Here is a 56252-nt window from a genome sequence, read left to right as displayed (position 1 = left end):
GGACGTGGCAGCCGGCGCCGTAGGGGAGTGCCGAGGGGGCGATGACCTCCCAGTTGCCCTCCTCCAGCGGCTCGTCGATGCCGTCCCACATCAGCCGGGTCGAGCCCTTGCGGCCCGAGTGGCCGAGCTGCAGGCCGATCCTGCCGGTCGTCCGGTCGTGCACGAAGTCCGTGACCCGGCGCCAGGCGTCGCGCTGCCCGTCGGTCCACAGCCCCGGGCAGCCCGGCGTGATCCGGCCCTCGGGCGACACGCAGACCATCTCGCTCATCACCAGACCGGCCCCGCCCAGCGCCTTGGAGCCCAGGTGCACCAGGTGGAAGTCGCCGGGGACACCGGCGTCCGAGGAGTACATGTCCATCGGGGAGACGATGATCCGGTTCTTCAGCTCCAGCTCACCGATGCGGACCGGCTGGAACATCGCCGGGGCCACCTCGGCAGCCTGCTGGTGACGGGCGAACTCGGACTCCATCAGCGCGGCGAACTCGGCGTCGCGCTCCCTGAGGTTCTCGAAGGTGATGCGCCGCGAGCGGGTCAGCAGGTTGAAGACGAACTGCGCCGGGTCCTGGCCCGCGTACATCCCGATGTTCTCGAACCACTCCAGGGAGGCCTGCGCGGCCCGCTGCGTCGACTCCACGACCGGCTTGCGCTCGGTCTCGTAGGCGGCCAGCGCCTCCGTCACCGTCGGGTGCTCGTGCAGGCAGGCGGCCAGCGCGAGGGCGTCCTCCATGGCCAGCTTGGTGCCCGAGCCGATCGAGAAGTGCGCAGTGTGGGCGGCGTCGCCGAGCAGCACCACGTTGCCGTCGGACCAGCGCTCGTTGCGGACCGTGGTGAAGTTCAGCCACTTCGAGTTGTTGGTGAGGACCTGGTGGCCCCGCAGCTCGTCGGCGAAGATCTCCGCGATCCGGGCCACGGCGTACTCGTCGGAGACGCCCGGCGGGAACACCTGGTCCTCGGTCCGGTCGAAGCCGGCGCGCCGCCAGACGTCGTCGTGCATCTCGACGATGAAGGTCGAGCCGCCGTCGGAGTAGGGGTAGCCGTGGATCTGCATGGTGCCCCACTCCGTCTGCTTGACGAAGAACTGGAACGCCTCGAAGACCAGGTCGGTGCCGAGCCAGATGTACTTGTTGTGCCGCCGGTCCAGCGACGGTCCGAACACGTCGGCGTACTTGGTGCGGATGGCGGAGTTGAGGCCGTCGGCGGCCAGCACCAGGTCGTGCGTGGCGCGCAGCTCGTCCACGTCGGGGGCCTCGGTGCGGTAGTGGACGGTGACGCCCAGATCGGCAGCCCGCCGCTGGAGGATCCCCAGCAGCTCCTTGCGGCTCATCGCGGCGAAGCCCTGGCCGCCGACGGTGAACCGCTCCCCGTCGACCTCGATGTCGATGTCCGTCCAGCGGGCGAACCGGGTCTCCATGGCGGCGTGGACGGCGTCGTCGGCGTTGTCGATGCCGCCGAGGGTCTCGTCGGAGAAGACCACACCGAACCCGAAGGTGTCGTCGGGCGCGTTGCGCTCCCAGACGGTGACCTCGTGCGCCGGGTCCAGCTGCTTCATCAGGGCGGCGAAGTACAGGCCTCCGGGGCCGCCGCCGGCGATAGCGATCCTCATGACTGTTCCTCCACGATCTGTTCCGCCACGATCTGACGCAGCTTGAAGTGCTGAAGTTTGCCGCTGGGGTTGCGCGGCAGGGAGTCGGTGAAGCGGACGTCGCGCGGGTACTTGTACGGCGCGATCTGCCGCTTGACGTGGTCCTGGATGGCGCGGGCCGTGGCCGCGTCGCCGGTCACGCCGTCGCGCAGGACGACGAACGCGCAGACGATCGAGCCGCGCTCGGGGTCCGGCTCGGCGACCACGGCCGCCTCCACGACGTCCGGATGGGTGGCGACGGCGGCCTCCACCTCGGGGCCGGCGATGTTGTACCCGGACGACACGATCAGGCCGTCGTTGCGCGCCCGGTACCAGAAGTAGCCGTCCTCGTCGCGCAGGAAGGTGTCGCCGGTGACGTTCCAGCCGCCCAGGACGTAGCGGGCCTGCCGCTCGTCGTCCAGGTAGCGGCAGCCGACCGGGCCGATCACCCCGAGCAGGCCTTCGACCCCGGGGCCGAGTTCCTCGCCGTCCGGTCCGAGGATCGCGGCGCGGTAGCCGGGCACCGGCCTGCCGGTCGCCCCGGGGCGGATGTCGTCGCCGTCGGCCGAGATGAAGATGTGCAGCAGCTCGGTGGCGCCTATCCCGTCGATCACCTTGAGGCCGAGTCGGTCGCGCAGCTCCTCCCACAGGCTCTGCGGGATGTGCTCGCCCGCGCTGACCGCGCGGCGCAGCCCGCCGAGCCGGTCCGCCTTCCCGGACTTGAGGATCTGCTGGTACGCGGTCGGCGCGGTGGCCAGGACGGTCACCCCGTGCTCGGCGACCAGGTCGGCGAGGACCGCCGGTGCCGCCGCCTCGGTGAGGAAGGCGCAGGCACCCGCCCGCAGCGTGAAGACGACCAGCAGGCCGAGCCCGAAGGTGAAGGCCAGCGGGGCGGTGCACGCGACCAGGTCGTCCGGGCGCAGCCGCAGCGTGTGCCTGCCGAAGGTGTGGTCGATGGACAGGATGTCGCGGTGGAAGTGGGTGGTGATCTTCGGGACGCCGGTGGTGCCCGAGGTCGGCCCGAACAGGGCGACGTCGTCCGCGGCGGTGTCGGCCGCGCTGAACCGCCCGTCCTTCGCCGCGACGCGGCTGCTCAGGTCGTCGGCCGTGTCACCGCCGTACGGCACGACGACCAGGTCCGGCGCGACCGAGTCGCGTACCGCCCACACATCGTCGAGGAAGCGGTGGTCGACCAGCGCGACGGCGGGCCGGGTCTTCGTCACGACGGGGGCCAGCTCGCCGGCCCGCAGCGCGGCCATGGTGGTGACGGCGATCCCGCCGGCCTTCACCACGCCCAGCCAGGCGGCGACGGTCCACGGGTTGTTGGGGGAGCGCAGCAGTACCCGGTTGCCGGGCACCAGGCCGAGGTCCTCGGTGAGCACCTGGGCGACCTGGTCGGCCCGCCGCCGCAGTTCGCCGTAGCTCCACACCTCGCCGTCGGGGGTGCGCAGCGCGGGCCGGTCCGGGCCGAACGCGGCCACCGCGCCGTCGATCAGCTCGACGGCGGCGTTGAGGCGTTCCGGGTAGCGCAGCGCCTCGGTGGTGAACTCCAGCACCGGCCACTGCCCGGCCGGCGGGAGGTGGTCGCGGGCGAAGGTGTCGGTGTGTCCGGAGGGCGACAGGGTCATGGCCGCCCTCCCTCGGAGGCGCGGATCATTCCCTCCTGCACGACGGTGGCCAGGTGGGTGCCGTCCGGGGTGAAGAAGCGGCCGGTGGCGAGCCCCCTGCCGTCCTCGGCCGCGACCGCCTCCTGGGCGTAGAGCAGCCAGCCGTCCGCCACCCCCGCCCGCGGCGCCCGGTGGAACCACATCGCGTGGTCGAGGCTCGCGGTGACCAGCCCCTCGCGCGCCCAGGGCAGGTCCAGGACGCGCAGCACCGGCTCCAGGATCGTGTAGTCGCAGACGTAGGCGAGGGCGGCCGTGTCCCGCTGCGCGTCGGTGAGCCCGTCGACCGGCCGCAGCGCGTCGAACGGCTTGACCCAGACCGCCTGGTGGGGCTTGCGCTCGCCCTCGACGTCGAGGTAGACGGGGCCCGGCACATGGCGCATGTCGAAGCCCCGGCCACCGCACCAGTAGTCCTTGGAGGCGTCGGTCATCGTGCCGCCGGTCCGCCCGGCGAGGTACTCCGCGGAGCTGAGCAGCTTCTCGGGGCCGGGCAGGCCCGTGGCCGCCAGCCAGTCGGGCAGGCCCGCGCTGTGGCTGCCGCCCGGTTCGCCGGCGGCGAAGTTGGCCAGGCACACGTAGAGCGGCTTGCCGTTCTGGTAGCCGCGCACCTGCCGGGTCGCGTAGCCGCGGCCGTCGCGCAGCAGCTCCACCTCGTAGCGGACCTCGGCGCCGATGTCGGCGGGGCGCATGAAGTACGAGTGCATGGAGTGCAGCGTCTTGCCGTCGCCGACGGACTTCATCGCCGCCGCGGCGGCCTGGGCGACCAGGTCGCCGCCGTACGCCTTGGGCCACGGGCAGGGCTGGGTGACCGCCGTGAAGGCGAGGTCGAACCGCTCGGCCTCGGCCGGGGTGAGGGTGACGGCGGCCGTGAAGACCTCGGAGGTGGTGCCGGTCATCAGGGGCGGTCCGTCCAGTCGCGCAGGTCGGTGTCCGCGACCTGGGGGAGGTTGACCACGATGTTCTCCGGGGTGCGGGTCGTCATCCAGGTCAGCGGGTTGTTGCGGTCGAGGTTGCACTCGACGTGGGGCAGGAACGGCGGGACGAACACCCAGTCGCCCTCCGCCATGTCGATGTAGTCCTCGAACTTCGCGCCGAAGTAGATCCGGGCCCGGCCGGAGAGCACGTAGCCGCCGGTCTCGGCCTCGCCGTGGTGGTGGGGCACTGAGCGGTAGCCGCCGTCGTTGTGGACCTTGCCGAACCAGATCCGGGTGGCCGGGGTGTGCTGGACGCTGACGCCCGAGATCCGGGTGGCGCCGGCGGACTGCCCGGTGTCACCGGGTTCCGTGCCGCCGCGGGTGACGACGGGGACCACCAGGCCGCTCTCGGTGGCGTACATCGAGTTGTCGCCGTCGAGGACGTACGGGGCGGGGACCTGCTGACCAGGGACGAACTGGCTGGGATCGGGGTTCATGAGGACTCCTCGTCGGTGATGGGTGGGGGCGTCAGCCGGTGAAGCGCACGGTGTTGCGCAGCGTGCCGATACCGGAGATCTCGGTCTCCACGACGTCGCCGTCGGCGAGGAAGCGCTTGGGCTCCCGGGCCACTCCGACGCCGCCGGGCGTGCCGGTCAGTACGAGGTCGCCGGGGCGCAGCACGGTGAACGTCGAGATGTACGCGAGCAGGTCGGCGGCGTCGAAGACCAGCGTCTTCGTGGTGTCGTGCTGCGTCTGCTCGCCGTTGACCCGGCACATCACCTGCAGGCCCGCCGCCGGATCCAGTTCGTCGGGGGTGACGACCACGGGGCCGAGCGGGGTGGTGGCGTCCCAGGCCTTGCCCTGGAACCACTCCAGGGTGCGGTACTGCCAGTCGCGCACCGAGATGTCGTTCGCCACGGTGTACCCGGCGATCCCGGCCAGCGCGGTGACCCGGTCGGCGCGCCGCAGGGGGGTGCCGACCACGACGGCCAGCTCCGCCTCCCAGTCCACCTGGAGACCGGCCGGCAGCACGAGGTCGGCCTCGGGCCCGGTCAGGGTGTCCGCGTACTTAGGGAAGAGCGTGGGGTACGTCGGCAGCTCGCGGCCCGTCTCCCGGATGTGGTCGGCGTAGTTCAGGCCGCAGCAGATCACCTTGCCCGGGGCCGGCAGCGGCAGCACCGGGACGGCGTCGGCCAGCGCGTCCCCTGCCAGGCCTGCCACCCGCTGGAGGGGCACTGCGGCCAGCAGTGCCGACAGGTCGGCGGCCGGCAGCGCACGCCAGGTGGTCCCGTCCAGCACGGCGGCGCTGGTACCGGCGGCGTGGACGACGGTCGACAGACGCATGGATTCTTCCCTCTCTTCGGCGCGGTGCGCTCCCTCGGGATATTTCATTATTTCCGCGAGCGTCATAAGTCTGTCAATAGATGCTACGGTGTGGCGTCAGACAGCACAGATCTGGCACAGACCCGGCAACGCCCCCGCAGGAGCTCCCCATGGCGACCAACTCGGCCCCGGTTCCGGTCAACCCCGCGTCCCTGCCCAAGCCCAGCGGCTTCTCGCACGGCACGCTCAGCGGCAACACGCTCTACCTGGGCGGTCAGACCGCTCTCGACAAGAACATGAAGATCGTCCCCGGCGGGATCGTCGAGCAGTTCCGACAGGCGTTCGGCAACGTCCTCGCCACGCTGGCGGAGGCCGGCGGCATCCCGCAGGACCTGGTGAGCATCACGATCTACCTCACCGACATCCCCGACTACCAGGCGCACGGCAAGGAGATCGGGGCGGTGTGGCGCGAGCTGGCCGGGCCGGTCTACCCCGCGATGGCCGGCATCGGCACCACGGGCCTGTGGCAGCCCGAGGCCCTGATCGAGATCGTCGGCGTCGCGGTCATCCCCGACGAGCGCCTCGTGCGGCCCGCCACGGCCTGACCCCCCGTGCGGGCGAACGGCATCCGCCCGTCGCCCGCACGCCGGAAGGGCATGCGCCCTGGGCGCCACCGGAGAGGACGAGAGCCTCTCCCCGGTGGCGCCCAGGGCGTCTTCGCGAGGCCGGACGGCGATGTCAGTGCCCGCGGGAGCGCCGGCCCCGGCGCAGCAACTGCTGGGCGGCGAGGTGCCCGGAGCCGCCCCCCAGACCTGGGCCGGGGTGGGTCGAGGCGCCGATGTGCCACAGCCCGGGCACCGGACCGGCGTGCCGGGAGGCGGCCGGCAGCGGGCGCCACAGCAGGTTCTGGTCCAGCTCGGCCGAGCCGCCGTACGGATCGCCGGCGATCGCGTTGGGGTTGGCCGCCAGCAGGTCGGCGGGGCTGACCACGTCGACGGCGAGCACCTTGTCCGGCAGATCCGGGGCGTGCCGCGCGATCCGGGCGATCACCCGGCGGGCGTACCCCTCCGCCAGCTCCTTCGTCCAGCCGCCGGACACGTCCAGCTCCTCCCCGGCGTCACCGGCCGGGGCGAAGGGCAGCTCCTGGAGCTGCAGCCAGAGCGCCGCGCCGCCCGTCGGGACCCGGGAGGGGTCCAGCACGTGCTGCTGTCCCACGACGACCGTCGGCCGCCGCGGCAGCAGGCCCGCCTCCGCCTCGGCACAGGCGATCGCGGTGCTCGCCGAACCGTCGCTGAGATGCAGCAGCGGTACCTCGGCCAGCCGGTCGTCGTTCCAGGACAGCGGTTCGGAGAGGGCGATGTGGAGCTGCATCGCGGCCCGGCCGTGACGGAACCGCCCGGCCTGCGCGCGGACCTGCGGGGCGACCGGGACAGCGGCCGGCAGCAGCTCGCCGTAGAGCGCGGACGGGGTGACGGAGGCCAGCACGGCGCGGCGGGCCCGCAGGGTCTCGCTGCCGCAGACGACCCCGACGGCCCGTCCGTTGCCGTCGACCACGATCCGCTCCACGGTGCTGCCGGTCCGCACCTCCACCCTCAACTCGGCGAGCAGCGCCCGGAAGGCGTCCACGAAACGACCGGCGCCCCCCTCCACCACCGGCAGGCCGAAGCCGTGCACGGTCGCGGCCAGGATCGGGAGCATCAGCGCGCCGGAGGCGTGGTCGGGCGACAGCCCGGCGTGCAGCAGCCAGGGAACCCACAGCAGGTCGGCCTCCTCCCCGCGGAACTCGCGGCGGCAGTAGGAGCGGCCGCTGGTGACCGTGTCCCGCAGCCAGGCCTCGGTACCGGCCAGCTTCTCCCGCCGCAGCAGCTTGACCGCGTGACGCAGCACCTGCGGCGAACGCGGCTCGCTGCCCAGGAAGCCGCCGATCGCGTCGGCGTTGTCGAGGAAGCGCTGCAGCATCGCCAGGTAGGCGGCGCCGTCCTCCGGGTGCGTGAACGACGACGCGGTGGCCTCCGGATCGCGGTGGGCGAGGACGACCCGGCCGTCGTCCGCGACGGTGCCGGTGACGTACGCGTCGGCGTTCAGGTAGTTCAGGCCGTGCCGGTGCAGGTCGGTGCCGAGCGTGGCGTACGCGGGGCCCGAGACGAACAGCGGGTGCCAGGAGGAGAACGTGTCGTGCAGGTATCCGGGGACGGTGCGTTCCTCGGTGGCGATGAAGCCGCCCAGTCGGTCGGCGCGCTCGACGAGGGCGACCGACCAGCCGGCCTTGGCGAGTTCGGCGGCGGCGACCAGGCCGTTCACCCCGGATCCGACGACGATGGCGTCGACCGTAGTGGGCATCTGTGCTCCTGTGGGTGTCGATGGGGCGGGTCGGCGGCCCTGGGCCCGCCGCCCCCTGCGGCGGCGCTCTCCGGCCGGGCGGAGCGCGCGTTCTCGCGGATCGGTACCCGGTACGGGCCGCAGTCGCGTCAGGACCGGCGTCGGGCACGGTCGCCGGCTCTCGGCCGGCCCGTCGCCGGAGGGCGCCCGGCGCGGGCCGACCTGTGGCGTGCGCGCGCAGACGCGCGAGACTGCTCAGAAGATAAGCCCCACGGAAATGCCCGGCTATCCGCTGAGCGCAGCCGGCTGTCCATTTGACGCCCATTCCGAGATCGGCGTTGCGGGTGCTTCCCCGGCGGCCGTAATGTCCTGACCTCCGGCAACATCAACAGCCAGGAGGCGAAAAGCCGTGTCCGAGGAATTCGGCAGGACCACCGCGACGGACGAGATCCCTTTTCAAGCCCCTCGCGGACAACGGGGACATGCGGGTGGTGCACGTCGACGAGGATGCGGGATCCTGGACGGTCGTGATCCGTACCCGGCCGGGCGGCGTGCTTCCGCGCCACCGGCGCCTGGCCCCGCGGAGGTCTGCACCCTCCAGGGCGCTGGCCGGCACCCGCCGACCGGCGAGTTCCGCACCGGTGACTACGTCCTGGAGCCCCCGAACGCGGTCCACGACGCCTTCGTCTTCGACGAGGAGGTGTTGATGATCATGCGGAGCGCCGGTGACGTGGCCTTCCTGAACGAGGACGGCTCGGTCGCCTTCATGATGGACCGGCACATGCTCACGGGGTTCGCGGCGGCGTGACGCGCCGCCTCAGGCGCGGCGCAGCGGAGCCCCGTTGACCGCCGAGAGCGGCCCGTTGACCTCGAAGATCCGGCTGCCGTTCCCGGTGATGCCCCACTCCTGGAGCCGCGCGGTGTGCTTGGTGAGGTACGCCCGGGCGTCGGCTTCGGACGCGAAGAGGTAGACGCCGCCGGCCGCGCTGGTCTTGCTGTTCTCGGTCCAGATCTTCCAGATCATCCCCGGCTCGTCGTTGATGCTCTCGGCCAGGTCGCGGTACGCGGTCGCCATCCGCTCCCCGAAGGGGCCGTCGCTGGGAAAGTCGGCCTGGAGAAGGCGGGGGGATGGGCGCGTGCATGTTCGTTCCTCACTGCTGTACGGTCGCCGTCGCGAGCCGGGCCGGCGGGAAGAGAGACACCGCCGGCCCGCATTCGTTGCATGTGATGCCCGACACAGGGCCACCCGGCGGTGACGCGGCGCGAGCGCGCGGACCGCAGTTCCCCGTGGTGCTCCCGGGTTCTACCCTATGCAGAGGCAGTGCTGCCGCTGCTCCGTCATCCCTGTCGCCGGTGCGGGCCTCGGCTCCATCGGCGACGCCGTCCTCGGAGGTGCGCCGTGACCGGGGTGCTGCTCCCGCTGGCCCGCCACCCGCAGCTGCACAGCTGCGATCTGGAAGAGACCAGAGCCGTGGTGGCGCAGGCGTTCTGCCCGCACGAACTGACCCTGGAGCATCCCAGGAGCCGTCTCGACGCCCGCTACCAGGCCGTCCAGATCGGCGGACTTGGGCTGCACTATCTGGACTACGGCACCGACGTACGGGTGGCCCCCGGCGAACTCGGCGACTTCTATCTGGTGGAGATCCCGCTGGGCGGAGTCTCCGAGATCAGCTCCGGCGGGCAGTGCGTCACGGCCGACCGCAACACGGCGGTCGTGCTGTCCCCCGCCCGGCCGATAGAGACACGGCGCTCGGCGGGCAGCCCCCAGTTCATCGTCCGCGTGGGCCGCAAGCCCCTCGAATCCCATCTGTGCCGGACGCTCAACCGGCCCGTCCACCGGCCGCTGTCCTTCGCGCTCGGACTGCCGCTGGACACCCCGGCCGGGCGCAGCCTGCTGAACCTGGTGATGCTGCTGCGCGGCGAGATCGAGAACGGCGGAGGGATGCTGAACGAGCCCCTCACCCTGGCCCGGATGGAGGAGCTGTTCATGACGCACCTGCTCTTGGGCCAGCCGAACACGCACAGCGAGGCACTGCACCGCGGTGAGCAGCCGGTCCCGCCGCAGGCGATCCGCCGGGCCAGGGAGATCATCGAGGCCCGCGCGGCGGAACCGCTGACGGTGGCGGACATCGCGGCCGAGGTGCACGTCAGCGTCCGGGTGCTGCAGGACGGCTTTCGCCGGTACGTCGGCTGCAGCCCGACCGAGCAGCTGCGCGAGACCAGGCTGCGGGGCGCCCACGCCGCGCTCCTGGAAGCCGACCCGGAGACGGCCACCGTCACCTCGGTGGCCGTCCGCTGGGGGTTCCTGCACATGGGCCGTTTCTCGATGGAGTACGGCAGACGGTTCGGCGAGACCCCGTCCGCGACCCTGCGCAGGGCGCCGGGCGAGGCGGGCGCCGGACCGCGGGGCTGATCCGGATCCGGTCCTACGCCCATATCTGCGCGTAGGGATGCGAGCACACCTCGATGACCGTGCCCCATGGGTCCTCGCAGTAGGCGATGGAGTAGCCCTTGTCCGCGTCGATCACCACGGTCGGTGACCGCCGCCGACCGCCGTTCCCGGCGATCCGGTCCGCCAGCGCGTCGATGTCCCGGGTGGTCACCGCGAAGTGGTTGAGGCCCGTGCGCCAGAACTCGAAGGAATTCTCCCGCGGGGTCGTCGGCGGACTGTCGAACTGGAACAGCTCGACCCCGAGCCCGTCGGCGCCGCACAGGTGGGCGAACCGGAACCGCTGGAATCCCACGCCGTAGATCTGCGCCGCCGCGACGGCCAGCGGAGTGCCGTCCTCGACCACCTCCAGCGGCCCGCGGAGCAGATAGAGACCCATCACCTCCTGGTACCACTCGATGGCGCGCGGCAGATCCGTGACCGTCGTCCCGACGTGCGAGAAAACGCTCGGCTGAGATGCCATGAGCTTCCCTTCCAGGGCAGTTCCGTGAGTGAGGCAAGCACACATTCGGGAAAGGTCAGGAGTCAAGAACTTTCGAATCTGAATCGCAATGAACTCGCCGTCCAGCGCAGATTGGATAGCGCTCGGCGTGCACGGGATAGCTGGCCTTGTTTCGCCGCATGTACGTTTCGGCGAAAATCCGGTGGCACACCAGGGAAAGGCCATCATTCATGCACGGTCCCATTGACGAAGGTGCCCAGCCCGGTTCCGAGGGCGGCGTTCGGGCTCAGATGGAGGATCACGCTCTGACCGCGGTCCCGGATGACGAGCGACGCTCGGGCTGGGGACTCATGACCAACACCGCGGGCATTGCCTCCACCCTGGTTCAGCTGGCCATCGGCGGCGGCGTCACCCTGATCGCGGGGGTCGGCTACGGCATCCTGGCCGGCGTGCTCGTCGCCGTCTTCGGCGGGATTCTCGGCTGGCTGGTCGGTCATGTCGCCTACCGGTCCGGCACGTCGAGCACGGTCACCGCCCGGTTCTACGGGCTGGGACTGCGCGGCTCTGCGATCGCCTCGCTGATCTTCGCGTTCATGATCCTGGGCTTCCTGGCCCTGGAGAACGCGCTCCTCTACTACGGCACCCTGTTCATGTTCGGCTGGTCGCCCACCACAGCCAACGCCATCGTCATCTACGGCGTGCTGACGCTGGCGTGGATCGCCCTGACGGCCTTCGGCCTCAAGGTCGTCCAGCGCACGTCGATGGTGCTGCTCGTCGCCTTCGTGGTCCTCACGGTGGTGATGGCCGGACTCGCGCTGGCGAAGTCCGACACCAGCCTCTCCCAGCTGATGTCGGCCGGCCCCGTCGTGCCCGGCTACGGCGGACAGGGGGAACGGTTCACCGCCGTGCTGTCGATCCTCGCCGGATCGGCCGGCGCGCTCGCTCTCGTGGACGCCGACTTCGCCCGCTACGCGAAGTCCGGCCGGGACGTGGGCATCCTCGCCGTCGGCGGCGCGATCATGATCGACGTGCTCGTCGTGGTGCTGGGCACCATCATCATCCACGCGGGCTCCAGCGTGGTCGGCGACTACCTCACCGCCCACCCCGCCACGGCCGCGACCCAGCAGGGCGCCGGCATCGCCGACAAGGTCGCATGGATGGTGAACAACAACTCGGGCGCGTACTTCGTGGTGCTGGCCGGCTTCGTCGGGTTCCTGCTGATGTACGTGGCCCAGGCCAAGGCGCAGGTCCTGAACACCTACAGCGGTTCGCTGGCCCTGTCTAACCTGTTCAACAGCCTGACCGGACGCACCGTCGGCCGGGTCGTGATGGTCGTCGTCGGAAACGTCATCGGTCTGGTCATGGTGGCGGGCGACATCCTCGGGCTGATCAACAGCTACCTGGGGATCCTCGGCGTCACCACCATGGCTCTCGCCGGGGTGATCGTCGCCGACTTCTTCATCGTCAGGCGGGGCCGCAAGGCCGAGGCCGACCAGCTGGAGGCCGTCAACTGGGCGGGCGTCATCTCTGTCCTGGCCGCCGCCGGCGCCGGCGGGGCGCTGCAGGAGACCGACGTGACCCAGCTGGGCTTCCTTATCTCGCTCGCCATGGTCCTGGTGCTGTACCCGCTCCTGAGGACCAGCGTCCTGAGACCGTCCACCACCGTTCCGGCGGACCCCGGCCACGGCCGGGCGCCGGTCGGGTCGGCGCCCGGGCGGTAGCCGGAGCCGGTCGGCCCGTGGCGGACCGTGGGCTCACAGAGCCCCGGGTACCCTCGCCACGGGCCGGCGCGCGGCATGCACCTCTCCGCGGTCCATGTGACGTGGGTCACTCATGGAAGGTGCTGACGGAACGCCGGCCGCGGGTTCTCTCCAGGTGCTGGACGCGCCGAGAAGAAGTGAACGATGGACGCGAATCCTGGCCTGTGCGACATCGAGACAGGTGTCTGCGCGGTGGACACCACGGCCACCACCGCCCCCGCGACGGCGGTCCCCGTCGACGTGTCGAGGCTGACGCCGACGCGTGTCGTCTATGCGACCGACCCGATCTGCTCGGCCTGTTGGGTGATGGAGCCCGCGTGACGGTCACTGACGGCCCGCTACGGCGACGGTGGTGGACACCGCCTGCCGGGTCCTGCGTCTGCCGACCATGCGGGCTCGGTTCGCCGACACCGTCGCCCGCGCCGAGCGCGAGCACCTGTCCTACCGCGGCTTCCTCGCCGAACTGCTCATGGCCGAGTGCGAGGACCGCGACCGCCGACGGTCCGAACGCCGGATCCGCGCGGCCGGCTTCCGCGTCCGCTACGTGCTCGCCGCGAAGCTCGTCAACGAACTCGTCGAGGCCGCCGACGAGAAGCGGCTGACCAAGACCATCGCCCGCTACGGACGCGTCGACCTGCTCTGCATCGATGAACTGGGCTACCTCGAACTGGACCGCCGAGGCGCCGAGATGCTGTTCCAGGTTCTGACCGAAAGGGAGGAGAAGAACTGTGTTGCGATCGCCTCGAACGCATCGTTCGGAGGCTGGACCAAGACCTTCACCGACCCCTGGCTCTGCGCGGGCATCGTCGACCGACTCACCTTCAACGGCACCGTCATCGAAACCGGCACAGAGTCCTGCCGACTCGCCCGCACGAAGGCCGAGCAGCAACAACCGCGCAAGCGGTCATGGCGAGCGAGCACGGGCCGAGCCTGATCGTCTGGTGTCGTTCGGTCGATCAGGCGCGGTCGTGGAGTGTGACGTGGTAGCCGTCGGGGTCGGCGAAGGTGAAGGTCCGGCCGAAGGGGCCGTCGATCGGTGAGGAGACGATGGTGTGACCGTCGGCGACGAGCGTGTCGTGAATGGCCTGGACGTCGGTGGCGTGGAGCCAGATCGCGGCGCCTATGCCGGGCTGAGCGACGGATGCGAGGTCCGTGCCGGGAATGACGTCGCGGAGTGCGAACGCGATCGGCTTCGTCTCGAAGACGACGGCGTGCGGAGGTCCGGCCGACGAGCGGACGAGGCCCAGGTGCTGCTCGTAGAACGCCTGCGAAGCGTCGAGGTCGCGCACTTGGAGCGAGATGAAGTCGGGGCCGGTGGCGGGCATGATGACACTCCTTCTTTTCGTGTCAGTTTTCTGACATCCATCAACGTATGTCAGAATGCTGACATGAGTCAAGAAGGTGTCGGCGTCGACCTGGAGACGTCACTGGGCTACCTGCTGAAAGAGTCGTCGAGCGCCCTGCGCGCGGCCATGGAGGAAGTGCTGCGGCCGCTCGGGATGAGCGTGACGCACTACTCCTGCCTCGAACTGCTCGCGCAACGACCGGGCCTGTCGAACTCCGAGCTCGCGCGGGGCGCGTTCGTGACACGACAGACGATGAACGTGCTGCTCCAGGCCCTGGAACGAGACGGCTACGTGACCAGGCCTGCGCAGCCACCCGTCGGGAAGGTGCTCCCCACGCGGCTCACGCCTCGCGGCCGACGAAGCCTCGAGAAGGCGAGCGCAGCCGTCCGGTCCGTCGAGGCCAGAATGCTGGCCGGCCTGACCGAGACCGAGCAGTCAGACGCGTTCCGGATCCTGCAGAGGATGATCCATTCCCTGCGTGGTGACAACGAGGGTGCATAGCTCGTTCCGCGGCGCACGTCTCGTCGCGCTCGGACAGGAGTGCAGCCGAGCCTGAAATCCGTGCCAGCGATCTCGAAAACCGACAGACCCCGGCTACACCCTCTACTGCGATGAGCCGGCTGTGAGCCGGGGGCCGACTTTGCCCGGAAGCCGGGGCCACTTCTGGCCGGAAACCGTTGAAGCCACCCCTGGTTGCAGTGGCCAGCCCCTCTGGAGCGGCAGGGCGGAGAAGAGCGCTTCACCCGGACGGGCGTCCTGCGGACCGCCTCAGGCGGGCTCGAGGACGGCGCGGCGTCTTCTTGTCCTTTGGCCCACCGCGGTCCCCGCTGGTGAGCTGCACGCGCTTGGAGGATCCGTCCCGCCGCTGCCGTCCGCCCCTGGTCATGCTTCCACGCTACCCGGGCCGGGCCGGGCCGGGCACGGCTGCGCCGCAGCGGCTCAGCGACGTCCCCCACGGCCGGTAGCAGGCCAGTGCATCCTGCCCCTTCCTCACCCGCCCCGGCAGCGCTCCGGGCAGCAACCTCCACAAGCCGCCGCGACACCGACCTCACCAGCACCCACACCAAGGCCTGACGCACGCCGCCGACCGGGGGCTCCGGCAGCAGTGGACCGAGATGAGCGCCGACGCGATCCTGGCCGCCCTGGCCGCGCTGGGCGACCCGGCCGCGGTTCCTGCGGTGGTGGACACGCTCGGCGCCGCGGTGCGCCATGAGCAGCACGGCGTCACGCAATCGGCCCTGAAGGCACTGGGGGCGTTCGGCCCGGCGGCAGCCGAAGCGCTGGACACGATCCGCTCGCTGACCACCGCCGCCGACGCACACGTACGGTCCGCCGCCGTCGCCGCGCTATGGGCCGCCGGCGAAAACCTGACCTAGGTCATGCCGCTCCTGCTCGGCCTCCTCGACGACCCGATCACCTTCTGCATCAGTGACGCGGCTGATCTGCTCGGCGAGATAGGCCCGCCCGCCTCCGTCGCACTGCCGCGCCTGCGAGGCCTCCTGGCACACCACTACGAATGGGTTCGGGTGCGTTGCGCCGCCGCACTGTGGGAGATCGACGGTGAGACCGAGGCACCGGCCGTCCTGGACGCCCTGCTGCAGGCCATGGCCAAGAACCCTGCGACGGCCAACCACGTCGTGGCCTGCCTGGACCGCATGGGCCCCCCCTTGCGGCGCCGGCCCTGCCCCTGCTCCGCGAGCAACTGGCCCTGCCCCGGCGCGGCGGCAGATTCCAGAGCATCGACCACGACGAAGAACTCCAGCGGATCGGCCGCACCCTAATCACCCGGCGCGATCCCCCAGCGTCGTCAGCCCCCGCTCCCCGAAGAACCTGAGGCTGTGCCACCCCTCCGCCAGCGGTGTCGCCGGTGCGCGGGACGGCGCTGTCGGCGCCGCTTCATATGCTGCCGGGCCCGGCCCGTTCCCGGACGCGGCTGCACGAGCACCTCGGCATCCCGCCCGGCCCGCTCACCCGTAGGCCGGGCGGTCGTCGCGGGTCTGGTCGGCGGCGTGCCGGGCAGCGAGGCGGGGGACGGCAAGCACGGCAGCGTGGTCGGGTTCGACGCCGTAGCCGGCACGGCGGCCACCGAACGGGACGGTAGGCCCGTACGCTCCCGTCGGCGGCCACCGCATCACACGCCCCGCTGACCGACGTCATCTCGCGTGCCGCAGGCGCTGCCGCCCGCCAGCCGGCCGGCACCGTCCGACACCCACCCCAGCTGGACGCGTTCGTTGGTTCGCTTCGCGCGGGGGAGGAGGCGCCGGGGCCGGAAGCCCGGCTTCACGCCGGTGCGCTGTCACGGCTCAGGACGGGCGAGGGACGGAAGCCCTTGAACGTCAGCCAGAGGCCGAGCCCGAACTCCCAGGCCGCGATGGGGAGGGTGAGCAGCAGGCTGACGACGGAGAGGTCGTCCATGCCGCCGAAGGCGACCACCATGCTCTTGGCGACGAGAAGAGGCGCACCGATGAGTCCGAGGACGGGAAGCGAGCGGGGGACCAGGCCGGCCCGGTACAGCACGGTTCCGAGGAACAGGGCGTTGACGGCGGGCATGATTCCGGGGCCGAAGAGGAACGTCCAGTCGCGTACGTCGACCAGGGCTTGGGCGACGGTGGTCAGGCCGGCCGGTGCGCCGGTGCCGCCGCCGAGGTCCTGACGGAGGGTGACGACCGACAGGACGCTGACGACGCCGACGAGGATGAGACCGGCTTCGACCAGGCGGGAGGAGACGAACCCGAGCGCCGCGGTCCTGCTGACCCGACGGGTCACCGGGTAGAGGGCGAGGGCGGTGGCGACACAGGCGAAGGCGGTGACCAGTTCCATGACGCCGCCGAGGACGACCTGGGTGTCCTGGCCGGCGCCCAGTACGTAGTCGGCGTGGTCGGTGACGGGTTCCAGCAGCGGCAGTGCCGGGATCGAGGCCGCGAAGGTGATCAGGTAGGCGATGCCGCCGAGGAGGGCGACGCGGCGATCTTTGCTCATGACGTGCTCCGTGCGGACAGGACTCTGACGCGGATCTTGTGCAGTTGCGGCATGAGGCCGTAGATGACGATCGGGACGGCGATGGTGGCGAGCACGAAGGTGCGCAGCAGCGTGGACATGGGGCTCAGCCAGCCGGCGAGCGTCACGTTGAGCAGAGCCAGGGTGGGGAAGACGCAGAGCCAGATCATCAGCGCGAGCTGGTGCTTGGTCGGCGGTCCGACCCGGGGGGTGTTCTTGTCGGACATGGTGGTGCCTCTCGTTCGGATCGTGGGTGGCGGACGTTGTCGGATCAGGTGGGCCGCGTTGGGGGACGAGTCAGTGGTCCGCGTTGCCGGATCAGGTGGGCCGGACCGTGCGGAACGCCTCGACGGCGTCCCGCACGTCCTCCTCGGCGAGGTCGTTGTTCATCGCGATCGCGGCGGCGGAGCCCTCGCCCGCGGCGGTGATGACCTGCGCCCGCGGGTTCACGGCGTTGCCGGCCGCCCAGAGGCCGGGCACCGAGGTGAGGCCGCCGGCGTCGACGAGCGGCCATCCGGCGTCGTCGGTCCGGGCGCCGAGGCCGCGGACGAGGGCGTTGTTGCCGACGAACTCGGGCCGCACGAACACCGCGGTGCGCGGGACGCGGCGGCCGTCGACGAGCTCCACCGCGCAGAGCCGGTCGTCCTCGACGACCAGGCGGTCCACCTCGCCCTCGACGATGCCGATGGCGCGGGCGGTGAGCCGTTCGCGGTCGGAATCGGTGAGCTCGGTGGTGTGGGCGAAGAAGACGACGTCCGGACTCCACTGCCGGATCAGGAGCGCGTGCTGGACGGCACCCGGGGTCCCTCCGAGGACGCCGAGGGGCTGGTCACGGACCTCGTGGCCGTGGCAGTAGGGACAGTGCAGCAGATCGCGTCCCCACCGCTCGACCACGCCCGCGATGTCGGGGAGCCGGTCGCTCAGGCCGGTGGTGACCAGCACCCGTCGGGCGAGCAGGGTGCCGCCGTCCTTGAGGAGGACTCCGAACGTTCCGTTCGGCGACCGCATGAGGCCGCTGACCGTCTGGTCGACGAACTCTCCGCCGTAACCGGCCACCTCGGCCCGTCCGACCGCGAGGAGGCCGGCCGGCGGCATGCCGTCGCGGGAGAGGAAGCCCTGCATGTGCGTGGCCGGGGCGTTGCGGGGCCGGCCGTCGTCGATGACGACGACCTCTCGGCGTGCGCGGGCCAGGACCAGGGCCGCGGAGAGACCGGCGGCTCCGCCGCCGATGACTGCGATGTCGTAGGTGTTCATGCCTGGGAGCATGCGACCGCCTTCTCGTGAGCAGCGACATTTGTTGCCGGAACCGGGACGCGCGCGGTTCGCTGGGGGACATGGACGACCGGAACGAACGCATCACCGCCGCACTCGGCGAGGTGGGACCGCGGCTGAAGCGGATCCGCGCGCAGCGCGACATCAGCCTCGCGGAGCTGGCCGGCGCGACGGGCATCTCGAAGAGCACTCTGTCGCGGCTGGAGACCGGCCAGCGCAAACCGAACCTGGAACTGCTGCTGCCCCTGGCGCACGTGTACGGCGTGCCGCTGGACGAACTCGTCGGGGCACCGGAGGTGGGCGACCCCCGGGTGCGGCTTAAGGCGCACCAGGTCCACGGCCGTACCGTCATTCCCCTGACGCGCCAGCCGGGCGCCGTCCAGGTGTGGAAGATCGTCATACCCACGACGAAGAACAAGGTCGAACTGAAGACGCACGAGGGCTACGAATGGCTCTACGTCATCTCCGGGAAGCTGCGCATCGTCATCGGTGACCACGACCTCGTCCTCGGCCCGAGCGAGGTCGCCGAGTTCGACACCCGGGTGCCGCACTGGTTCGGCACCACCGGCGAGGCGCCGTGCGAGGTGCTGTCCGTGCTGGGCCGACAGGGCGAACGCATGCATGTGCGGGCCCGGCCCAAGGGCCGCGGCGGTGACGGAGACTGACTCGTGAACCGCCTCGGCCAGGGAGGCACCGTCGCCGGCCGGGCGTGAGCCGCTGCCGAGCCTGCCGACCCGCCGGGGCCGGGGCTCCCGTTCGCACCGCACGCTCGGGGTGCTCTCCCGAGGGGTGCGGCGCGGGGGTTGGTCCGGGGCGCCGTACCGATCGAACGGTGGTGCGTCTTCCGGATCGGCCGATCCGTGTCCGTGCCCGTGCGGCGGTCGGACCGCTGCGCGGGGCCTGTCACCGGTCCTGTCACCGGTCCTGTCACCGGTCCACGATGATGGCGATCTTGCCGCGGACGCTCCCCGCCGCGAGCTCCCGCACGGCGAGCGGCGCGTCCTCGAGCGGATATACCCGGTCGATGCTGGGGACGAGCCGGCCGGCCTCGATCAATCCGGTGAGCCGGTCGTAGTCGGCGGCGCGTTCCTCGGCGACCAGCAGCGCGAGGCGCTGCCTGAGGAAGACGGAGAGCAGCACACCCCGCAGCTGCCTTCCCATGCCGATGAGCGCACCGGCGTCCTCGCCCCCGACGAACACGGCGGTCCCTCGGGGCCGAAGAGCTCGCCGCAGCCGCCTCAGTGAGGGGTTGCCCGCGATGTCGAGGACGAGGTCGTACCGGCGGGATCCGTCCGCGAAGTCTTCCCGGGCGTAGTCGATGACGCGGTCGGCTCCGAGCGACGTGACCAGGTCCGCCTTCGCGGCGCTGCAGACGCCGATGACCTCCGCCTCGAACGCCTTCGCGAGCTGGACGGCGTAGCTCCCGACGCCGCCGGAGGCACCGATCACCAGGACGGACTGGCCGGCCCGGACCCGCCCGACGTCGACGAGTGCCCGCAGCGCGGTCGCACCCGACACGGGGACGACGGCAGCCTGGGTGAACGAGAGACTGGCGGGCTTGAGGGCGAGCCGGGACTCCCGGGCGACCGCGTACTCGGCGAACGATCCCGGGGCGACACCGTAGACCTCGTCACCGACGGCGAACCGTGTGACCGCCGCGCCGACCTCGACGACGGTGCCGGCCACGTCGCGGCCGGGGACGGGGTTCCTCGGGCGCGTCATGCCGAACGCCAGCCGCATGGCGTAGGGCCTGCCGTTGATCAGATGCTCGGTGCCACGGTCCAGACCGGCCGCGCGGACCTCGACGAGCACATCGTGCTCGCCGACCGCCGGACGCGGGACACGGCCGACCTCCAGGACCTCGGCGGTGCCGTAGCGATGCTGGACGATCGCGCGCATGGTGCGGTGGGAGGGGGACGACATCACAGGTCTCCTTGCTTGTCGGAGTGCTCGTCAGAACGGGGGCAGGGGGTCGTACTGGATCTCGCGGCGGACCTTCCGGGAGCGCTCGACGTCGGTGAGCCGGGCCACGAGGTGCAGCGCCATGTCGATGCCGGCGCTGACCCCGGCGCTGGTGATCAGGTCGCCGTCGTCGACGAATCGCGAGCTGACGTCGGTGACGACCGTGGGGTCCAGCTCGGAGAGCGTGTTGAGCGAGGCCCAGTGCGTGGTCGCCCTGCGGCCGACCAGCAAACCGGCTGCCGCGTAGACCAGGCTGCCGGTGCAGACCGACGTCATCAGGGGAACCGAGGCGCGCTGCCGGCGGACCCAGTCGAGGTGGCCCCGGTCGTGCAGCATCGGCCTGGTGCCCGGTCCACCGGGGTGGACCAGGACGTCCATGGCCGGCGCGTCGTCGATCGAGTGGTGCGCGCCGAGCACCAGGGTCTTGGCGCCCCGGACGGGCCGGCCGTCGGACGAGAGGCAGAAGGCGTCCCAGCCGTCCTCGGGGTGCTGCCGCGTCCAGGCGGACAGCACCTCCCAGGGGCCGACGGCGTCCAGCTCCTCGACCCCGTCGAAGAGCAGGATCCCGATCCGGCGCCGCCGTCCGCCGCCCGGTGCCGGGTCGCCGTTCACATGGTCGTGGTCGTCGTTCATGGAATGAATCCTCACCGCACACGGCCCCGGTCGCCCCGGTCAAACGGCCGGGGTTCGCTCCCGGACCGCGGCGCGCGGGCCAGGTGTATGTTTCGTGGCGTGATGGTCGGTCGCGAGCCTGAGCGGCAGCTCCTGGGCGCGCTTGTCGAGGGGGCGCGCGGCGGGACAGCGGGGACGCTGGTCCTCCGTGGGGAGCCCGGCGTCGGCAAGTCGGCGCTGCTCGACGAACTCGTGGCGGGTGCCGGCGACGTCACCTTGCTGCGCACCCGGGGCCTGGAGGCCGAGGCGCCGCTGGCGTTCGCGGCGCTGCACCGGCTGCTGCGTCCCGTCACCCGGCTCCGCGGCGGACTGCCCGAACCGCAGGCCCGGGCCCTGCGCGTCGCGTTCGGCGAGGAGGAGGGCGCGTCGGTCGAGCCGTTCCTGGTGGGGGTGGCGACGCTGGCGATCCTCACCACCGCGGCGGAGGAGAGACCGGTGCTGTGTGTCGTGGACGACGCGCACTGGCTGGACGCCGCCACGGCCGGGGCACTTCTCTTCTGTGCCCACCGGCTGGGCGCGGACCGTGTGGCCCTCGTCCTCGCAGCCCGGGACGACGCCTGGGGGACCTTCGACCCGCAAGGTCTGCGCGAGCTGGTCCTGACCGGACTCGACCCCGCCGCATCCCGCGCCCTGCTCCAGGCACGCTTCGGCGCCGCGACCGGGCCCGAGGTCGTGGAGCGGCTCGTCGCCGAGACCCGCGGCAACCCCCTGGCGCTGCTGGAGCTCCCCGCCGAGCTGACACGGGACCAGCTCAGCGGCTTGGAGACCCTGCCCTCGCAGCTCCACCTGACCTCTCGCGTCGAGCGGATCTTCCTCGACCGCAGCCGCCGCCTGCCGCCGACCGCGCAGACGATGCTGCTCCTCGTGGCGGCGGACGACAGCGGCGAACCCGACGTGGTGCGGCGGGCCGCAGCCACCCTGGGCCTCGACGACACCGATCTGCAGGCAGCGCTGGACGCGGGACTGCTCGTCGAGAGCCCTGCGGCGCTGTCGCTCCGTCACCCCCTGGTCCGCTCGGCGGTCTACCAGGCCGCGACCGGAGCCCAGCGACGGCAGGCCCACCGGGCCCTCGCACGTGCCCTGTCCGGCCACGGCGACCCCGACCGTGAGGCCTGGCACCGTGCCTCCGCCGCCGAGGGACCCGACCCGGAGGTGGTGGCCGCCCTGGAGCTCGCCGGCACCCGGGCTCAGCGACGGGGCGGGCACGTCGCGGCGCTCGCGGCGTACGAACGCGCCGCGGCACTGTGCGACGACCCGGCGAAGCGCACCGCACTCACCTTCGCCGCGGCCCGCAGCGCCTGGGCCTGCGGCCGGGCCGGCCAGGCGCAGGCACTGCTCTCGAAGGCGCGCGAGACGACGGACGACCCCCTGCTGCTGGCCGACGTCGCACGTCTGCGTGGCCACATCGAGGTCAACCTGGGTTCGGCGTCCGAGGCGCACCGGATCTTCGTGGAGGCCGCCCAGGCCGTCCACCCGGTCGACCCGGCCAGGGCCCTGGACATCGGGGTCGCCGCCGCCGTCATGCGTACCTTCGGCGCCGACAGCGGTACGCCGCTACCGGCCACCGACGCCCTGGTCGTGCCCGTCGCCGACGACGCGCCGCGGACGCTGTGCCTGCGGCACATGCTGGTCGCGATGACGCGGGTGGCCGAGGGCCAGTGGCACGCCGCCACGACCGCCCTGGACCGTGCGCTGGAAATCGGCGACCGGGTCGACGACCGGGACGTGCTGTGGAACCTCGCCAACGCGGCCCTCCAGCTGGGCGACGACCGGGCGCAACAGCACTTCTACGGCTACGCGCTCTCGCGGGCGCGGGAGGCCGGCGCGGTGACGGCGGTGGTCTACTGCCTGCAGCGGCTCTGCTTCGGCCAGTACCTGGCCGGCGACCTCGTCGCGGTGCGCAACAGCGCCGAGGAGGCCGTCTCCCTGGGCCGGAGCATCGGCCAGCCGGCCATGACGGCTCCGCCCCTCGCCTGGCTGGCCGTGCTCGCGGCCCTGCAGGACCGGGACGACCACGACGACCACCTCGCACGCCTCCAGGAACTGGCCGCCGCGTACCCCCTCGGGATCCTGACCGACCCCGTCCACGACCTGACCCGCTGGGCCAGGGGACTTCGCGCGGCCGGTTCCGGCGACAGTGCCGGAGCGTTGCACCACCTCGCACGGTTCCGGTTGCCGGTCCTCGCGCGGATGTCGGCCGCGGAACGCATCGAGGCGGCGGCGCGCGCCGGGGACATGACCGCCGCTCGTGGCTGGACCGACGAACTGGCACGCTTCGCCGACGCCACCGGCAGGCCGTGGGCGCTCGCCGCCGTGGCCTTCGGCCGTGCGCTCACAGCGGACCGCGCCGAGGCCGACGCGCTCTTCAGACAGTCCTTGGCCCACCACGCGGACGCCGGCCGACCGCTCGACGCGGCGCGGGCCCGACTGGCCTACGGGGAGTGGCTGCGCCGCGTCCAGCGGCGGGTCGACGCCCGGCAGCACCTGCGCCGGGCCGTCGAGACCTTCCAGGACCTGCGCGCCGAGTCCCTGGCCGCACGGGCCGACCAGGAACTTCGTGCCTCCGGGGAGACCGCGCGCAGACGCGACCCCGCCACACCGGTCAAGCTCACCCCGACGGAGCTGCAGATCGCGCGACTGGTGAGCACCGGCCTGTCCAACAAGGACGTCGCGGCCCAGTGCTGGATCTCTCCCCGCACTGTCGCCTTCCATCTCCGGAACGTCTTCGCCAAGGCCCAGGTCACCTCCCGGGGCGAGCTCGCCCGGATCGACCTGGCCTGACACCGATCCTGGCCATCTGACCGGGGCGAGCGCTCGATATCGGCGCCACGCTCGGACGCAGTGCACCACGCCGTCACCGGCACCCCACTGCGAGAGCGAGACCGCCATGACCGTCCACACCGACCCCAGCCGTGAAACGGAGCCGCACCGCAGTACGGGTGCCTGGCCCGTCACCCGCGTCGTCCTCGGTTCACTGCTCGCAGGAGCCGTGAGCGCTCTGGTCCTGACCATGCTGGTCTTCCCCGGAGCCACTGAGGCGGTCGTCACCGGTTCGCTGCTGTGCGGCTTCGGTGCCGGCTGGGGCGCGCTCGCTTTCGTCTCGGTCCGCAGGACCCGCCGACCGCAGCGCTGGGCGCGTGTCCCCGCGGTCGCCATGTCGGCCACCGGAGCGGGTCTCGTCGCCTTCGCTCCGGACGACTCCGCCCTCTCGGTGCTGAACTGGGTATGGCCCCCGCTCATGCTGGCCCTGGTGGCCTGGATGTTCGTCCAGGCCCGTCGGTCCCTGCCGATGCGGGCACGTCTGCTGCTGGCACCGGTGTTCGTCACCCTGGCCGCGACCGCCGCCGGAGCCCTGGTGCAGGACGTCACCTCGCCCCTGCTCCGGCACGACCACCCGGCTCCGGGCAGGACCTTCGCGGTGGACGACCACCGACTGCACATCGACTGCCGAGGCGCGGACGGACCGACGGTCGTCCTCTTCAACGGCTTGGGCGAGTTCTCCGCCTCCTGGGCCCGGATCGCCGACCAGGTCGGCGACACCACCCGGGTGTGCGCCTACGATCGTGCGGGCCAGGGCTGGAGCGACGACGCCGACGAGCCCCAGGACGGCGTCACCGCGGCGGCCGACCTGCACACCCTGCTCGCCGCGGCCGGTGAGCACGGACCCTATGTGCTCGTCGGGCACTCCACCGGAGGCCCGTACGCGTTGACGTATGCCGCGCGGTACCCCGGGGACGTCGCCGGCATGGTGCTCCTCGACAGCTCCAGCCCGCGCCAGTTCGCCGACATGCCGGCCTACCCCGCGCAGTACGCGCTGATGAAGCGTGGCCTGTCCCTCCTGCCCACGCTCGCCAGAGTCGGACTGGGCCCGGTGACCGGCCCCGGCTCGCACCTGCCCGGCGCCGAGGGTGACCTGGTGGAGGCCATGGGCTCGACCGTCCGCGCGCAGCGCAACGGCCGCGACGAGATCTCGATGGTCCCCCGCGTCTTCGAGCAGTCGCAGTCGCTCACCACGCTGGACGCCCGCCCGCTGGTGGTGCTCACCGCGTCCGAGAGCCTCGGCACCGAGGGCTGGTCCGCAGCCCAGGACCGGCTCGCGGCCCTGTCCGGCGACAGCGTCCACCGCGACGTCCGCTCCTCCCACGCCGGCCTGGTCGAGGACCCGCACGGCTCGGATGCCTCGGTGGCCGCCATCACCGCTGTCGCCCGGTCCGTGAGCGACGGCATGCCCGTGTCGGCCTCCTGAACCCACCACTCACCACCCTGCACCCACCACCTCGCACCGACCACCTCGCACCGACCACCCTGCACTCAGCCCGAGGAGCATGTGATGTCCCACGCACCCGCCCACCACGGCCACCCGGTCGAGCACCAGGAGGACGAGGGTCCCCGCAGACCCTGGGCCCTGCTCGCCGTCGCGCTCGCCGCCCAGATCCTCGTCGTCCTCGACATCTCCGTCGTCAACACCGCCCTGCCGACGATCGGTCAGTCGCTGCACCTGGCCGGCGGCGATCTGCAGTGGCTGGTCACGGCGTACCTGATGATGTCGGGAGGCGGTCTGCTGCTCGGCGGCCGCGTCAGCGACCTGCTGTCCCGGCGAGGCGTCTTCCTCACCGGCCTAGGCCTGTTCACCGCCGCCTCGCTGGTCAGTGGGTTCGCCGAGACCGGCACGCAGCTGGTCGTCGCCCGTGCGGTCCAGGGCCTGAGCGCCGCACTGCTGACCCCGTCGGCGCTGTCGCTGATCACCACCACCTATTCAGGTGCCCAGCGCAGGGCCGCACTCGCGCTATGGGGGGCCGTCGGCAGCCTCGGCGTCGCCGCGGGTGTCCTCGTCGGCGGGGCCATCACGACGTGGACGAGCTGGCAGTTCGTCTTCTGGGTCAACGGTCCTGTCGGCCTCGTCGCCCTGTTCGTCGGACGACGCGTCATCGCCCGGGAGAAGACCACGGTTCCCGCGCGCTCGGCCTTCGACGTCCCGGGGGCCGCGACGGTGATCGCCGGGCTCGCCGCGCTCGTTCACACCTTGGGAAACACCGGCACGTACGGCTGGTGGTCGGTCCGGACGCTGGCCGGCCTGGGGGCGTCGGCGGTGCTGCTGGTCACGTTCCTCATAGTCGAGCAGCGTGCCGCCAGGCCCCTCTTCCCGCCGCACGTCTGGAAGCTGCGCCCCCTGGTCTCCGGCACCACGGTGATGCTCGGCGTCACCGGGATCCTGGTCGGGACCGTCTTCCTGGCGTCGATCTTCATGCAGACCGTGATGGGCTTCTCCGCCCTGCGGACCGGCCTGGCCTTCCTGCCCTTCGCCCTGGCCATCACGGCCGGCACGGTCGTGGCCCGTCACCTCCTGGCCCACGTGACCCCGCGCGTGCTCGCCGCCGCCGGGATGGTGCTCGTGGCCGGGGCTTCTGCCCTGCTCTCCACGGCCTCCGCCGGCTCCCAGTACGCCGTGGACCTGCTGCCCGGTCTGGCCGGACTGGGCCTGGGCGTCGGCATGGTCTTCGTCCCCGTGTCGGTCACCTCCATGTCGGGGATCCCCGACACGCACGCCGGCGTGGCGTCCGGGTTCCTGATGACCGGCCACGAGATCGGCGCCGCCCTCGGCGTCGCCGTCCTGTCCGCGGTCGCAGGCACCGCCGGTTCCCTCGCCACCGCCGACGGTGCTGTGCACGGGTTCTCCCGCGGTCTCCTGGGCGCCGCCGTGATCGCCGTGGCGGTCGCCGTCCTCGCCCTGGTCCGGATGCCCGCGACCCGCGCCACCGCCGGCGTGCACCTGCACTGATCCACCGTCCAGATCCGCAGGCCGGGCGATCCGCGCAGAGGAGGCTCAGAATGTCCAGCACCCGCATCGTGTCCCACGACCGGAGCGTCGTCGTCGCCGAACGCCCACGCCTCCGGCGCACCGTCGAGGGGGTCGGCTTCGTCGCCGCCTGGGTGGGCCTGGGCTACCTGCTTCCCGTCAGCGCCGAGGCCTACCTCCTGATGGGGATCCCCCTCACCATCGCCTTCCAGACACTGGTGCGCCGGAGGCCGGTGCGGGAGCTGCTGGTCCGCGGCGGCGGTGCGGGTCCGGTCCGGCGGTCCGGGCTCGGCCGTCGTGACGTGGCGGTGACGACCCTGCTCGTCCTCGCCCCGCTCTCCTGGGGGCTGGAGGCGGCCGGCCGGGGGAGCCCGTGGATCACCGGGTGGTATGCCGCAGCGGTCGTCGGCGGGGCGGCCGCGGCGTACGCCCTGCGCTCGACGTCGGTGCGTGCCATGCTCCGGTCCGCCGCGCTGCCCGCGGCCGTCGGGGTGGTGGGCAATCTGCTTGTCCTCGGTGGTGTCCACCTGGCCACCGGCACCTCCCTCGATCTCACGGCGATGCCGGGCAGCGTGCTGAAGTGGCTGGCGATCTACTTCCCGGCGACCTTCGTGATCGAGGAAGTGGCCTTCCGCGGCGCTCTCGACGCGCACATCCACCACCCCGGTGAGGGCCGGGGCCGGAGATCGGCGCTGCTGGTGTCCGCGCTCTGGGGTCTGTGGCACCTGCCGGTCGCGGACGGGATGCCGTTGTCCCTCCTCGTGCCGTCCCTGCTGATCTGGCACTGCCTCGTCGGGGTGCCGCTGTCGTTCGCCTGGCGACGCAGCGGCAACCTGAGCGGTCCGGCGTTCGCGCACTCGGCCATCGACGCGGTACGCAATGGGCTCATCGGCCTCTGAGCAGCTTCCACCACCGTCTCGCCGCGACCGCCGGACAGGCGCACGGCAGGCACGTCGAGCGATACCGCGGAGCCACCGGCCAGCCGAGAGCATCAGAGGCTGCCCAGTTCCCCAACCGGTTTCGCCAACCGGTTCCTCCCGTACGTCCGATGCCGGTCCAGCCCGGTTTCCGCGGCCTCCGGCCCCTCGCTCGGCCACGGCGATCACGCCCGAAGGGCGTTTCCGAGAGAATGCGGAGGCGCCGTGGAAGCGTCCTGGCGTGCAAACGTCACTTACTGGCTCTGACGAAAGCTGTTGATCATGTGACTGTTGGCTTGTCCGCTCGCTGGTCTGGTCGTGGGGGAACGCCAGTCGCGACCGTGGATCGTGTCGGATGAACTCTGTTCACTCATCGAGCCGTTGCTGCCCGAGCCGGCGCCGAAGCTGGTCGGGGGCAGGCGTCGGATGCCGGACCGTCAGGCCCTGTGCGGGATCCTGTTCGTCCTGCATACCGGCATCCAGTGGGAGTACCTGCACCAGGAGCTGGGCTTCGGCTCGGGGATGACATGCTGGCGGCGCCTGGCGGCCTGGAACGAGGCCGGCGTCCTGCGCCCCGCCGCGCCTCCGAAGTGGAGGGCGACCGCGTTGCCGGAGTCCAGGTCGATCACGGCGGAGCCGGAGTTGCCGCCCAGTGTGGTGGCGTCGTGGTGGACTACATCCTGCCCCTCGACTGCGGTGAGCTGTCCTGCGGCCAGCCGCTTGCAGTTGTAGACGCCGTCGAAGATGCGCTGCTGGTCGGCCGGGTCGGCGCGGGAGTCGTGCCGGGGTAGCCGATCACCGCGATCCAGCCGCTCACGCGCGCCCCGGAAGCGTCGAGCGCGATGGCGGCGGCGGATTCTCGCCGTCCTCGCTGTTTGGGTCGATCCGCAGCAGCGCCACGTCATACCTGTGGTCCGGTTCGATCCACACGACCTCGGTGACCCGCAAGCGGGACTCCTCCGGCTGCTGGTACTCCTGGTACCGGTCCAGGCTGGGCCGTACGACCTTGCCCGTCCAGGACTGTTTGAAGGCGCACTCCGAGCCGGAACTTGCTCCGGTCTGCCGGGCGAACTCCTCGGCGACGTGACGGTTCGTCACAACGAGTAGGTGGCCCACCATCCAGCCGGTGCCGACCCATTTCAGGTCATGGTTGCGCAGGTCGATACGGCCGACGCTGGGATCGCCTGCTCCAGCGGCCCACGGGCACGCTCGACGCGCGCCGTTACGCTCGCGCTGGTGGCCCGGCCGTCGGTCGGCAGCTTGAACGTGGATTTCTGCACCGGGTGCACGGGCCGGGTGAAGCGCTCGATGATCGCCTCCAGGCCGGAGCCGTCCGGCCCTCAGATGCCCTCGGACATACGCTTCACGGCTTCGGCGGCCCGGTCGGCCGTGAGCCCGGCGTCCACGCTCTCGAACCCGCCGAGGCCGGTCGTCGTACTCGCCGCGATCTCGTCGAACCGGTCGAGGAACTCCTGCCTGACCTCGTCGTCGATAGCGTCCCGACCATACCCCGGCCCGGTACCTGGCGCCGATGTATCAAAGCGGCCGCGGCCACCACGATATTTCCTTCTCGGATCATCCCGCGTGGTGGGCCAGGGTGGCGTGCGGGTCAGCGCCGTGGGTGGTGTGGTCGGTGTGCACGGTGGCGGCGGTCAGCCGCGGTACGGCGTGGATCAGAGCGTGCTCGGCTGCGACGGCCAGGGCGTGGGCCTGGACCACGGTGAGGTCGGGGTCGACGACGATGTCGGCCTCGGCGCGCAGGGCGTGGCCGATCCACCGCATGCGGACCTGCCCGACGCCGCGGACGCCGTCCACGGCGTGCAGCGCATCTTCGGCGGTGTCGACCAGGGCGGGGTCGACGGAGTCCATCAGCCGGCGGTAGACCTCGCGCGCTGCATCGCGCAGCACCATCAGGATGGCGATCGTGATCAGCAGGCCGACGATCGGGTCGGCGGCCCTCCAGCCCAGCGCCGCGCCGCCCGCTCCGAGCAGGACGGCCAGGGAGGTGAATCCGTCGGTGCGGGAGTGCAGGCCGTCGGCCACCAGGGCGGCGGAGCCGATCTTGCGGCCGGTGCGGATGCGGTAGCGGGCCACCCACTCGTTGCCGATGAACCCGACCACCGCGGCGGCGGCGACCGCCCACAGGTGGGTGATGTCACGCGGGTTGAGGAGCCGGTCGACGGCCTCGTATGCGGCCAGTGCGGAGGAGCCCGTGATGGTGAGGACGATGGCGATGCCGGCCAGGTCCTCGGCGCGGCCGTAGCCGTAGGTGTAGCGGCGGTTCGCCGCCCGCCGGCCCAGCATGAACGCGATCCCGAGGGGGACTGCGGTCAGGGCGTCGGCGGCGTTGTGGATGGTGTCGCCCAGCAGTGCCACCGATCCCGACACGGCGACGACGGCCGCCTGGATCACCGTGGTTGCGCCCAGGATGCCCAGCGATAGCCACAGGGTGCGCATGCCCTCTTTCGAGGTCTCCATAACCGAGTCGACTTTGTCCATCGCCTCGTGGCTGTGCGGGGTGACCAGGTGTGAGAGTTGGTGGCGGATCCGCGACCAGCGCGTAGAGCCGTGCCCATGACCGTGCTCATGTTCGTGCTCGTGACCGGCGTTCGACCCGTGCTCGTGACCGTGGCCATGTCCGGTGCCTGGCCCGTGTTCGTGCCCGCTGTTCGGCTCGTTGTGACCGTGGTGCTGGCTCACCGTGTACTCGCTCTCGACAAGAGGCCAAGGAGTGGACGGGGACGCCCACCCGCCTATTATGTGCGTATGAGCGCACGCATGTACCTCTCACCTGCGCAGGGTTCGCACCCGCGAGATCCGGGCGTCGAGCACTTCCGGGTCGCGGCCGAGATCCTGGGCCTGCTGGCCGACCGGACCCGCCTCGCGCTGCTGCACACCCTGGCCAAAGGTGAGGCGGACGTCACATCGCTGACCGAGGTGGTGGACGTGGCGCGGCCGGCGGTGAGCCAGCATCTGGCCCGGCTGCGGATGTCGGGTCTGGTCACCACCCGCAAGGACGGCCGCCGGGTGATCTATGCACTGACCGACGGACACCTGCGCCGTCTGGTCACCGAGGCCCTCGACGTGGCCGACCACCGGCTGACCGGGCGCGCACCGCACGCATGAGGCACACGCCCGGCCAGCGGTCTCACGCCGTAGCCGGCGCTGCTGCTGCGGCCGTCGCGGGTCGCAGATGCCCGGTGCGGCGGAGCCCGGTCGGGGCTGCGGCGCACCCGATCCCGAGTGCGGTCAGCGCCGTCCGGGGCAGCCACGGAAGGTGCGCGCGGGCGGCGAGGTCGAACAGAGCGCCCACGGCGAGATTCCCGCCGGCCACCGCGATGCCCGAGACAGTGCTGTAGGCCCCGTAGTACGTGGCGACCAGGCGCTCACCCGAGAGCCGGACGAGGGTGTCCATCTCGAACGGGTACAGCAGGGCGCAGCCCGCGGCCGGCAGCGCCGCGCACGTCATCAGCCCGGCGTGCCCGAGCGTCGCGGCGAACCCGTCGGCGGGGCGGTGAGGTCCAGGCAGAAGTGTCAGGAACGCCGCCCCCATGACCGCGAGCCCGATCGCGATGGCCTTGAGCGCGTCCAGGCGTTTCCCGGCCCAGCCGGTCAGCCGCAGCTGGCCGGCGACCGCGACCGGAGCGGAGACGGCGAAGAACCACACCCATCGCCATACCGCTGCCGTCGCCGAGGAGGGTACGGGCCTGCAGAGGCAGGGCGAGATAGGTCTGGAAGGCCAACAAGTAGGAGCGGGCCATCGCCGCTGAGAACAGCACGAACGGCCGGTTGCGCAGAATCGTCCGCCAGTCCGCGGCGATGCCCCGCCACCCGGTCGTACGCTGCGGATGCGGTAGGGGCCGGCGGGAGGGCAGAGCGCGGGCCTGCACGACTGCCAGAGTCGCGAACACGGCGGCTGCCACCGTGCACACCGCCGAGCCAGAACATGCCCTGCTGGGAGAGGTTGCGTACCCCGATTACCAGGCCGACCGCCCACGCTGCCAGGCCCAGACCGTGGGCGAGATGGTCGGCGAGGTAGGGCATGAGCATGTAGAAGCCGAGATTGATGCCGAACTGGTCGACCATCAGCAGCTGAAGGACCAGGCGTCGTTGTAGATGGTGTCGAGGTAGCGGTGGGGGCCATCGGGGAAGATCGCCGCGATGTGGGTTCCGGCGGGCCAGGTGCGGGCGGCCCAGCCGGTGACCAGGGCGACCGCCCCCACGCTCCAGCCGCCGGAAGCGTAGTGGCTGCGGGCCAGGGCTCGGCACGTCCAGACGGCTTCGGCGCGGGCAACCCAGTGGACCTCGGTGAACGCGTCGTAGGCGACGTTGCCCGGGTGGATGCTGGAGCCCAGCCCGCGCATGAGTCGTGGCCCGGTGGGCTGCCCGAAGATCCCGGGCGATGACTCGGGTTCCCCACCGTGCTTCGGATCGCCGTTCAAGAGCCGAGTTGCCGGTCGATCCCGGCGATCACGGTCTTGAGCTGGCGTTCGAAGCGTGTCTGGTTGTCGTGACGGGCATGGCCGGCTGCGGAGACGAAAGGGACCTCGGAGCCGAGCCGCCGGTCGCGCTCATCGGGCGAGTAGCGTGAGGGATCGGCGGAGGACTGCAGCCGCTCCTGCTCCTCGATGACGAAGCCGACGACGAATGCGGTGACCATCTCGGTGGCGTCGAAGACGGCGGCGGGCGGGACTCCCGCGGCGACCCAGCGCCGCAGCCAGGGTTCCTGTGCCTTCAGAACGTCCGGGTCTGTGATCAGTGTGCCGCTGAAGGTGCGGGCGCCGTCGCGGTGCTCCAGGTATACGGCACGCAGGGCGCCCGCGTAGGCGACGAGGTCGTCGAGCCAGTCACCGGTGGCCACGCGTCCCCGGAGTCTGGCCACGACGCGACGCTGGATCTCGGTGCCCATCTCGTCGAGCAGGTCCTGCTTGTTGTGCACGTAGTAGTACAGCGCGGGCGCCTTGACCCCGAGCTGGGCCGCCACCGCACGTACCGTCACCCCGTCGATGCCCTGGGCGTCGAGCACCTCCAGAGCCGCGGCCACGATGCCCTCACGGCTCAGCCCTTTCGCCATGCTTGACAACTTACCTCAGCTTGATCCAGTGTCTCAGCAACCGGTTTTTAACTTAGTTAAAAAAGAAGGGCACCATGCGCGCTGTCGTCGTCACCGACCCCGAGACCGCACCGGTGGGCGCGGACTTCCCCGAACCCGAACCGGTGCTGGACCGCGACCCGGTGAGTCTGGTCGGTGCCGGAGTCCACCAGCTCGTGCGGGCGCTTGCCGCAGGCCAGCACTACGGCGGCGGGCGGCAGTACCCGCTGGTGCCGGGCATCGACGCGGTGGCCCGTACGCCGGACGGCCGCCTGGTCTATACCGCTCTGGGCAGTGCGCCGTGGGGCACGATGGCCGAGCGATTGGCCACCCCGTTCGGGCTCGAACTGCCCGCGGGCGCCGACCCGCTCGCCGTCGCCGCCGGCGTCAACCCCGGCCTGTCGGGCTGGCTGCCGCTGTCCGCCCGGCACGAAGAGAAAGGCGGGCTGGGCACGGTGCTGGTGCTCGGGGCCACCGGCATGGCCGGGAGCATGGCCGTGCGGGCGGCGCGCTCTCTGGGGGCCACCCGCGTGCTCGCCGCCGGTGTCAAGGGAGAGACGCTGAACGGGCTCGGCACCGACGGTGTGGAGACCGTCGCGATCGCCAGGTCGAACCGGGAGGTGACCCAGGAAGCCCTGATCACCGCCCTCGCGGGCGAAGCCCCTTCGCTCGTCCTGGACTATGTGTGGGGACCGACCGCCGAGGCCGCCTTCGCCGCGCTGGCCCGGCACGGATTCGGCGAGGACAGCGCGGACATCGCCTACGTCCAGGTGGGCACGCTCGGCGGTGCCGACGCGTCCGTGCCCGCCGCCCTGCTGCGCAGCCGCCGGATGCGGATCACGGGAAGTGGCGCTGGCTCGGTGCCGACTCAGCGCCTGCTCACCCAGATCCCCCGGGTGATCGGTGCGATCGCCGAAGGCATCCTCCAGGCCCCGTACACCGCCTACCCCATCAGCCGCGCCGGAGAGGCATGGGCGCACTCCGGGCCCACCCGGGCGGTCATCGTCCCGGACTGAACGACCAGTCCCACGTCGTCGTGGGCAACCACCCTCCCGACCCGCCTTCTCGTTTCTCACTTCAGGGACATCACATCACCATGCACGCCAACGCCCATCGCACCCGCCGCAGCGACGGCACCACCCCGCGGGCCCCACACCCGAGCCTGCCCGCCGAGCGGCTGGCGGCCTTCAGCGACGCCGTCGTGGCAATCGCGATCACCCTGTTGGCGATCCCGCTCATCGACCTCGTACCCGACGCACTGGAGGACGGCGACAGCGCCGTCGAGGTCGTCACCCACCACGCGGCATCGATCAGCAGCTTCCTGCTGAGCTTCGTCGTCATCTGGCGCATCTGGACGGTCCACCATGAGGTGTTCCCGCGTACGGGGGAGGTGAGCGGCCGCGTCGCACAGATCAATGTGCTGTGGCTGGTGTGCATCGTGGCCCTGCCGTTCCCGGTCGAGATGATCAGTTCCTACGGTGCCGAGCCCTTCGTCCTCGCGATCTACGTCGCCGTCCTCTTCGCCTCCAGCATCGCGCTGGCGGCCATGGCCCTCATCCTGCGCCGGACCGGCACCAGGGACACGACTCCCAGCAGGGGGACCGTCGAGCAGGTGTTGGGCAACGCCACCTGTCTGACAGTGGCCTTCCTGCTCGTCCTGGCCGCCCCCCAACTGGGGTTCTGGCCGCTGGCACTCCTGCTCGTCGACGGTCCCGCGCTGGCCCTCGCCCGGCGCCTGGCTCCCCGCAAGCCCGGCGGCGACGCCTGAGACACCAGGCACGACCCGCCCCCGTACGAGAAGTAGACAACCAAGGAGACAACTGTCATGTTCGGTGGTCCAGGCACGATCGTTCTGGTCATTGTGATGCGGGTCCTGGTGTCCCGCGCGTGGCGCGAGGGCATCGGGCTCACGCTGCTACGGCGGCTGGTGGTCCCCGGCGCAGCGCTGCTGATCGGACTGCTCGCGCTGCTCGACGGCGCCTCGAAGGTCTTCGGAACACAACTGGTCCCCTTCATCGTGCTCGCCTTCGTGGTCACGGCCACGGCAGGTGTCGTCCGAGCGCGCACGGTCGAGTACGACACGGTTCCCGAGGCCAAGGAGTACCCGGGCGGCATACGCATCAGGGCGCGCAGGATCACGCTGCAGGCCGATGTCGTGGCGGTGCTGTGCGCTGCGGCACTGATCTACCCCTCGATCGCCCCCGACGCCGGCATGGCCGCCGCAGGCGGATCGCTGACCGTCATCGTCGCGCTCGGCGACATCATCGCCTCCGGACTGCTGGTGCTGCGCGGCCGTCCGCAGCGGTTGCCCGCCGACAACCGGCGGCCAGGTCTCAGCACCCGGTAGGCGCCCCGACCCCCGGCCCGGGCGATGTTCAACCGGGCGAATGATCTGCTCGGGTCGAACTCGACGCTGTCGAGTCGGCCCGGGGCGCGGTGCCGGGATTGTTCCCGGTCCGTTTCCCCGGACCGCGGCGGCCGGCGCGGGCGTGCGCGTTTTCGGAGCGCTCACAGGTCAGCGGCTCCCCGCTCACTTGCGCCATGGAAACCGATCCGCTTTCCTGGGTGGAAACAGATCGGTTTCCGATCGGTGTTCAGCCTATGGCCAGCAACAAAGGGAAGACATGACCACCACCTTCGACCGTGAGGCACCCGACTCCGGGAAAACAGCCCCGGGCCGCCGCGGCTCACATGCCGTGCGCTGGTGGGTGCTCGTCGTGCTGGGCACGGCGCAGCTCATGGTCACGCTCGATGCGACCGTCGTGAACATCGCGCTGCCCGAAGCGCAACATGATCTCGGTTTCAGTGACGGCAGCCGGCAGTGGGTCATCACGTGCTGCTCGGGGGCCGCCTCGGCGACCTGTTCGGCCGACGTACGACCTTCGTGACCGGCATGGTCGGTTTCGCGGCCGCATCCGTCGTCGGCGGCGCGGCCACCAGCTTCGACATCCTCGTGGCTGCACGCGTGGCCCAGGGCCTCTTCTCCGCGCTGCTCGCCCCCGCGGCGCTCTCGCTGCTCAGCGTGACCTTCTCCGGTGCGGGCGCCGCGGTCGGACTACTGCTGGGCGGCATGCTGACCGAATGGGCGTCGTGGCGCTGGGTGATGTACGTGAACGTCGTTTTCGCGGGTGTCGCGCTGGCCGGTGCGCTGCTGTTGCCGGCCAAGCCCGTGGTCACCGAGCGACCCAAGATCGATATTCCGGGCGCCGCCACAGTCGGCGCCGCGCTGTTCGGGATCGTCTACGGATTCGCGCACGTCGAATCCACCAGCTGGACCGACCCTGTCGCCCTCGGCTCCATGATCAGCGGCGTGGTGCTGCTCGCGGTGTTCGCCTGGCTGGAGCGCAGGGTCGCGCATCCGCTGCTGCCGCTGCGAGTCGTGCTGGACCGGACCCCAGGGCTTCGGCGTAGTCGCGGGTTGAGCGGGGTCGTCCCGATATGGGCCCGGAACGTAGGGCGGGCACGAGCTTCCAAGATCATGTGGGTGTCGAGTCCAGTGATCCCTACGGATGTCCGTGCCCGCCGTCGTATCTTCTCCGATCCCGCTCGTCCTTGACCAACTCCGTGATCAGCCTGACGCCGCAGAGGTTGAACTGCCCGGACTGCTGGGCCGGTTGGCCGAGATTCCGGCGCGTCGTCCTGAGCCTGGGGTCGGCGTCATCAGCCGGGGCTGGAGATCTCTGACGTGGGGCGGGACGGGCCCTTGCCCGGCGGATGACAGGCGGTACGCAGAGCGTTCATCTTCTCCGCGTCGGTGGTCCCGGCCTCGGCCGTGTACGCGACGATCCTGAGGTCGGTTCCGGCGGCCATCAGGACGTCGAGGTCGAGGGCGATGTCGCCCACCAGCGGATGTTCGATGGTCTTGCGGTCACCGACATGGGTGCGGGCGGTGCCGTTGGACCACAGGCGGGCGAAGCGGGGGTTGTTCCGCCGCATGTGATCGACGAATGAGACGAGTCGTCCGTCGTGGGGATGGGTGGCGGCGGTCTCCCGCAGGTCGGCGACGAGTTCCTCCTCCTCCACTTCGTCGCCCGCCCAGGACAGAACGGGCCATGCCGCGATCGGTTCCCGCGCTCGTCCGCCGCTCGACCGGAACATCCCGGCGACGAGATTGTGCTCGTCCCAGCCGTACGTACGGGGATCGCCGACCGCGGCGGACCACATCGCGTTCCATCCGATGAGGGTCCAGTCGGTGGCGAAGATCGCGGTGGGGTTGAGCGATGCCGAAGTGGTTCGTCGTTGCCATGCAGGTCATCGTCGTCCAGACGGCATGGACCGCAGGGCGCTGCTACTGCGGCACAACGGACTCTTTACTCGCAGGCAGTTCCTCGTCGGTGGCGTCGGTGGTGGCCCAGTGTGCGCGGGTGAAGGCGGCGGCGGCCTGCAGCGCGGCGTCGGCCTCGTCGAGCATCACGGCGAACGCCTGGAAGACGTGCGGTACTTGGGGCCAGACCTGCAGTTCGACGTGGACGTCGTGTTCGGCGGCGCGGGCTGCCAGCCGTACGGCGTCGTCCAGCAGGATCTCGTGCGAGCCGACCTGGATAAGCAGGGGCACCAGACCGGTCAGATCGGCGAAGACGGGGCTGGCATGAGGCGTGGCGGGATCGGTGTCCCGCAGATAGTCGCGGGCGCGCGTGCGCAGACCCTCGGGGGTCAGCGCGGGATCGACGGCGGCTTTGCCGACCACGCTGTTGCCGGACACGCTCAGATCGGCCCACGGGGAGAAGACCGCGGCCGACGAGGGTTGGGGCAGGCCCGCGTCCTTGGCTGCGACCAGCGTCGCGACGGCGAGACCGCCGCCCGCCGACTCGCCGACGAAGGCGATGGCGGAGCTGGGAACACCGTCGTCGAGCAGCGCACGGTAGACGGCCAGGGCGTCATCGACGGCTGCGGGGTAAGGGTTCTCGGGGGCCAGCCGGTAGTCCACGCACACGGCGCGTGCACCGGTGCGCCGGGCGACGTCCCCGGCCAGGCCCGCTGCGTCGGCCGCCGAGCCGATGGCATAGGCACCGCCGTGCAGGTACAGCAGCACGGTCGCCGGGTCGTTCGCCGGCGTCTCCACGGTGACGACGGGTACGCCGCCCAACTCGCCTGCCGTGGTCGAGACGTCGGGGGGCAACGGTAGGGACGTCATCATGTCGTGGAAGACGGCGCGCTGTTCGGCGACGTCGCCTCCGAGGTCGAGCGGGCCGTGCCGCAGCAGGTCGTCGAGGGTTTGGCGCTGTTGCCGGGACATGGCAGTGCCTTTCGTGGTTCCTGTGAGTGCCGTACGGCGGAGCGGTGATCGCTGCGGACCTGCCGACGGTCAGCGCGGCGGCCCGACGATGATCTGGCCGTACATGGCGGCGGCTTCGGCCATGAGGTCCCGTGAGATCTCAAAGCCTTCGGGGCGCGGGGTGGCCAGGTCACGTCCGGCGTGGCGGAACATGCCTTCGATGCCGCCGGGGGTGCAGATCATCAGCAGGTCTGCGGTGTCGGAAGTGATCCGGTAGCCGTGGGGGACGTTTCGGGGGAGGTAGACGATGCCGCCCTCCGACAGTTCCATCTCCTGGTCGTCGCACCACAACAGCGCACTGCCCTTGAGCAGCATGAAGATCTCGTCCTCACGGGTGTGCGTGTGGTAAGGCGGCGCCTCGCCCTTGCTGACGGAGAACCGTCCGACGGTCAGTTGTCCGCCGGTGGCCACGCTGTCCAGGAGTACGGCGAACTCGCTGCCGTCGAGCCATTCGAGCCTCTGCTGTTGCTCGGGCTGGGCGAGGTAGGCCATGGTCATGACGGTGTCCGTTCTGCTTGATCGGTGGACTCGGCGCCTTCGCCGAGGGGAATGAGCGCGATCACGGGGATGACCCGCTCGGTCTTGCTCTGATAGCCGGCGAAGCCGGGATAGCGGCGGGCCTGTTCGGCGAACGCCGTGTCGCGCTCCGTGCCCCGCAGTTTGACGGCGCGCACGGCGAGGATCGCGTCGCCCACCTCGATGCGTGCCTCGGGACGCGCGAGCCGGTTGTGGTATCGGTCCGGATTGCGGTCGGAGCTGGCCTTGGAGGCGAAGACGAGGAAGCGGCCTCTGTCGGCCAGGTACATCATCGGATTGACGCGGGACCTGCCTGAGCGCGTGCCGACGGTGTGCAGCAGGAGTAGGGGCGCCCCGCTGAAACCACCACCGACCCCTCCCTTGTTGGCACGGAACTCGTGGATGATGCGTGCGTTCAAGTCCGGTTTGCCAGTCATGACTGTCTCCGGTTTGGACTGTGCCGTGCCTGTGGCGCTGCGGCCCCGGGCCGCAGTTCGCTTGTTCGATCGTCCTCTGGGCGATACGTCAGCCGCCAGTCGCGAGGGTAGGAACAGCAGTACCACTCCCCTCGATTCGTCTTCTACGCCACCGTGCAGTTCGCCGCATGCGTGCTGTTCGTGCTCATGGTCCGGGAGATCCGCGGTGACGGCCTTTACCCAGGAGGTCTATTCACAAGCCGCGATGTTGCGTCTTCTGAGAGGCCGTCATGTCCGTGCCGCCCCTGAGCGCAGCAGCTGAGGAGCCTCGCGTTTTCCGGACAGTCTTCTGACCGTTTATTTCACGCGGCGATTCGCAACTTCTCGTACTCGGCGTAAACTTCGCGCGGAGGGCGGTAAACCACCGCCGAGTGGAGGCGTTTGCGATTGTACCAGAATTCGATGTAGCGAGTGATGTCCTGCCGGGCGGCCTCACGGGTCAGGTAAGTCACCCTTGATACGCGCTCGTTCTTCAGGGCGCCGAAAAATGATTCGGCCATGGCGTTATCGAAACAGATCCCGGTGCGGTCGGCAGATCTGCGGAGCCCGAAGCGGTCCAGCGTCCTCCCGAACTCGGCTGACATGTAGTTACTTCCGCGATCCGAGTGAAATATCGCGTCGGCCGTGAGGTTCCTGTTCCGTGCCGCTTTGTGGATTGCCCTGGATATCAGTGGGGTTTGGTAGTGGTCGTCCATCGCGTAACCGATGACTTCCTTCGTGCAGCAGTCGATGACCGTTGCGAGGTACAGCCAGCCTTCCCCGGTCGCGATATAGGTAATGTCACCGACGAGCTTCTCGCCGGGCGCATCCGCGGTGAAGTCGCGGCCGACGAGGTCCGGCACCTGGCCGGCCGCAGCCTGCGTGAGGTTGAACCTCTTCGGCCGTGGCAGGCAGGGCACCAGGCCCAGTTCGCGCATGAGGCGGCGGACCAACTCCACACCCGCGGCGACGCCCCAGCGGTGCAGCTGGGCCTGGATGCGCCGGTGCCCATAGGTGCTGTCGGACATGTCGAAGGCTTTCTCGATGAGCAATTTCAGTTCTTCGCGCCGCTGAGCTGTCGCGGATTCCGGGCGGGATCGCCAGTCGTAGTAGCCGGATCTGGAGACGCCGAGTCGGCCACACATGAACTCGGCGCTGTATGCGTACTTCTCGGTGTCGAGCCGCATCTCGTCGATGAACTCGTACTTGCTTGCTACCGGGGATCCTTCGCGAAGTACGCTGCGGCTCTTTTCAGGAAGGTAACTTCCATCTCCAGCTCGCGGTTGCGTCGTTCGAGTTCCTTCAGCCGCGCCCGCTCGTTCACCGTCAGTTCCGCATCGGGGGCCGGTTCCTGCTGCTTCTGGTACTTCTTCACCCAGCCGCGCAGTGTCTCCGAGTTCAGTTCAAGCTCCCGGGCGACTTCGGAGATCGTCTTACTTGACCGCACCGCGATCTGGACGGCTTCCTCGCGGAACTCGGGCGAGTACTTACTGGGTGGCGCCACTTCTTCCTCGTTTCCTTGTTCAGGACAACCCTATTGGGTGCCTGTCCGGAAACTACGGGGCCCCTCAGGGGCCCCTCACCATTGCATGGCCCGCGCAGCCATCAGTACCACGATCGAGCGACCACGAACCAGGGAAGATCGGACTTAACGTCCACTGAGCTTACGAAAATCTTGTATGAGCCGAGAACCACACCCATCGGTGATCGTCAGTTGCACAGCGACAAGCAGGGGTAGGTGAGGCCGGTCGGTAGCCGGGTCACAGTCCTCGATCAGGGCTGGAGACCTCTGGATCGAGGCGGGTCAGGCTGTTTCCCGGCAGATGACAGGCCGCACGTAGAGCATCCAGCTTCTCTGCGTCAGTGGTCTCGGCCGCAGCCGCACACGTGAGGATCCGGAGGTCGGTGCCAGCAGGCATCAGGACATCGACGTCGAGGGTGATGTCACCCACCCGTGGATGTTCGATGGTCTTGCGGTCGCCGGCCCAGGGGGCGGCAGTGCCGTTGAACCACAGTCGGGTAAACGCTGGTTCCCGTCGAAGCATGCCTTCGACGAGTGAGGCAAGACGTTCATCCTGGGGATGGGCGGCCGCCGTCACACGCAGGTCGGCGACGAGGTCCTCCTCTTCCGCTTCGCTGCCTCTCCATGACCAGACGGGCCATGCCGCAATCGGGTCACGGTCTCGGCTGGCTCTCGTCTGGAACATCCCGGCGACGAGATTGCGTCCCACCCAGCCGTACGCGCGGGGATCGCCGGCCGTAGCCGTCCACATCTTGTTCCAGCCGATGAGGGTCCAGTCAGCGGCGAAGATCCCGGCGGGAGTCGCTCCCAACTGATGGACCAGTCGCTGCACGCTCGCGGGTATGTGTCTGGAGACGTTCCCGGCGGAGGGCGGTGCGAGTTGGGCGCAGCGGAACAGATGGTCACGCTCGGACGGGTCGAGGCGCAGTGCCCTGGCCAGAGCGGTGACCACTTGGGCCGAGGGGTTGCGAGCGCGCCCCTGTTCCAGCAGCATCAGGTAGTCGACCGATATGCCTGCCAGACGGGCCAGTTCTTCACGACGCAGTCCGGGGACGCGCCGCTCCCCGCCGGCCTCCAGGCCAATGTCCTGCGGTGACATACGCTCACGCCAGCCGCGCAGAGTCATGCCAAAGTGATTCATCGTCGCCATGCGGACCATCGTCGTCCAGATGCCACGGACGACACGAAGTTTGTGTTGCCGCACAACGGATCTGTTACACGGAGTCGAGTCCTGACCGCCCGGGTCGGGTTACGGCGCGCCGTACGGCAGAGCGTCGCCGGACGCGTCGGGGAACCATTCCGGAGAGGCGCGATCAGATCGCCAAGCGCAAGAAGCGCGGTTCTCGCGGCGGCCGTCCGCCGAAGTTCGACCCTGTCGACTACAAAGAACGCCACGCGGTGGAGTGCGGCATCAATCGCCTCAAAAGACACCGCGCGGTCGCCACGAGATACGACAAGCTTGCCGTCCGTTACGAAGCGACCGTACTGGTCGCCGCCTCAACGAGTGGCTGTAGGAATCCGACGAAAGCCGAGGGCCGGTGGGGCCCGCAAACCAGTCGAGAAAGCCTTTGGGTGTAGCTCCTTTCAAGGGACTGGCTGAGCTGGGCATTTGCCTTACTGGCCGGGCTGAGCGCCGCGTAGATCGATTCGAAATCCTCAGGTCACGCTCGGGCCGGACCAAGATCGCCTGCCTGGGGTTCAAGGATCGCGGCGATGCCCTCCTGGGGACCCGGTTCGATCACCCGGTCACACGCCGAGCCGTAGTTCACGCAGATAGGGCCGCCCTTTGAAGGAGCTACACCCTTCGGAGTGTGTCGCGACCGGTGAGATGCGATCGGGCTGTTTCGAGGAAGGCCGACACCAGGCGGTTGCGCTCGCGGGTGCGGGTGGCGATCACCACGTCGCACGGTTCGATTCCTTGGACGGGAACGGTCGTCAGATCGTGCCTGGGCGTGCTGTTCCCGTCGGCTGCCGGTGCTAGCGCGATGGCCTGTCCGCCGGCGATGGATTCGAGTTTGTCCGCGTGCGCCTCGACCAGCGGGCCGTCGGGTGCCGGGCGTCCGTCCGGTCGGGGGTCGAGGCGCCAGAAGGCGTCGTAGGCGGGGTCCGGGTAACGGATGAGGGGTTCGCCGGAGAAGTCGTCGAGGGTGACCGACTCCCTGCCCGCGAGGCGGTGCGTCGTCGGTACCAGGAGCACCCGGGGCTCCTGGTACAGGGGCGTCACCCGCAGCCTGTCGGTCGGGAACGGCTCTCGGGCGACGACCGCGTCCACGCGGTGGTCGAGCAGGGCCATGTGGACATCGCTCCAGTCCAGGTGACGCGTGGTGACCTCGGCCTCGGGATGGCGGCTGCGCAGCTCGCGCACCGCGGGGGTGATGATGAGTCCGCCCACGTACCCGATGGTGACGGCGCCGGATGCAGCTGCGGCGCGGGTCGTCGTCGCGGCCAGTTCCGCGGAGCGCAGGAGTGCTTCCGCCTGGGGCAGGAACTCCTGTCCGGCCGCGGTGAGGCGGCAGCCCCTGGTGGTGCGGTCGAGCAGGCGGACGCCCAACCGCTTCTCAAGGCTCTGGATCTGCCGGCTCAGCGACGGTTGCGCAAGCCGCAGTTCGGCCGCTGCGCGGCGGAAGTTGCCGTGCTCGGCCACGACCGTGAAGTACCGCACCAGGCGAAGGTCGAAGTCGACCGGGGGTACGTGGGCGCTGGGCACTCCTGCATCGTACTCGTGATACCTGATCCGTATCGCGTGGTGCGGAACAGGTCTTGGACGCCGTGCTCCTGCCGCTCCTACCGTCACGGTACGAACCCGGCGCCGTGCGGCGGGCCAACTTGAAATCATCGAGGGATTCTCATCGTGCGCATTTTCGTCGCAGGGGCAACCGGGTACGTCGGATCGGCCATCGTGAGTGAGTTGCTGCAAGCGGGCCACGAGGTCGTGGGTCTCGCCCGTTCCGATGCCTCCGCCGCGACTCTGGTCAGGGCAGGCATCGCGGTGCACCGTGGTGACCTCGGTGACCTGGACAGCTTGCGCTCCGGCGCGGCGAAGGCGGACGGCGTGGTCTTCGCCGCCAACCAGCACATCTCCGAGACCACCGACTCTGCCGCTCGTGCACGGGTCGAGCTGAAGGCTGTGGAGGCGATCGGTTCGGAGTTGGAGCAGACCGGCAAGCCCTTCGTGGTCACCTCGGGGGTCATCGGCCGCACGCCGGGACAGGTGCTGACCGAGGAGACCCCGGCTGTTCCCAATGCCGTCACCGGTCTGCGGCTCCCGGTTGAGACGTCCGTTCTGGCCCTGGGCGGGCGCGGGGTGCGCTCCTCGTCGGTACGGCTGGCGCCGACCGTGCACGGTCGGGGGGACGCGCGCGGGTTCGTCTCGATGCTGATCGGTATCGCTCGTGCGAAGGGTGTCTCGGCCTTTGTCGGTGAGGGGGCGAACCGCTGGTCGTCGGTGCACCGGCGTGATGCCGCGGTCCTGTTCCGGCTGGCCGTGGAATCCGCTCCGCCCGGCACTCCGGTGCACGCGGTCGCGGAGGAGGGTGTGCGGTTCCGGGACATCGCCGAGGCCATCGGCCGTCAGCTGAAGCTTCCGGCGGTGGGTCTGACGGCCGAGGAGGCGAGCGGCCACTTCGGCCTTCTCGCCCTACTGGTGTCGCTCGACAACCCGACGTCCAGCGCGCTGACCCGGGAGCGCTTCGGCTGGGTTCCCGTGCACCCCGGGCTGATCGAGGACATCGAGGACGGTCATTACTTCAAGGACACGGCGTAAGGACGGTGGAAGTGTCGCCGAGCCCGCGCGCCGCGAACCCTGTTGGGTGTAGCTCCTTCAAAGGGCGGCCCTATCTGCGTGAACTACGGCTCGGCGTGTGACCGGGTGATCGAACCGGGTCCCCAGGAGGGCATCGCCGCGATCCTTGACTTCCAGGCAGTCGATCTTGGTCCGGCCCGAGCGTGACCTGAGGATTTCGAATCGATCTACGCGGCGCTCAGCCCGGCCAGTAAGGCAAATGCCCCGCTCAGCCAGTCCCTTGAAAGGAGCTACACCCAAAGCCTTTGCGGGCTGTCACCCTGGCCAGATGTTGCTCAATCTGACCGGATCCAGCGGGGCGGGCAAGACCACGCTCGCCTTCGCCCTAGCCCTGCCCTTGGAGTTGGTTGGAGCAACGCCGTGGGTGGTACTGCTGTACCTACCCTGCCCCCTAGGCCGCTGCCGCCCCCGTAGAGGATGATCGGCACGCGAAGGGCCCGGCGAGTTCGTCGACCACGGTCGTCGGATCTTCATGACGTGAGACGGCGGCGCCGCCCCGCTCGCGGCCGGGCCCTGCTCCTCATGGAACCGACCAACAGCCCTGGAGTCGCCCCGCGCGCGACAACCGGGCCCGACGCGCCGTGGAAAGCGGCTGCTTCCGGGCCCTTCGCTGCCAAAATGCTCAACCAGTCGTAGGCGAAGGGCCGTTGGGCGTGCGGTCGGCTGGAGGAACCCCGTGGCGCCGTCGGCCGGATCGGTCTGAAGCAGAGAAAAGGAACCCACGGTGTCCGACGAAGGACGGCTGATCGCCGGCCGATACCTCATCCTCGACCGCATCGGCCGGGGCGGGATGGCCACCGTCTGGCGCGCCCACGACGAACTCCTCGGCCGCCAAGTCGCCGTGAAGAAGCTCCACTCCCAGCCCCAACTCGACGACGCCGAACTCGCCACCCTCTTCGAACGCGCCCGGCGCGAGGCGCAGAGCGCCGCCCGGATCAGCCACCCGAACGTCGTTGTCGTCCACGACGTCGTGGACGACGAGGGCCGGCCCACCATCGTGATGGAGTACGTGCGCTCCACCACCCTCGCCGACCGGATCAAGGCGTACGGCACGGTCCCGCTCGACGAGGTCGCCCGGATCGGCCGGGGCGTGATCGCCGCGTTACGGGCCGCGCACCGGGCAGGGGTCCTGCACCGGGATGTGAAACCGGCCAACGTGCTGCTCGCCGAGGACGGCCGCGTGGTCCTCACCGACTTCGGCATCGCCCAGGCCGTCGAGACCTCGGCGCTCACCCGCACCGGCCAACTCGTGGGGTCGGTCGACTTCATGGCCCCCGAACGCCTCGTCGGCGCCAAACCCGGGCCGGAGGCCGACCTGTGGGCACTCGGCGCAACGCTCTTCGAAGCGGTCGAGGGCCGCTCACCGTTCCTCCGGGAAACGGTGGCCCAGACGATGTACGCCATCGCCATGGAACCGGCCCCGGAAGTGCGCGGTGCCGGACCGCTCACCCCGCTGATCCAGGGCCTGCTCGTGGCCAAACCGGCCGACCGGCTGTCGGCCGAGGACGCCGAACGCATGCTGCGAAGACCGGCAGGCGCAGCGGGGCCGTCTGTTGTTCCACCCGCCGCCCACCCCGTGGCCGTGGCCGACGACGCTCCGGCTCCGGCCGCGACCCCAGTGCCCCCATCCCCATCGCCATCACCATCACCATCGGGGCTCAACTCGGACCGCGGAACCGACGATGCCTCCGCAGCCGAGCCACCCGTAGTACCTCCACAGCCCGATACGACCGACCAAAAGGCGCACCGGCCCCCAGGCCGTTCGAAGAAGCCGGTCGTGCTCGCCGCGGCCGTCGCCACGGCGCTGTTGATCACGATCGCCGTACTGCTGACCAACCTGCCAACGGGGAAGAGCAGCGCCACCGCGTCCGACGGCCCGCGCGCGGCCGACAACCCCACCCAGCAGTCCACCGACACATCCACGCCCACGGTCTCCTCCCCCCAAGGCGTCCCGCTCCGCGAGTTCCGGCTCCAAGTCTCCGACGCCACACACCTCTTCGAAGCCGACGTCCACAACCGTGCAGGAGGACTCCGAGCCGGAGTCCGGAGGCAATGCCGGATCCGGGGAAAGCGGATCCGGTGCCACGGTCGACCCGGCCGTCGGCCATGCCCTGGTGGTCCCCGCCTCGCAGAAGTGCCTGGGCGGCGGCGCCGGGACCGAGGGAATCCAGCTGGTCCATGTCGCCTGCGACGGCTCCGCGGCACAGCGCTGGCAGACCGGATCGGGGGACACCTTCCGCTCCTTGGGGAATTGCATGACCGTGGCCGACGGAGCGAGCGACGACCGGACCGAGATCCAACTGAGCGCGTGCAGCGGCGACTCCAGCCAGCAATTCCACTTCTCCGGTACGGAACTGGTGGCCGATCAGTCACAGAAATGCGTCACCGTTTTCGGGGGCACGAGCGGCACGGTAGTGGTCCTGTGGGAATGCAACGCCTGGGACAACCAGACGTGGATCCTCAAATAATATGGCCGACATGGCACTTCGGCATGGCTGTGCGCGGTTGGCGTGAGCGCATGTCACCGCAGGACAGCGGGCTGACGTTGGGCGGGGAGCGGCGCATCTCCGGACGTGGGGGCGGCCTTGGAGTCGTGCACATCGGCCGTGGCACGGTGACTTCCAGGAGCAGGCCCTCGGTGTCGGTCAGGATGTGGCGCTTGCGGCCGTCACGTGATTTGCCGCCGTCGTATCCGCGACTGTCCCCGCCGACGGTCTCGGAGGCGTCCACCGACTGACTGTCGATGATCCCGCCGCTGGGCTCGGCGTTGCGGCCGGCGCGCTCCCTCGCCGACTGTCGCAGGCGTTCGTAGAGCTCACGCACATAGTCGTAGGACCGCCAGCGGCGGAAGAAGTCGTAGACCGCCCGCCTATCAGTTACGTGGAATCACGCGCCGCAGGATGCGTCTCGTATCCTGCGGCGTCCCCATGGGCTGAGGAGGCGTGTTGGGCAGCGCGATGGTGTTGGAGGAGAAGTGGCCTGTCCTGGGCCGGCATGAGCGGGCGGCCGAGTGGCTGCGGGTGTGGACGGACCTCGGGCGGGCTCCGCGGACGATCGACGCGTAGGCGCGGGGTCTGGCCGAGTACCTGCTGATCTGCGAGCGGGACGACGTCGACCCGATGACGGCGGGCCGCCTGCACGTGGCCGCGTTCGTGAAGGACCTGTCCACGCGGCCGAGCCGCCGCGGAGCGAACGTGGTGGCGCTGGACTCCGGAGCGGGTCTGGCGAACGCGACCTTGCAGCAGCGGTTGGTGCCGGTCCGCCTGTTCTACGACTACCTGATCGAGGAAGGGCTGCGGGAGTCGAACCCAGTCGGCCGCGGCCGCTACACGCCGGGCCGGACGTTCGGCAGCCACGAGCGCGGCCTGGTACCGCGCCTGGTGAAGCTGCCGTGGATCCCCAGCGAACAGCAATGGCTCGACCTGCTGGACGTCGTACGCGAGGAGTCGACCCGGAACCGGGTGATGCTCGCCCTGGCCTACGACGCCGCTCTGCGCCGAGAGGAGCTGTGCTCCCTGCGGACCGACGACGTCGATCCAGCGCACCGGACGCTTCGGATCAGGGCGGAGACGACGAAGACCCGGCGCGAGCGCGTCGTTCCGTACTCCGCGCCGACGGGCGTGCTGCTGTCCGGCTACCTCGCGCACAGAGCGACGATCAGCCGGGCCCGCGGCCCACTGTTCCTGTCGGAGTCGCGCCGCAACCACGGTCAGCCGCTGAGCCTGTGGACCTGGTCGAAGGTGATCCGCCGCGTCGCCCTGGCCGCCGATCTGCCGCGCTTCTCGACCCACACCACCCGCCACCTCTGCCTGACCGACCTGGCCAGGATGGGCTGGGAACTGCACGCCATCGCGACCTTAGCCGGACACCGCCACACCGAGTCGACCATGACCTACATCCACCTGTCCGGACGGGACCTCGCGGAGAAGCTGAACCGCGGCATGCAGCAGATCCACTCCTGGCGCATCGACATGCTCACCCGCGCCGGCCATCCGGGCGGGGTGAACCGTTGACAGCGACGACTCCGGCGGCGTCCGCGGACAGCGCGGACGCCGCGGACTGGATATGGCCGCTCGACCTCGCCCGCTACGACCGGCGAGCCCTGCTGACCCACACCGAGTCGAAGGCGCTCGGCACCCTGGGGATCGAGCAGGTCAGACGCCTGGGACTGACGCCGCAGGCGGCCCCGAGGCGGCTGGTCGAGCCGCTGGCCCACGCCCGGGAATGCCTCCAGTGGGCGCCGGGCACCGGCCACCAGCGACGGTTCGCCCGCGACGCGGCCGGCCTTGTCCTGGTCCGCTGCGGTGAACGTGGCCGCAGCTACTGGGGCTGGTCCGACCAGGACTGGGCCGACCTGATCGACCGGTCCGGGGCCGACTTCCGGCGCCGGTGGGGCGGTCAGATCGGCCCGAACGCCCGCCCGTTCGTGATCGCCTACGCCTACCTCCTCGGCGGCTTCACCGCGTTCGATCAGGTCGGACGCTTCCAGCGACCCACTCTCGCCCACCGGGTCTTCGGCGAGAGCGCGGTCGACGCCGCAGTCGGGAAGGTCCTCGCCGTCCTCGGCGACTGGGGCTACCAGCGCCGTCCCAGCCGGCTCACCTCGGCGGTCTGCCAGATCCTGCTGCTCAACCGCAGCCCCCGGCTGGAGGACCTGTCCACCCCGGCCCTGGACGCGGTCCGCGCGTCGGCAGCCATGCAGGACAGCGAGTGGGCCAGCGACCTCCACGGGATCCACCGCGCCGTTGCCGCTCTCGGCCACGCCGATCCGCCGCCGCGTCCCCGGCACGGCCCCGGACCCACGGCGATCGAAGGCACAGCGGGCAGCTGGGCCAACTGGGTCGAGCGCTGGCACGCGACCTCGACGCTGACGCCGGGCGTCCGCAGCAGCTACCGCAGCGTCCTCGCGAAGATCGGACGCTGGCTGGCCGCCGAACACCCCGAGGTCACCGGGCCGGAGCTCTGGACCCGCCAGACCTGCGCGTCCTGGGTCACCGCAGTCGACCGCATGACGGTCGGCGACTACTCCCAGTGGACCGCGGGCATGCGGTCGCAGGGCCGCATCGGCAAGCCGCTCACCCCGCAGGCAAAGTCCGGCTACCTGAAAGGGCCCCGCGCGTTCTTCCGCGACCTGCACGAATGGGAGTGGATCCCGCAACGGTTCAACCCTGCCCACGCGCTGAGGACCCCCCGCAGCGTCCAGGCCCTCATGGGCCCCGACCCGCGCGTGATCGCGGACGACATCTGGGCCAAGCTGTTGTGGTCCGGGCTCAACGTCGAGTCCGGCGACCTGCCGACCGCCGACGGCCGCACCTACCCGGCCGAGCTGATCCGGGCCATCACCCTGACCTGGCTGTTCGCTGGACAGCGCAGCGACGAAGTCGCCCGGCTCCGGGTCGGCTGCATCCGCTGGCAGCACGACGGCATGCCCATCCCCGGCGACTCCGGCGAGGTCCTGGCCCGGGACGCGGTCTGCCTGCTCGACGTCCCCACCCACAAGACCGGCACCGCGTTCACCAAGCCGGTCGACCCGCTGCTGGGGCAGGCGATCGAGGCCTGGCAGGCCGTCCGCCCCGACCGGCCCGCCATCCTCGACCCGAAGACCAACGAGCGCGCGGACTTCCTGTTCGCCTTCCGCGCCCGCCGCGTCTCCAAGCACTACATCAACGGCACGATCATCCCGATGCTCTGCCGCAAGGCCGGCGTCCCCACCTCCGACGTCCGCGGCAACATCACCAGCCACCGGGCCCGCTCCACCATCGCCAGCCAGCTCTACAACGCCAAAGAGCCCATGACCTTGTTCGAGCTTCAGGAATGGCTCGGTCACCGGACTCCCGAGGCCACCGCCCACTACGCGAAGATCACCCCGAACACGCTCGCCCGGGCCTACAACGACGCCGGCTACTTCGCTCGCAACGTCCGCACCGTCGAAGTCCTCGTCGACCGAGACGCCGTAGCCTCCGGCGCCGCCGCGAACGGCGACCCCTGGCAGTACTACGACCTCGGCCACGGCTGGTGCACCTACACATTCTTCGAGCAGTGCCAGCACCGCATGGCCTGCGCACGCTGCGACTTCTACACCCCGAAGGCCTCCAGCAAGGGCCAACTCCTGGAGGCCAAGGACAACCTGCAGAAGATGCTCGCCGCCATCCCCCTGACCGACGACGAACGCGCTGCCGTCGACGACGGCCAGGCAGCCCTCGACCGGCTACTGGAGCGACTCAGCGACATCCCCACGCCAGCGGGGCCCACCCCGCGGCAGATCGGCGTTCCCACCACCGCGACCCTGTTGCCGATCATCAACGTCAGGCAAGGCGGGACAGGCTTCGCACCGCGCTGATATTGAGAGTGCGCACAGGCCAGGGAGGGTGACACAGTCACTGCCGTGACCTTGATGAACGTGCTCGTCGACTTCGCCCGAACCGGCCGGGTCGGCGCGCTTCACTGCGGAATGCCCCTGTCCGAGGCTGAAGACCTCCTCGGCCCGGGGCGCCCGCACCCTGCCCACATCATGAAGGGGCCCGATATCGACGGCTACCCCTACTCCTGGGACGGCCTGCAACTGGTGGTCACGCAGCGGGCCGTCAGCGGCATCTGGGTCAACCTCTGGCCTGGTTCGACCGCCAAACTCCCGCCGCTCGTCCTGCCCGATTCCGAGTCATTCGAGGCCACCGTGCTCCGCGAGGAACTGGTCACTGCCCTCGAAACCGCAGGCTGCCACCACGAGGTCAACCCTGCCCTGACCTTCAGCGAGCAGTCGAGCATCCTCACCCAGCCAGCCGGGGTCTGCGCCGTCTTCAGCCTGCCTGGCCGGGACCACCACGTCCCGCACCGCGGTCGGCATTACCTCGACGTGATGCACAAGCACATCGCTTGACATCGCTGATTCCACACAAAGTACGGAAAATCGACCGGCAGGGCCATCCACTTCACGCCGTTGTCGACGAGGTAGCGCACCGCGTCAAGCATCTCGCGGTGGCAAGACTCCTCTGGACGCCCGCCCCGCCTGAGGAGCCAGGCCGGCACCGGCACCGGCATCGCGGCGCGGACCTCGGCCCACTCCGCATCCGTCATGTCACTGGGATGGCAGCCTGCCCGCCGTCCCGGAACGAGCGAACCGCACCGGTGCACGTAGCAGTCACACCCAGGAGTGACCGCGGTGGTCGCAGGCACAGAGATACTGCCCAACTGATCAGGCAACGGGCTTCCTTGGTCATGCTGGTGTCGTAAACGCGTGACTGCCAAGGGTCCCGTTCTCTCATGCCCGCGACCGCACCCGAACCTCCGTCCAGATGATCACCCGTACCGCACACCCCGAACGAGATCCGGTCTGCAACAACGCACTCAGAGGATTTCGCACAGGAGTCACCCTGGGGTCGGGGCAGTCAGGTGCGGTTGTCAGAAGCCTGGAGGTTTTGCTGCGACCACGCAGTTGGATTTGCCGGATTCGGCTGCTCCGTTGAACGCGGTGACGCAGAACTCGTAATTCCACACCCCGGGGAACAACCAGCCTATGTCCTTGCCGGTGTCCGTGGTTGTCGAGTTCACCTTGGACACGCTGCCGTCGTTGATGTTGCGGACCCAGACCCGGTATCCGGCCGCCCCGATCGAGGCGTCCCATTTGAGCTGGACGGTGGCGCCGTCGACGGAGGTGACCTGCAGGTGGGCCGGCGCCGCAGGTGTTCCGGCGCGGATGATGACGAGCCCGGCGCCTCCTGGGAGGCCTCCGCCGGCGGCGTTCCAGGTCTTCACCCAGACCTGGTAGCGGTGACCTGGCACCAGTCCGTCGATGTGCGCGGACAGCCCCCTGACCGCGGTGCCGCCGATCCACGCACCAGGGGTGTCCTTGTCCCAGTAGATGATCTGGTAGCGGTCGATCGTGTCGGTGTAGGGACCTGTCGGCGCGCCCCACGCGAGGTCGAGGCCGGTGGCGGTGGCTGTGGTGACGATTCCGGTGGGCGGTGGGGAGGTCTGCGGGTGCGCGACGGCGGTGACGAGCGGAGACCAGGCGGACTTCCCGTCAGAGGCGTTGTCGGTGCGGACCTGGTATTCCCACTGCCAGCCGTCGAAGGTCGCGGTGGTGTCGAAGCGGTTCGCCCCCACCGAGGACTCGGTCCAGTCCTGGCCCACGACCCTGGACCGTACGGTGTAGCCGCGCGCGCCGAAAACCTTGTCCCAGGTCACGGTGATCCCGAGCGGAGCAGTCACGGCGTTGACGTTGCTCGGCACGGGGGTCGGCCGGGCCGGGACGGCTGCCGGCACGTTGGGCACGGAGCCTCCGATGCCCCAGCCGTCGTGCAGGGTCAGCTCAAAGGCGTGGGCGATCTGGTACTCGCCCAGGGCGTTGGGGTGCAGACCGTCGTAGCTGGCCGGGCAACTGTTGACCCCGCAGATGTAGTTGCCGGCCCAGTCGACCGGCAGCACGAGGGAACCCGTAGTGCTCCACGACGAAATCTGCTCCCGCAGCTCCCTGTTGTAGGCCGCGGTTTTGACCGGCAGGTCCTCGCGGCCGCCGATGGCGGTGCGCTGGGGAACGTTGGCCAGTGCGATGTCGATGTCGGGTTTGGCGGCGCGCGCCTGGGCGACCAGCGTTTTCATGCTGTCGAGGGTTCCGTCGGGGTTACTGATGAACCAGCCCAGGTCGTTGAACCCGAGCCCGACCAGGAGAAGGTCGGGCTGATACAACGCTACCTGCTCCCTGATCAGGTTCTTGGCCTGGGCCGCCTGACGGCCCCAGACCGAGAAGTGGTCGCTGTCGAAAGGCAACGCTCCCTCGGCGTACCGGCCGGAGACAGCGGGGCCCGCTGCGGAGACGGAGGACGGTTCCCCCTGCACATGCGGTGGTTGCGGGGCCTTCGGTTGGCCCGGTTCCCTTGTGCCGGTGTAAGGGCCGACGAAGTTGACGCGGACACCCTGGTCGGTGAACCACTGCCACAAGCGATAGCGCCAGGTCCAGTCGCCCTCGCGACCCTGGGTCATCGAATCACCCACCACCATGACCCTGAGCGTTCGGTCGGTCGGAAGGGAGGAGCCGCCCACGCCCCGCTGGAGTTCCAGAAGTCTGGCGAGAAAGCCTTCACTGAAGGCGCCACTGAGAAGGTCCGCTATATATTGGAGTGGGATCGCCCATTTGACGAACCTTATCGCCGCTCTTTTCAAGGTGGCCCGGGCTTCGAGCATCAGAGTGGCGAGATTGCCTTGGATGAATTTTACGGCCGCTGCGGAAAGTCCGCCGGCTAGTGCACCGCTGAAGGCGGCGGCAGATATGGCTCCCCAGGCTCCTGCGTCTATCGACTTCCCTTCGCACCTTAGACTTATTATCTCTCCGACACCCCCTCCAATCGCCCCGGATACGGCTCCGCACAACACGGCCCCTTCGGGAAGGAAGAGCAGGCACACCGCCGCAAGCGCAACAGTTATGGCAATTCCGGAGACGGCGCCCACGAACTTCGGCCAGAAGCTGGCCCACCAGTCCGCCCAGCCGCCCGTGGTGCCGAAGTCCGCCGTCGGTATCACGATCACGATGCTGCTTCCGACGACTCGGATGCTTCCGTCGTAATCGATGTCGTCGTACCCCGGCGAGTGGCCCCCCACATGGGTCTCCTGCGTCCGGAGTGCGAAAGAATCGCTCAGGGAGAGCCCGTTGATTTGGTCGTTGTTGGTGGTGTGGACCATCTTCTGCATTGTCTGCAGCAGTTCGTGGTCTGGTGTGGAGTCGAAGTCGATGACTGCCACGATGTCGTTGTCACTGCTCGCCAGTGCGCGCAGGCTGCTCGGCGCATCTCCCGCGCATCCCACGCGGATATCCGCGCCGCTGGTGATCGTTTCGGTGGCGAAGGAAGTGGCTTGTGCGGAGCACCCGATGGCATCCGCCGCGGCGGCTTCCTGGTCCAGTCCGGGCAGGGCGGCCCCGGCCACGATCACCGCCAGCGCGAGGACGAGCGAAACGAGGAGGCTGCTCCCCCAGCGTCTCTTTCTGGTTGTTCTCGACGTAAGCATCTTGTCAATCACTCCTATTTTTTCAGTTCGATGCGATCAGGTTGCCGACGAGCTTGCAGAATTCGCAGTCACTTTGCTCGGTACACGGTCATTCCATGGGGAGAGTGCAGAAGATTTGCGGTGAAACGGCTCGCGTCCCGAGCATTCGACATGAAAGCGTTCTCGGGCGATTGGGGCGAGGAGGCCAAAAGCCATCAGCGCGACTGCGAGCACGGGCGCGATCGGTCCGGCCAGGCGGCGGGAGAGGTGGGACACGCCTGGGTGGGGGGATGAGCGCGGGGGTGTGGAAGCACAGGTCTGGACATCGCCGTGCCGGCCCCAGGGAGAGGCATCCGACACCACTTGGGGTACACCTGTCTGCCGAGGTAATGGAGACTCCATTTCTCTCACAGTTGTGTCAAGGAGAACCACCAGCGGCCAGAACCGGGGGTAGTACTGCTGTTCCTACCCTCGTGACTGGTAACTGCCGTGTTTACTGGAGGATGATCAGGCACGCAAAGGATCCGGCGAGTTCGTTGACCACGGCCGTGGGGCTTTCATGTCGTGAGAGGGCGGCGCCGGCCTGATTGTGGCCGGGCATCGCAGCGCCGCAGACCCCGAACCGGAGACAGTCAGGAGCCGTTGTACAACCGAATCTGAGGCTTAGAAACTATAATGATCACGAAGCCCGTGCCTGCTCTGCTATGCGCCCCAACTGGTCACAACCCGCCCAGCCGCACGCCCCCGGAATTTGCAACCGTCCTGGCCTGACCGGGGACCTCACCTCAGAAGAGCCGCACGAAAAAAGGTACGATCGCGCACAACTCCGCAAGGATTTGAGTTAGTTGCCACAGGTGCCGATAGCATTCAAAATCGCCGGGTGCACGCAGTGCGTCGCAATTTATGCGCACCTTCTCAGTTAATCCCTCCCTTAGGAAAGTGACAGGCATTCATGAGTACAGCAACCGACGTTCCCATGGCCGATGTGCGTGACATGTATGTCGCGCACACCGTGTTCCGCCGCGAGTTCGGCCTCGCCCCGGGGCTCATACGCGGTGTCAGCGACGGTGACACCACACGCTCCAAAATTGTTGCAGCGCATCTCGACATCGTCCTCGGGATGTTGCTGACCCACCACGAGGGCGAGGACCTGCTGGTGTGGCCCAGACTGCTGGAGCGCGTCACCGAGGAGATCGCTCCGATGGTCCACCTGATGGAGGAGCACCACGGGAGGATGCACACTCTTTGCGACGAACTGATCGCGCAGCTGAAGTCCTGGCGTTCCAACGCCTCCTCGGCCGAGGGTGAAACGGTCGCCACCACCTGCGAACGGCTCAACGAGGTCCTTTTCGAGCACATGGGCCTCGAGGAGAAGAAGATCCTGCCGCTCGCGGCGAAGTACATCACCGCCAAGGAGTGGCACGAGTTCAGCGAGCACGCCCTGGCCGAGACACCCAAGAAGAACCTGCCGCTGGGCCTCGGACTGGCGCTTTACGAAGGCGATCCTGAGGTCATGAAGGGCGTCCTGAAGGGCGCTCCTCTTCCCGTCCGTCTCATCATGCCCGTCATCAGCCGCCGCCTCTTCCGGTCTCACGCGAAAAAGGTCCACGGCACCCCTACCCCGCCCCCCGCGAGCACCTGACGTGAAGGACGAGCACGAGTTCTCCGACGCGGGCGGACTGCCGCCTGACGCTTCCGTCGGCCTGCGGCCCCGGCCCTGACCCGGGCTCCGCGACCATCTCGTCGCCGGACTGGATCTCCGTCATCGCCTCCCGGGTGATCCCCCAGGGCCCCGTCGAGTGCCCAGATCGTCCCGGCTTGGGGTGTTGATCTTGGTGGTGGGTCCCGGAAGCAGGTGAACACGGCGCCTGTGGATCATGTAGTCCTACTTTTCTTGATGTGGGTCTGAGCTGGTCATTCGTAAGATCGGCGAGGCCCAGGGGTTCCGGATATGGCTGTCATGGAGTCGCCGCTGGTCGGCTCAGGGAACTTGGCCGCCCGGAACCCCGCGACGACTCGACCGCTAATTGGGAGACGCGACGCCATCGCTTTGTTCTCTAGGCGGATTCAATCGGTCGTCGCAACACCTTCGTGAGCTGGGGGTTTGTGATGGGTGTAGGGAATCGGCAGCGGGCGGTGCGGGAGTATCGCGGGCAG

48 protein-coding genes and 9 pseudogenes (1 of these 57 running past the window's edge) are annotated in these 56252 nt (G+C 69.9%); 28 read left to right on the top strand and 29 right to left on the bottom strand.

Annotated features, from left to right (window positions below):
• The 5 genes in view from IE239_RS27870 to IE239_RS27850 are tightly spaced (at most 31 nt apart) and all read right to left on the bottom strand, a layout consistent with a single transcriptional unit that may run on beyond the window.
• On the bottom strand, window positions 1–1603 hold the 5' portion of the coding sequence (locus IE239_RS27870; RefSeq protein WP_190152162.1) for a bifunctional salicylyl-CoA 5-hydroxylase/oxidoreductase. The gene continues 773 nt to the left of window position 1, outside the view; only the first 1603 of its 2376 coding nucleotides appear in the window; its start codon is at window positions 1601–1603; the stop codon falls past the left edge of the window.
• Window positions 1600–3249 (bottom strand): AMP-binding protein, encoded by a 1650-nt coding sequence (locus IE239_RS27865; protein WP_190152161.1) that lies wholly within the window; start codon window positions 3247–3249, stop codon window positions 1600–1602. Before IE239_RS27865 ends, IE239_RS27870 begins: the two co-directional genes overlap by 4 nt.
• Window positions 3246–4181, bottom strand: coding sequence for an acyl-CoA thioesterase (locus IE239_RS27860; protein WP_190152160.1), 936 nt, complete (start codon window positions 4179–4181; stop codon window positions 3246–3248). The genes IE239_RS27865 and IE239_RS27860 overlap by 4 nt, the downstream gene beginning before the upstream one ends.
• A complete protein-coding gene (locus IE239_RS27855; protein WP_055714633.1) occupies window positions 4181–4696 on the bottom strand; it encodes a cupin domain-containing protein in 516 nt (171 codons plus the stop codon). The genes IE239_RS27860 and IE239_RS27855 overlap by 1 nt, the downstream gene beginning before the upstream one ends.
• A 31-nt stretch (window positions 4697–4727) precedes the next feature.
• Window positions 4728–5543, bottom strand: coding sequence for a fumarylacetoacetate hydrolase family protein (locus tag IE239_RS27850; protein WP_190152159.1), 816 nt, complete (start codon window positions 5541–5543; stop codon window positions 4728–4730).
• Window positions 5544–5692: 149 nt separating this feature from the next.
• Between IE239_RS27850 and IE239_RS27845 the strand changes: the two genes are divergently transcribed.
• Window positions 5693–6127 carry a RidA family protein gene (locus IE239_RS27845; RefSeq protein WP_190152158.1) on the top strand — a complete coding sequence of 145 codons (435 nt, stop codon included), beginning with the start codon at window positions 5693–5695 and terminating at the stop codon, window positions 6125–6127.
• Between the two features lie 133 nt (window positions 6128–6260).
• Here the strand turns inward: IE239_RS27845 and IE239_RS27840 are convergent, their stop codons facing one another.
• Complete coding sequence (locus IE239_RS27840; protein WP_190152157.1) at window positions 6261–7862, bottom strand: phytoene desaturase family protein; 1602 nt, start codon at window positions 7860–7862, stop codon at window positions 6261–6263.
• Window positions 7863–8250: 388 nt separating this feature from the next.
• On the opposite strand from IE239_RS27840, the gene IE239_RS27835 reads away from it, so the two are divergent.
• Window positions 8251–8649, top strand: coding sequence for a cupin domain-containing protein (locus tag IE239_RS27835; protein ID WP_190152156.1), 399 nt, complete (start codon window positions 8251–8253; stop codon window positions 8647–8649).
• 9 nt (window positions 8650–8658) lie between these two features.
• On the opposite strand, the gene IE239_RS43020 is transcribed toward IE239_RS27835, so the two are convergent.
• A complete protein-coding gene (locus IE239_RS43020) occupies window positions 8659–9087 on the bottom strand; it encodes a monooxygenase (RefSeq protein ID WP_268254536.1) in 429 nt (142 codons plus the stop codon).
• Window positions 9088–9240: 153 nt separating this feature from the next.
• Here IE239_RS43020 and IE239_RS27825 point away from each other — a divergent pair, with 153 nt between their 5' ends.
• The gene (locus tag IE239_RS27825; protein WP_190152155.1) at window positions 9241–10254 is read left to right on the top strand and encodes an AraC family transcriptional regulator; all 1014 of its coding nucleotides are present in this window, start codon (window positions 9241–9243) and stop codon (window positions 10252–10254) included.
• A gap of 13 nt (window positions 10255–10267) precedes the next feature.
• Here the strand turns inward: IE239_RS27825 and IE239_RS27820 are convergent, their stop codons facing one another.
• Complete coding sequence (locus IE239_RS27820) at window positions 10268–10753, bottom strand: VOC family protein (RefSeq protein ID WP_190152154.1); 486 nt, start codon at window positions 10751–10753, stop codon at window positions 10268–10270.
• A 329-nt stretch (window positions 10754–11082) separates the two neighbouring features.
• Between IE239_RS27820 and IE239_RS27815 the strand changes: the two genes are divergently transcribed.
• The 3 genes from IE239_RS27815 to IE239_RS27805 all read left to right on the top strand — a co-directional run bounded on the left by IE239_RS27815 (window position 11083) and on the right by IE239_RS27805 (window position 13426).
• A complete protein-coding gene (locus IE239_RS27815; RefSeq protein WP_229878350.1) occupies window positions 11083–12453 on the top strand; it encodes a cytosine permease in 1371 nt (456 codons plus the stop codon).
• A gap of 183 nt (window positions 12454–12636) precedes the next feature.
• A complete protein-coding gene (locus IE239_RS27810; protein ID WP_190152152.1) occupies window positions 12637–12813 on the top strand; it encodes a hypothetical protein in 177 nt (58 codons plus the stop codon).
• Between the two features lie 28 nt (window positions 12814–12841).
• The gene (locus tag IE239_RS27805) at window positions 12842–13426 is read left to right on the top strand and encodes an ATP-binding protein (protein ID WP_190152151.1); all 585 of its coding nucleotides are present in this window, start codon (window positions 12842–12844) and stop codon (window positions 13424–13426) included.
• A 22-nt stretch (window positions 13427–13448) separates the two neighbouring features.
• Here IE239_RS27805 and IE239_RS27800 read toward each other — a convergent pair whose 3' ends face one another.
• Window positions 13449–13817, bottom strand: coding sequence for a VOC family protein (locus tag IE239_RS27800; RefSeq protein WP_190152150.1), 369 nt, complete (start codon window positions 13815–13817; stop codon window positions 13449–13451).
• A 63-nt stretch (window positions 13818–13880) separates the two neighbouring features.
• Here IE239_RS27800 and IE239_RS27795 point away from each other — a divergent pair, with 63 nt between their 5' ends.
• From IE239_RS27795 to IE239_RS27785, 3 genes are all read left to right on the top strand, one after another.
• Window positions 13881–14339: a MarR family winged helix-turn-helix transcriptional regulator gene (locus IE239_RS27795; RefSeq protein WP_190152149.1), complete on the top strand. Its 459-nt coding sequence runs from the start codon at window positions 13881–13883 to the stop codon at window positions 14337–14339.
• A 614-nt stretch (window positions 14340–14953) separates the two neighbouring features.
• The gene (locus tag IE239_RS27790; RefSeq protein WP_190152148.1) at window positions 14954–15214 is read left to right on the top strand and encodes a HEAT repeat domain-containing protein; all 261 of its coding nucleotides are present in this window, start codon (window positions 14954–14956) and stop codon (window positions 15212–15214) included.
• Between the two features lie 3 nt (window positions 15215–15217).
• On the top strand, window positions 15218–15619 hold the full coding sequence (locus tag IE239_RS27785) for a HEAT repeat domain-containing protein (protein ID WP_190152147.1): 402 nt from the start codon (window positions 15218–15220) through the stop codon (window positions 15617–15619).
• A gap of 499 nt (window positions 15620–16118) precedes the next feature.
• Here the strand turns inward: IE239_RS27785 and IE239_RS27780 are convergent, their stop codons facing one another.
• From IE239_RS27780 to IE239_RS27770, 3 genes are all read right to left on the bottom strand, one after another.
• Window positions 16119–16817 (bottom strand): DUF4386 domain-containing protein, encoded by a 699-nt coding sequence (locus tag IE239_RS27780; RefSeq protein ID WP_190152146.1) that lies wholly within the window; start codon window positions 16815–16817, stop codon window positions 16119–16121.
• A complete protein-coding gene (locus IE239_RS27775) occupies window positions 16814–17062 on the bottom strand; it encodes a putative antibiotic biosynthesis monooxygenase (protein ID WP_190152145.1) in 249 nt (82 codons plus the stop codon). The genes IE239_RS27780 and IE239_RS27775 overlap by 4 nt, the downstream gene beginning before the upstream one ends.
• A gap of 91 nt (window positions 17063–17153) precedes the next feature.
• Window positions 17154–18089 carry an NAD(P)/FAD-dependent oxidoreductase gene (locus tag IE239_RS27770; protein WP_190152144.1) on the bottom strand — a complete coding sequence of 312 codons (936 nt, stop codon included), beginning with the start codon at window positions 18087–18089 and terminating at the stop codon, window positions 17154–17156.
• Between the two features lie 80 nt (window positions 18090–18169).
• Here IE239_RS27770 and IE239_RS27765 point away from each other — a divergent pair, with 80 nt between their 5' ends.
• Complete coding sequence (locus IE239_RS27765) at window positions 18170–18772, top strand: helix-turn-helix domain-containing protein (RefSeq protein ID WP_190152143.1); 603 nt, start codon at window positions 18170–18172, stop codon at window positions 18770–18772.
• A 262-nt stretch (window positions 18773–19034) separates the two neighbouring features.
• Here the strand turns inward: IE239_RS27765 and IE239_RS27760 are convergent, their stop codons facing one another.
• Both IE239_RS27760 and IE239_RS27755 read right to left on the bottom strand, forming a co-directional pair.
• Window positions 19035–20030, bottom strand: a complete 996-nt coding sequence (locus IE239_RS27760; protein WP_229878349.1) for an NAD(P)-dependent alcohol dehydrogenase — start codon at window positions 20028–20030, stop codon at window positions 19035–19037.
• 30 nt (window positions 20031–20060) lie between these two features.
• Window positions 20061–20702: a DJ-1/PfpI family protein gene (locus tag IE239_RS27755; protein ID WP_190152142.1), complete on the bottom strand. Its 642-nt coding sequence runs from the start codon at window positions 20700–20702 to the stop codon at window positions 20061–20063.
• 102 nt (window positions 20703–20804) lie between these two features.
• Here IE239_RS27755 and IE239_RS27750 point away from each other — a divergent pair, with 102 nt between their 5' ends.
• The 5 genes and pseudogenes from IE239_RS27750 to IE239_RS42415 all read left to right on the top strand — a co-directional run.
• Entirely contained in the window at window positions 20805–23522 is a 2718-nt protein-coding gene (locus tag IE239_RS27750; RefSeq protein WP_229878359.1) for a helix-turn-helix transcriptional regulator, read from the top strand.
• A 106-nt stretch (window positions 23523–23628) separates the two neighbouring features.
• Window positions 23629–24987 carry an alpha/beta fold hydrolase gene (locus IE239_RS27745; protein ID WP_190152140.1) on the top strand — a complete coding sequence of 453 codons (1359 nt, stop codon included), beginning with the start codon at window positions 23629–23631 and terminating at the stop codon, window positions 24985–24987.
• Between the two features lie 84 nt (window positions 24988–25071).
• Window positions 25072–26520 carry an MFS transporter gene (locus tag IE239_RS27740; RefSeq protein ID WP_190152139.1) on the top strand — a complete coding sequence of 483 codons (1449 nt, stop codon included), beginning with the start codon at window positions 25072–25074 and terminating at the stop codon, window positions 26518–26520.
• A gap of 50 nt (window positions 26521–26570) precedes the next feature.
• Window positions 26571–27437: a CPBP family intramembrane glutamic endopeptidase gene (locus IE239_RS27735; RefSeq protein WP_190152138.1), complete on the top strand. Its 867-nt coding sequence runs from the start codon at window positions 26571–26573 to the stop codon at window positions 27435–27437.
• Window positions 27438–27800: 363 nt separating this feature from the next.
• Window positions 27801–28022 (top strand): annotated as a pseudogene (locus IE239_RS42415) (transposase); the annotation flags it as partial.
• 246 nt (window positions 28023–28268) lie between these two features.
• Here IE239_RS42415 and IE239_RS27725 read toward each other — a convergent pair.
• The gene (locus tag IE239_RS27725; protein ID WP_268254535.1) at window positions 28269–28574 is read right to left on the bottom strand and encodes a hypothetical protein; all 306 of its coding nucleotides are present in this window, start codon (window positions 28572–28574) and stop codon (window positions 28269–28271) included.
• A gap of 456 nt (window positions 28575–29030) precedes the next feature.
• Window positions 29031–30002, bottom strand: coding sequence for a cation diffusion facilitator family transporter (locus IE239_RS27720; protein ID WP_190152236.1), 972 nt, complete (start codon window positions 30000–30002; stop codon window positions 29031–29033).
• Window positions 30003–30221: 219 nt separating this feature from the next.
• On the opposite strand from IE239_RS27720, the gene IE239_RS27715 reads away from it, so the two are divergent.
• Window positions 30222–30581 carry an ArsR/SmtB family transcription factor gene (locus IE239_RS27715; RefSeq protein WP_190152135.1) on the top strand — a complete coding sequence of 120 codons (360 nt, stop codon included), beginning with the start codon at window positions 30222–30224 and terminating at the stop codon, window positions 30579–30581.
• Between the two features lie 22 nt (window positions 30582–30603).
• Here the strand turns inward: IE239_RS27715 and IE239_RS27710 are convergent.
• The 3 genes and pseudogenes from IE239_RS27710 to IE239_RS27700 all read right to left on the bottom strand — a co-directional run bounded on the left by IE239_RS27710 (window position 30604) and on the right by IE239_RS27700 (window position 32529).
• Window positions 30604–31541 (bottom strand): annotated as a pseudogene (locus IE239_RS27710) (MFS transporter).
• Between the two features lie 20 nt (window positions 31542–31561).
• Window positions 31562–31849 (bottom strand): annotated as a pseudogene (locus tag IE239_RS27705) (pyridoxal-5'-phosphate-dependent protein subunit beta); the annotation flags it as partial.
• A gap of 44 nt (window positions 31850–31893) precedes the next feature.
• Entirely contained in the window at window positions 31894–32529 is a 636-nt protein-coding gene (locus tag IE239_RS27700) for a TetR/AcrR family transcriptional regulator C-terminal domain-containing protein (protein ID WP_190152134.1), read from the bottom strand.
• 74 nt (window positions 32530–32603) lie between these two features.
• On the opposite strand from IE239_RS27700, the gene IE239_RS27695 reads away from it, so the two are divergent.
• The 4 genes and pseudogenes from IE239_RS27695 to IE239_RS27680 form a co-directional block, all read left to right on the top strand.
• Window positions 32604–33563, top strand: coding sequence for a zinc-binding alcohol dehydrogenase family protein (locus tag IE239_RS27695; protein ID WP_190152133.1), 960 nt, complete (start codon window positions 32604–32606; stop codon window positions 33561–33563).
• Between the two features lie 80 nt (window positions 33564–33643).
• On the top strand, window positions 33644–34315 hold the full coding sequence (locus IE239_RS27690; RefSeq protein WP_190152132.1) for a TMEM175 family protein: 672 nt from the start codon (window positions 33644–33646) through the stop codon (window positions 34313–34315).
• Between the two features lie 57 nt (window positions 34316–34372).
• Window positions 34373–34894: a hypothetical protein gene (locus IE239_RS27685; protein WP_190152131.1), complete on the top strand. Its 522-nt coding sequence runs from the start codon at window positions 34373–34375 to the stop codon at window positions 34892–34894.
• A gap of 277 nt (window positions 34895–35171) precedes the next feature.
• A pseudogene (locus IE239_RS27680) lies at window positions 35172–35947 on the top strand (MFS transporter); the annotation flags it as partial.
• Between the two features lie 260 nt (window positions 35948–36207).
• Here IE239_RS27680 and IE239_RS27675 read toward each other — a convergent pair.
• From IE239_RS27675 to IE239_RS27650, 6 genes and pseudogenes are all read right to left on the bottom strand, one after another.
• Window positions 36208–36762, bottom strand: a pseudogene (locus IE239_RS27675) (MmyB family transcriptional regulator); the annotation flags it as partial.
• A gap of 73 nt (window positions 36763–36835) precedes the next feature.
• Window positions 36836–37783, bottom strand: coding sequence for an alpha/beta hydrolase (locus IE239_RS27670; protein ID WP_190152130.1), 948 nt, complete (start codon window positions 37781–37783; stop codon window positions 36836–36838).
• 69 nt (window positions 37784–37852) lie between these two features.
• Complete coding sequence (locus tag IE239_RS27665) at window positions 37853–38320, bottom strand: cupin domain-containing protein (protein WP_190152129.1); 468 nt, start codon at window positions 38318–38320, stop codon at window positions 37853–37855.
• The gene (locus tag IE239_RS27660) at window positions 38317–38775 is read right to left on the bottom strand and encodes a nitroreductase/quinone reductase family protein (protein WP_190152128.1); all 459 of its coding nucleotides are present in this window, start codon (window positions 38773–38775) and stop codon (window positions 38317–38319) included. The genes IE239_RS27665 and IE239_RS27660 overlap by 4 nt, the downstream gene beginning before the upstream one ends.
• Window positions 38776–39116: 341 nt before the next feature.
• Window positions 39117–40297, bottom strand: a protein-coding gene (locus IE239_RS27655) for an IS3 family transposase (protein WP_190152127.1) whose coding sequence is annotated in 2 segments (ribosomal slippage) — window positions 39117–40033 and window positions 40033–40297 — 1182 coding nt in all. Because the reading frame shifts where the segments join, the coding sequence is not laid out codon by codon here.
• Window positions 40298–40553: 256 nt separating this feature from the next.
• Complete coding sequence (locus IE239_RS27650; protein ID WP_190152126.1) at window positions 40554–41465, bottom strand: helix-turn-helix transcriptional regulator; 912 nt, start codon at window positions 41463–41465, stop codon at window positions 40554–40556.
• 86 nt (window positions 41466–41551) lie between these two features.
• Between IE239_RS27650 and IE239_RS43485 the strand changes: the two are divergent.
• Window positions 41552–41829: pseudogene (locus tag IE239_RS43485) on the top strand (IS5 family transposase); the annotation flags it as partial.
• Between the two features lie 281 nt (window positions 41830–42110).
• Here IE239_RS43485 and IE239_RS27640 read toward each other — a convergent pair.
• On the bottom strand, window positions 42111–43022 hold the full coding sequence (locus tag IE239_RS27640) for a LysR family transcriptional regulator (RefSeq protein ID WP_229878346.1): 912 nt from the start codon (window positions 43020–43022) through the stop codon (window positions 42111–42113).
• Window positions 43023–43166: 144 nt separating this feature from the next.
• Between IE239_RS27640 and IE239_RS27635 the strand changes: the two genes are divergently transcribed.
• From IE239_RS27635 to IE239_RS42405, 3 genes and pseudogenes are all read left to right on the top strand, one after another.
• Window positions 43167–44078: an SDR family oxidoreductase gene (locus IE239_RS27635; protein WP_190152124.1), complete on the top strand. Its 912-nt coding sequence runs from the start codon at window positions 43167–43169 to the stop codon at window positions 44076–44078.
• An 829-nt stretch (window positions 44079–44907) separates the two neighbouring features.
• A pseudogene (locus IE239_RS42410) lies at window positions 44908–45567 on the top strand (serine/threonine-protein kinase); the annotation flags it as partial.
• Window positions 45568–46135: 568 nt separating this feature from the next.
• Window positions 46136–46585: an RICIN domain-containing protein gene (locus IE239_RS42405; protein ID WP_308435425.1), complete on the top strand. Its 450-nt coding sequence runs from the start codon at window positions 46136–46138 to the stop codon at window positions 46583–46585.
• 202 nt (window positions 46586–46787) lie between these two features.
• Here the strand turns inward: IE239_RS42405 and IE239_RS43535 are convergent.
• Window positions 46788–46940, bottom strand: a pseudogene (locus IE239_RS43535) (IS5 family transposase); the annotation flags it as partial.
• Between the two features lie 296 nt (window positions 46941–47236).
• Here IE239_RS43535 and IE239_RS27620 point away from each other — a divergent pair.
• Genes IE239_RS27620 through IE239_RS27610 form a run of 3 tightly spaced genes read left to right on the top strand, consistent with a single transcriptional unit; the run spans window position 47237 to window position 50994 of the window.
• Window positions 47237–48130, top strand: a complete 894-nt coding sequence (locus IE239_RS27620; protein ID WP_229878345.1) for a tyrosine-type recombinase/integrase — start codon at window positions 47237–47239, stop codon at window positions 48128–48130.
• Entirely contained in the window at window positions 48127–50457 is a 2331-nt protein-coding gene (locus IE239_RS27615) for a tyrosine-type recombinase/integrase (protein WP_229878344.1), read from the top strand. The genes IE239_RS27620 and IE239_RS27615 overlap by 4 nt, the downstream gene beginning before the upstream one ends.
• Before the next feature lie 54 nt (window positions 50458–50511).
• Window positions 50512–50994 carry a hypothetical protein gene (locus tag IE239_RS27610; protein WP_229878343.1) on the top strand — a complete coding sequence of 161 codons (483 nt, stop codon included), beginning with the start codon at window positions 50512–50514 and terminating at the stop codon, window positions 50992–50994.
• Window positions 50995–51017: 23 nt separating this feature from the next.
• Here IE239_RS27610 and IE239_RS27605 read toward each other — a convergent pair.
• Window positions 51018–51248, bottom strand: a pseudogene (locus IE239_RS27605) (transposase); the annotation flags it as partial.
• A gap of 267 nt (window positions 51249–51515) precedes the next feature.
• Window positions 51516–54128: a fibronectin type III domain-containing protein gene (locus tag IE239_RS27600; protein ID WP_190152122.1), complete on the bottom strand. Its 2613-nt coding sequence runs from the start codon at window positions 54126–54128 to the stop codon at window positions 51516–51518.
• Between the two features lie 919 nt (window positions 54129–55047).
• Here IE239_RS27600 and IE239_RS27595 point away from each other — a divergent pair.
• The gene (locus IE239_RS27595) at window positions 55048–55737 is read left to right on the top strand and encodes a hemerythrin domain-containing protein (RefSeq protein ID WP_229878342.1); all 690 of its coding nucleotides are present in this window, start codon (window positions 55048–55050) and stop codon (window positions 55735–55737) included.
• Window positions 55738–56252 lie beyond the last annotated feature (515 nt).

The sequence above is a fragment of the Streptomyces humidus genome (genome assembly GCF_014649655.1).
Lineage (GTDB): Bacteria > Actinomycetota > Actinomycetes > Streptomycetales > Streptomycetaceae > Streptomyces > Streptomyces humidus.
Note: the sequence above shows the minus strand (reverse complement) of the source record. Positions and strands in the feature narration are given on the sequence as shown.

What these genes read in the sequence shown, in the direction of transcription:
- IE239_RS27865 (WP_190152161.1), bottom strand. Translation starts at nt 3,249, where the DNA reads ATGACCCTGTCGCCCTCCGGACACACCGACACCTTCGCCCGCGACCAC.
- IE239_RS27860 (WP_190152160.1), bottom strand. Translation starts at nt 4,181, where the DNA reads ATGACCGGCACCACCTCCGAGGTCTTCACGGCCGCCGTCACCCTCACC.
- IE239_RS27855 (WP_055714633.1), bottom strand. Translation starts at nt 4,696, where the DNA reads ATGAACCCCGATCCCAGCCAGTTCGTCCCTGGTCAGCAGGTCCCCGCC.
- IE239_RS27850 (WP_190152159.1), bottom strand. Translation starts at nt 5,543, where the DNA reads ATGCGTCTGTCGACCGTCGTCCACGCCGCCGGTACCAGCGCCGCCGTG.
- IE239_RS27845 (WP_190152158.1), top strand. Translation starts at nt 5,693, where the DNA reads ATGGCGACCAACTCGGCCCCGGTTCCGGTCAACCCCGCGTCCCTGCCC.
- IE239_RS27840 (WP_190152157.1), bottom strand. Translation starts at nt 7,862, where the DNA reads ATGCCCACTACGGTCGACGCCATCGTCGTCGGATCCGGGGTGAACGGC.
- IE239_RS27820 (WP_190152154.1), bottom strand. Translation starts at nt 10,753, where the DNA reads ATGGCATCTCAGCCGAGCGTTTTCTCGCACGTCGGGACGACGGTCACG.
- IE239_RS27815 (WP_229878350.1), top strand. Translation starts at nt 11,083, where the DNA reads ATGACCAACACCGCGGGCATTGCCTCCACCCTGGTTCAGCTGGCCATC.
- IE239_RS27810 (WP_190152152.1), top strand. Translation starts at nt 12,637, where the DNA reads ATGGACGCGAATCCTGGCCTGTGCGACATCGAGACAGGTGTCTGCGCG.
- IE239_RS27800 (WP_190152150.1), bottom strand. Translation starts at nt 13,817, where the DNA reads ATGCCCGCCACCGGCCCCGACTTCATCTCGCTCCAAGTGCGCGACCTC.
- IE239_RS27795 (WP_190152149.1), top strand. Translation starts at nt 13,881, where the DNA reads ATGAGTCAAGAAGGTGTCGGCGTCGACCTGGAGACGTCACTGGGCTAC.
- IE239_RS27790 (WP_190152148.1), top strand. Translation starts at nt 14,954, where the DNA reads ATGAGCGCCGACGCGATCCTGGCCGCCCTGGCCGCGCTGGGCGACCCG.
- IE239_RS27785 (WP_190152147.1), top strand. Translation starts at nt 15,218, where the DNA reads ATGCCGCTCCTGCTCGGCCTCCTCGACGACCCGATCACCTTCTGCATC.
- IE239_RS27780 (WP_190152146.1), bottom strand. Translation starts at nt 16,817, where the DNA reads ATGAGCAAAGATCGCCGCGTCGCCCTCCTCGGCGGCATCGCCTACCTG.
- IE239_RS27775 (WP_190152145.1), bottom strand. Translation starts at nt 17,062, where the DNA reads ATGTCCGACAAGAACACCCCCCGGGTCGGACCGCCGACCAAGCACCAG.
- IE239_RS27770 (WP_190152144.1), bottom strand. Translation starts at nt 18,089, where the DNA reads ATGAACACCTACGACATCGCAGTCATCGGCGGCGGAGCCGCCGGTCTC.
- IE239_RS27765 (WP_190152143.1), top strand. Translation starts at nt 18,170, where the DNA reads ATGGACGACCGGAACGAACGCATCACCGCCGCACTCGGCGAGGTGGGA.
- IE239_RS27760 (WP_229878349.1), bottom strand. Translation starts at nt 20,030, where the DNA reads ATGTCGTCCCCCTCCCACCGCACCATGCGCGCGATCGTCCAGCATCGC.
- IE239_RS27755 (WP_190152142.1), bottom strand. Translation starts at nt 20,702, where the DNA reads ATGAACGACGACCACGACCATGTGAACGGCGACCCGGCACCGGGCGGC.
- IE239_RS27750 (WP_229878359.1), top strand. Translation starts at nt 20,805, where the DNA reads ATGGTCGGTCGCGAGCCTGAGCGGCAGCTCCTGGGCGCGCTTGTCGAG.
- IE239_RS27745 (WP_190152140.1), top strand. Translation starts at nt 23,629, where the DNA reads ATGACCGTCCACACCGACCCCAGCCGTGAAACGGAGCCGCACCGCAGT.
- IE239_RS27740 (WP_190152139.1), top strand. Translation starts at nt 25,072, where the DNA reads ATGTCCCACGCACCCGCCCACCACGGCCACCCGGTCGAGCACCAGGAG.
- IE239_RS27735 (WP_190152138.1), top strand. Translation starts at nt 26,571, where the DNA reads ATGTCCAGCACCCGCATCGTGTCCCACGACCGGAGCGTCGTCGTCGCC.
- IE239_RS27725 (WP_268254535.1), bottom strand. Translation starts at nt 28,574, where the DNA reads ATGGTGGGCCACCTACTCGTTGTGACGAACCGTCACGTCGCCGAGGAG.
- IE239_RS27715 (WP_190152135.1), top strand. Translation starts at nt 30,222, where the DNA reads ATGAGCGCACGCATGTACCTCTCACCTGCGCAGGGTTCGCACCCGCGA.
- IE239_RS27700 (WP_190152134.1), bottom strand. Translation starts at nt 32,529, where the DNA reads ATGGCGAAAGGGCTGAGCCGTGAGGGCATCGTGGCCGCGGCTCTGGAG.
- IE239_RS27695 (WP_190152133.1), top strand. Translation starts at nt 32,604, where the DNA reads ATGCGCGCTGTCGTCGTCACCGACCCCGAGACCGCACCGGTGGGCGCG.
- IE239_RS27690 (WP_190152132.1), top strand. Translation starts at nt 33,644, where the DNA reads ATGCACGCCAACGCCCATCGCACCCGCCGCAGCGACGGCACCACCCCG.
- IE239_RS27685 (WP_190152131.1), top strand. Translation starts at nt 34,373, where the DNA reads ATGTTCGGTGGTCCAGGCACGATCGTTCTGGTCATTGTGATGCGGGTC.
- IE239_RS27670 (WP_190152130.1), bottom strand. Translation starts at nt 37,783, where the DNA reads ATGTCCCGGCAACAGCGCCAAACCCTCGACGACCTGCTGCGGCACGGC.
- IE239_RS27665 (WP_190152129.1), bottom strand. Translation starts at nt 38,320, where the DNA reads ATGACCATGGCCTACCTCGCCCAGCCCGAGCAACAGCAGAGGCTCGAA.
- IE239_RS27660 (WP_190152128.1), bottom strand. Translation starts at nt 38,775, where the DNA reads ATGACTGGCAAACCGGACTTGAACGCACGCATCATCCACGAGTTCCGT.
- IE239_RS27650 (WP_190152126.1), bottom strand. Translation starts at nt 41,465, where the DNA reads ATGGCGACGATGAATCACTTTGGCATGACTCTGCGCGGCTGGCGTGAG.
- IE239_RS27620 (WP_229878345.1), top strand. Translation starts at nt 47,237, where the DNA reads ATGACGGCGGGCCGCCTGCACGTGGCCGCGTTCGTGAAGGACCTGTCC.
- IE239_RS27610 (WP_229878343.1), top strand. Translation starts at nt 50,512, where the DNA reads ATGAACGTGCTCGTCGACTTCGCCCGAACCGGCCGGGTCGGCGCGCTT.
- IE239_RS27595 (WP_229878342.1), top strand. Translation starts at nt 55,048, where the DNA reads ATGAGTACAGCAACCGACGTTCCCATGGCCGATGTGCGTGACATGTAT.